Source organism: Saccharopolyspora sp. NPDC000995 (assembly GCF_053599315.1).
The window spans coordinates 1-56,419 of the sequence record NZ_JBSFLZ010000023.1; the positions used below are offsets into that span (position 1 = coordinate 1).

57 protein-coding genes are annotated in these 56,419 nt (G+C 67.1%); 22 read left to right on the forward strand and 35 right to left on the reverse strand.

The window, feature by feature from the left end:
* Positions 1-375: 375 nt before the first annotated feature.
* The 8 genes from ACWDKQ_RS10795 to ACWDKQ_RS10830 form a co-directional block, all read right to left on the reverse strand.
* Positions 376-579, reverse strand: a complete 204-nt coding sequence (locus ACWDKQ_RS10795) for a hypothetical protein (protein ID WP_450138536.1) — start codon at positions 577-579, stop codon at positions 376-378.
* A 132-nt stretch (positions 580-711) separates the two neighbouring features.
* A complete protein-coding gene (locus ACWDKQ_RS10800) occupies positions 712-927 on the reverse strand; it encodes a hypothetical protein (RefSeq protein ID WP_450138537.1) in 216 nt (71 codons plus the stop codon).
* Positions 924-1,211 (reverse strand): zinc finger protein, encoded by a 288-nt coding sequence (locus tag ACWDKQ_RS10805; protein ID WP_450138538.1) that lies wholly within the window; start codon positions 1,209-1,211, stop codon positions 924-926. Before ACWDKQ_RS10805 ends, ACWDKQ_RS10800 begins: the two co-directional genes overlap by 4 nt.
* A 543-nt stretch (positions 1,212-1,754) precedes the next feature.
* The gene (locus tag ACWDKQ_RS10810; protein ID WP_450138539.1) at positions 1,755-2,930 is read right to left on the reverse strand and encodes a YVTN family beta-propeller repeat protein; all 1,176 of its coding nucleotides are present in this window, start codon (positions 2,928-2,930) and stop codon (positions 1,755-1,757) included.
* A 173-nt stretch (positions 2,931-3,103) separates the two neighbouring features.
* Positions 3,104-4,453, reverse strand: a complete 1,350-nt coding sequence (locus tag ACWDKQ_RS10815) for an acetyl-CoA carboxylase biotin carboxylase subunit (RefSeq protein ID WP_450138540.1) — start codon at positions 4,451-4,453, stop codon at positions 3,104-3,106.
* A complete protein-coding gene (locus ACWDKQ_RS10820) occupies positions 4,450-4,689 on the reverse strand; it encodes an acetyl-CoA carboxylase (RefSeq protein WP_450138541.1) in 240 nt (79 codons plus the stop codon). The genes ACWDKQ_RS10815 and ACWDKQ_RS10820 overlap by 4 nt, the downstream gene beginning before the upstream one ends.
* 20 nt (positions 4,690-4,709) lie before the next feature.
* Positions 4,710-5,690 carry a 5-oxoprolinase subunit C family protein gene (locus ACWDKQ_RS10825; protein WP_450138542.1) on the reverse strand — a complete coding sequence of 327 codons (981 nt, stop codon included), beginning with the start codon at positions 5,688-5,690 and terminating at the stop codon, positions 4,710-4,712.
* Positions 5,687-6,580 carry a 5-oxoprolinase subunit B family protein gene (locus tag ACWDKQ_RS10830; protein WP_450138600.1) on the reverse strand — a complete coding sequence of 298 codons (894 nt, stop codon included), beginning with the start codon at positions 6,578-6,580 and terminating at the stop codon, positions 5,687-5,689. The genes ACWDKQ_RS10825 and ACWDKQ_RS10830 overlap by 4 nt, the downstream gene beginning before the upstream one ends.
* Positions 6,581-6,755: 175 nt before the next feature.
* On the opposite strand from ACWDKQ_RS10830, the gene ACWDKQ_RS10835 reads away from it, so the two are divergent.
* A complete protein-coding gene (locus ACWDKQ_RS10835; protein ID WP_450138543.1) occupies positions 6,756-7,526 on the forward strand; it encodes a LamB/YcsF family protein in 771 nt (256 codons plus the stop codon).
* A gap of 1 nt (position 7,527) precedes the next feature.
* On the opposite strand, the gene ACWDKQ_RS10840 is transcribed toward ACWDKQ_RS10835, so the two are convergent.
* Positions 7,528-8,460, reverse strand: coding sequence for a nitrilase-related carbon-nitrogen hydrolase (locus ACWDKQ_RS10840; protein ID WP_450138544.1), 933 nt, complete (start codon positions 8,458-8,460; stop codon positions 7,528-7,530).
* Between the two features lie 16 nt (positions 8,461-8,476).
* Complete coding sequence (locus ACWDKQ_RS10845; protein ID WP_450138545.1) at positions 8,477-9,799, reverse strand: glutamate decarboxylase; 1,323 nt, start codon at positions 9,797-9,799, stop codon at positions 8,477-8,479.
* A 235-nt stretch (positions 9,800-10,034) separates the two neighbouring features.
* On the opposite strand from ACWDKQ_RS10845, the gene ACWDKQ_RS10850 reads away from it, so the two are divergent.
* Positions 10,035-10,412: a helix-turn-helix domain-containing protein gene (locus ACWDKQ_RS10850; protein ID WP_450138546.1), complete on the forward strand. Its 378-nt coding sequence runs from the start codon at positions 10,035-10,037 to the stop codon at positions 10,410-10,412.
* Between the two features lie 880 nt (positions 10,413-11,292).
* Here the strand turns inward: ACWDKQ_RS10850 and ACWDKQ_RS10855 are convergent.
* The 6 genes from ACWDKQ_RS10855 to ACWDKQ_RS10880 all read right to left on the reverse strand — a co-directional run bounded on the left by ACWDKQ_RS10855 (position 11,293) and on the right by ACWDKQ_RS10880 (position 17,021).
* Positions 11,293-11,508 carry a hypothetical protein gene (locus ACWDKQ_RS10855; RefSeq protein WP_450138547.1) on the reverse strand — a complete coding sequence of 72 codons (216 nt, stop codon included), beginning with the start codon at positions 11,506-11,508 and terminating at the stop codon, positions 11,293-11,295.
* A gap of 502 nt (positions 11,509-12,010) precedes the next feature.
* On the reverse strand, positions 12,011-12,379 hold the full coding sequence (locus ACWDKQ_RS10860; protein ID WP_450138548.1) for a hypothetical protein: 369 nt from the start codon (positions 12,377-12,379) through the stop codon (positions 12,011-12,013).
* Positions 12,380-12,493: 114 nt separating this feature from the next.
* Positions 12,494-13,726 carry a hypothetical protein gene (locus ACWDKQ_RS10865; protein ID WP_450138549.1) on the reverse strand — a complete coding sequence of 411 codons (1,233 nt, stop codon included), beginning with the start codon at positions 13,724-13,726 and terminating at the stop codon, positions 12,494-12,496.
* 6 nt (positions 13,727-13,732) lie between these two features.
* A complete protein-coding gene (locus tag ACWDKQ_RS10870) occupies positions 13,733-14,179 on the reverse strand; it encodes a serine hydrolase (protein WP_450138550.1) in 447 nt (148 codons plus the stop codon).
* Positions 14,180-14,514: 335 nt separating this feature from the next.
* On the reverse strand, positions 14,515-15,792 hold the full coding sequence (locus tag ACWDKQ_RS10875; protein ID WP_450138551.1) for an allantoate amidohydrolase: 1,278 nt from the start codon (positions 15,790-15,792) through the stop codon (positions 14,515-14,517).
* Positions 15,793-15,851: 59 nt separating this feature from the next.
* Entirely contained in the window at positions 15,852-17,021 is a 1,170-nt protein-coding gene (locus ACWDKQ_RS10880) for an FAD-dependent oxidoreductase (RefSeq protein WP_450138552.1), read from the reverse strand.
* Positions 17,022-17,141: 120 nt separating this feature from the next.
* Between ACWDKQ_RS10880 and ACWDKQ_RS10885 the strand changes: the two genes are divergently transcribed.
* On the forward strand, positions 17,142-18,083 hold the full coding sequence (locus ACWDKQ_RS10885) for a LysR family transcriptional regulator (RefSeq protein ID WP_450138553.1): 942 nt from the start codon (positions 17,142-17,144) through the stop codon (positions 18,081-18,083).
* 116 nt (positions 18,084-18,199) lie between these two features.
* Here the strand turns inward: ACWDKQ_RS10885 and ACWDKQ_RS10890 are convergent, their stop codons facing one another.
* The 3 genes from ACWDKQ_RS10890 to solA are packed head-to-tail and all read right to left on the reverse strand — an operon-like array spanning position 18,200 to position 21,659.
* Positions 18,200-19,561, reverse strand: a complete 1,362-nt coding sequence (locus ACWDKQ_RS10890; RefSeq protein WP_450138554.1) for a sodium/glutamate symporter — start codon at positions 19,559-19,561, stop codon at positions 18,200-18,202.
* Positions 19,562-19,600: 39 nt separating this feature from the next.
* Positions 19,601-20,533: a LysR family transcriptional regulator gene (locus tag ACWDKQ_RS10895; RefSeq protein ID WP_450138555.1), complete on the reverse strand. Its 933-nt coding sequence runs from the start codon at positions 20,531-20,533 to the stop codon at positions 19,601-19,603.
* A gap of 1 nt (position 20,534) precedes the next feature.
* Positions 20,535-21,659 carry an N-methyl-L-tryptophan oxidase gene (solA, locus tag ACWDKQ_RS10900; protein ID WP_450138556.1) on the reverse strand — a complete coding sequence of 375 codons (1,125 nt, stop codon included), beginning with the start codon at positions 21,657-21,659 and terminating at the stop codon, positions 20,535-20,537.
* A gap of 206 nt (positions 21,660-21,865) precedes the next feature.
* Here solA and ACWDKQ_RS10905 point away from each other — a divergent pair, with 206 nt between their 5' ends.
* The 5 genes from ACWDKQ_RS10905 (at position 21,866) to ACWDKQ_RS10925 (ending at position 29,167) form a co-directional block, all read left to right on the forward strand.
* A complete protein-coding gene (locus ACWDKQ_RS10905) occupies positions 21,866-22,603 on the forward strand; it encodes a GntR family transcriptional regulator (RefSeq protein ID WP_450138557.1) in 738 nt (245 codons plus the stop codon).
* A 714-nt stretch (positions 22,604-23,317) separates the two neighbouring features.
* Entirely contained in the window at positions 23,318-24,574 is a 1,257-nt protein-coding gene (locus ACWDKQ_RS10910) for an MFS transporter (RefSeq protein ID WP_450138558.1), read from the forward strand.
* Positions 24,575-24,591: 17 nt separating this feature from the next.
* Positions 24,592-26,643, forward strand: coding sequence for a hydantoinase/oxoprolinase family protein (locus tag ACWDKQ_RS10915; RefSeq protein WP_450138559.1), 2,052 nt, complete (start codon positions 24,592-24,594; stop codon positions 26,641-26,643).
* Positions 26,640-28,232 (forward strand): hydantoinase B/oxoprolinase family protein, encoded by a 1,593-nt coding sequence (locus tag ACWDKQ_RS10920; RefSeq protein ID WP_450138560.1) that lies wholly within the window; start codon positions 26,640-26,642, stop codon positions 28,230-28,232. The genes ACWDKQ_RS10915 and ACWDKQ_RS10920 overlap by 4 nt, the downstream gene beginning before the upstream one ends.
* A gap of 95 nt (positions 28,233-28,327) precedes the next feature.
* Entirely contained in the window at positions 28,328-29,167 is an 840-nt protein-coding gene (locus ACWDKQ_RS10925) for an alpha/beta hydrolase (protein ID WP_450138561.1), read from the forward strand.
* 373 nt (positions 29,168-29,540) lie between these two features.
* On the opposite strand, the gene ACWDKQ_RS10930 is transcribed toward ACWDKQ_RS10925, so the two are convergent.
* On the reverse strand, positions 29,541-30,164 hold the full coding sequence (locus ACWDKQ_RS10930) for a class F sortase (protein WP_450138562.1): 624 nt from the start codon (positions 30,162-30,164) through the stop codon (positions 29,541-29,543).
* The gene (locus ACWDKQ_RS10935) at positions 30,161-30,829 is read right to left on the reverse strand and encodes a DUF4142 domain-containing protein (protein WP_450138563.1); all 669 of its coding nucleotides are present in this window, start codon (positions 30,827-30,829) and stop codon (positions 30,161-30,163) included. The genes ACWDKQ_RS10930 and ACWDKQ_RS10935 overlap by 4 nt, the downstream gene beginning before the upstream one ends.
* A 95-nt stretch (positions 30,830-30,924) precedes the next feature.
* Between ACWDKQ_RS10935 and ACWDKQ_RS10940 the strand changes: the two genes are divergently transcribed.
* Positions 30,925-31,233, forward strand: coding sequence for an acetyl-CoA carboxylase biotin carboxyl carrier protein subunit (locus tag ACWDKQ_RS10940; protein ID WP_450138564.1), 309 nt, complete (start codon positions 30,925-30,927; stop codon positions 31,231-31,233).
* Positions 31,234-31,420: 187 nt separating this feature from the next.
* Here ACWDKQ_RS10940 and ACWDKQ_RS10945 read toward each other — a convergent pair whose 3' ends face one another.
* Positions 31,421-32,044, reverse strand: coding sequence for a TetR/AcrR family transcriptional regulator (locus ACWDKQ_RS10945; protein ID WP_450138601.1), 624 nt, complete (start codon positions 32,042-32,044; stop codon positions 31,421-31,423).
* A gap of 9 nt (positions 32,045-32,053) precedes the next feature.
* Positions 32,054-33,196, reverse strand: a complete 1,143-nt coding sequence (locus ACWDKQ_RS10950; protein WP_450138565.1) for a pyridoxal phosphate-dependent aminotransferase — start codon at positions 33,194-33,196, stop codon at positions 32,054-32,056.
* A gap of 241 nt (positions 33,197-33,437) precedes the next feature.
* Between ACWDKQ_RS10950 and ACWDKQ_RS10955 the strand changes: the two genes are divergently transcribed.
* The 5 genes from ACWDKQ_RS10955 to ACWDKQ_RS10975 are packed head-to-tail and all read left to right on the forward strand — an operon-like array spanning position 33,438 to position 37,920.
* Positions 33,438-34,229 carry a LamB/YcsF family protein gene (locus ACWDKQ_RS10955; RefSeq protein WP_450138566.1) on the forward strand — a complete coding sequence of 264 codons (792 nt, stop codon included), beginning with the start codon at positions 33,438-33,440 and terminating at the stop codon, positions 34,227-34,229.
* On the forward strand, positions 34,229-34,936 hold the full coding sequence (locus ACWDKQ_RS10960; RefSeq protein ID WP_450138567.1) for a 5-oxoprolinase subunit B family protein: 708 nt from the start codon (positions 34,229-34,231) through the stop codon (positions 34,934-34,936). The genes ACWDKQ_RS10955 and ACWDKQ_RS10960 overlap by 1 nt, the downstream gene beginning before the upstream one ends.
* Positions 34,929-35,912, forward strand: coding sequence for a 5-oxoprolinase subunit C family protein (locus ACWDKQ_RS10965; RefSeq protein ID WP_450138568.1), 984 nt, complete (start codon positions 34,929-34,931; stop codon positions 35,910-35,912). The genes ACWDKQ_RS10960 and ACWDKQ_RS10965 overlap by 8 nt, the downstream gene beginning before the upstream one ends.
* 12 nt (positions 35,913-35,924) lie before the next feature.
* Positions 35,925-36,572 (forward strand): 4-carboxy-4-hydroxy-2-oxoadipate aldolase/oxaloacetate decarboxylase, encoded by a 648-nt coding sequence (locus ACWDKQ_RS10970; protein ID WP_450138569.1) that lies wholly within the window; start codon positions 35,925-35,927, stop codon positions 36,570-36,572.
* Positions 36,573-36,600: 28 nt separating this feature from the next.
* Positions 36,601-37,920, forward strand: coding sequence for an MFS transporter (locus ACWDKQ_RS10975; RefSeq protein WP_450138570.1), 1,320 nt, complete (start codon positions 36,601-36,603; stop codon positions 37,918-37,920).
* Positions 37,921-38,192: 272 nt separating this feature from the next.
* Here ACWDKQ_RS10975 and ACWDKQ_RS10980 read toward each other — a convergent pair whose 3' ends face one another.
* Both ACWDKQ_RS10980 and ACWDKQ_RS10985 read right to left on the reverse strand, forming a co-directional pair.
* Positions 38,193-38,792, reverse strand: coding sequence for a class I SAM-dependent methyltransferase (locus ACWDKQ_RS10980; protein ID WP_450138571.1), 600 nt, complete (start codon positions 38,790-38,792; stop codon positions 38,193-38,195).
* A gap of 61 nt (positions 38,793-38,853) precedes the next feature.
* Complete coding sequence (locus tag ACWDKQ_RS10985) at positions 38,854-39,513, reverse strand: ArsR/SmtB family transcription factor (protein WP_450138572.1); 660 nt, start codon at positions 39,511-39,513, stop codon at positions 38,854-38,856.
* Between the two features lie 164 nt (positions 39,514-39,677).
* Between ACWDKQ_RS10985 and ACWDKQ_RS10990 the strand changes: the two genes are divergently transcribed.
* Positions 39,678-40,130 (forward strand): hypothetical protein, encoded by a 453-nt coding sequence (locus ACWDKQ_RS10990; protein WP_450138573.1) that lies wholly within the window; start codon positions 39,678-39,680, stop codon positions 40,128-40,130.
* A 59-nt stretch (positions 40,131-40,189) separates the two neighbouring features.
* Here ACWDKQ_RS10990 and ACWDKQ_RS10995 read toward each other — a convergent pair whose 3' ends face one another.
* The 5 genes from ACWDKQ_RS10995 to ACWDKQ_RS11015 all read right to left on the reverse strand — a co-directional run bounded on the left by ACWDKQ_RS10995 (position 40,190) and on the right by ACWDKQ_RS11015 (position 45,517).
* Entirely contained in the window at positions 40,190-40,642 is a 453-nt protein-coding gene (locus ACWDKQ_RS10995; RefSeq protein WP_450138574.1) for an SPW repeat protein, read from the reverse strand.
* A 481-nt stretch (positions 40,643-41,123) separates the two neighbouring features.
* A complete protein-coding gene (locus tag ACWDKQ_RS11000; RefSeq protein WP_450138575.1) occupies positions 41,124-42,077 on the reverse strand; it encodes a manganese catalase family protein in 954 nt (317 codons plus the stop codon).
* 671 nt (positions 42,078-42,748) lie between these two features.
* Positions 42,749-42,919, reverse strand: a complete 171-nt coding sequence (locus tag ACWDKQ_RS11005; protein ID WP_450138576.1) for a hypothetical protein — start codon at positions 42,917-42,919, stop codon at positions 42,749-42,751.
* A gap of 91 nt (positions 42,920-43,010) precedes the next feature.
* Positions 43,011-44,105, reverse strand: coding sequence for an AI-2E family transporter (locus tag ACWDKQ_RS11010; protein WP_450138577.1), 1,095 nt, complete (start codon positions 44,103-44,105; stop codon positions 43,011-43,013).
* A 1,085-nt stretch (positions 44,106-45,190) separates the two neighbouring features.
* The gene (locus ACWDKQ_RS11015) at positions 45,191-45,517 is read right to left on the reverse strand and encodes a hypothetical protein (RefSeq protein ID WP_450138578.1); all 327 of its coding nucleotides are present in this window, start codon (positions 45,515-45,517) and stop codon (positions 45,191-45,193) included.
* 278 nt (positions 45,518-45,795) lie between these two features.
* On the opposite strand from ACWDKQ_RS11015, the gene ACWDKQ_RS11020 reads away from it, so the two are divergent.
* On the forward strand, positions 45,796-46,683 hold the full coding sequence (locus ACWDKQ_RS11020) for a S1 family peptidase (protein WP_450138579.1): 888 nt from the start codon (positions 45,796-45,798) through the stop codon (positions 46,681-46,683).
* A 153-nt stretch (positions 46,684-46,836) separates the two neighbouring features.
* On the opposite strand, the gene ACWDKQ_RS11025 is transcribed toward ACWDKQ_RS11020, so the two are convergent.
* Both ACWDKQ_RS11025 and ACWDKQ_RS11030 read right to left on the reverse strand, forming a co-directional pair.
* Positions 46,837-48,252 (reverse strand): diguanylate cyclase domain-containing protein, encoded by a 1,416-nt coding sequence (locus ACWDKQ_RS11025; RefSeq protein WP_450138580.1) that lies wholly within the window; start codon positions 48,250-48,252, stop codon positions 46,837-46,839.
* Between the two features lie 490 nt (positions 48,253-48,742).
* Positions 48,743-49,336: a cadmium resistance transporter gene (locus tag ACWDKQ_RS11030; protein ID WP_450138581.1), complete on the reverse strand. Its 594-nt coding sequence runs from the start codon at positions 49,334-49,336 to the stop codon at positions 48,743-48,745.
* Positions 49,337-49,732: 396 nt separating this feature from the next.
* On the opposite strand from ACWDKQ_RS11030, the gene ACWDKQ_RS11035 reads away from it, so the two are divergent.
* Complete coding sequence (locus tag ACWDKQ_RS11035; RefSeq protein ID WP_450138582.1) at positions 49,733-50,407, forward strand: DivIVA domain-containing protein; 675 nt, start codon at positions 49,733-49,735, stop codon at positions 50,405-50,407.
* A 111-nt stretch (positions 50,408-50,518) separates the two neighbouring features.
* On the opposite strand, the gene ACWDKQ_RS11040 is transcribed toward ACWDKQ_RS11035, so the two are convergent.
* From ACWDKQ_RS11040 to ACWDKQ_RS11050, 3 genes are all read right to left on the reverse strand, one after another.
* The gene (locus ACWDKQ_RS11040) at positions 50,519-51,262 is read right to left on the reverse strand and encodes a DUF1275 family protein (protein WP_450138583.1); all 744 of its coding nucleotides are present in this window, start codon (positions 51,260-51,262) and stop codon (positions 50,519-50,521) included.
* Complete coding sequence (locus ACWDKQ_RS11045) at positions 51,259-51,384, reverse strand: hypothetical protein (RefSeq protein ID WP_450138584.1); 126 nt, start codon at positions 51,382-51,384, stop codon at positions 51,259-51,261. Before ACWDKQ_RS11045 ends, ACWDKQ_RS11040 begins: the two co-directional genes overlap by 4 nt.
* Before the next feature lie 638 nt (positions 51,385-52,022).
* Complete coding sequence (locus ACWDKQ_RS11050) at positions 52,023-52,841, reverse strand: SAM-dependent methyltransferase (protein WP_450138585.1); 819 nt, start codon at positions 52,839-52,841, stop codon at positions 52,023-52,025.
* 451 nt (positions 52,842-53,292) lie between these two features.
* Between ACWDKQ_RS11050 and ACWDKQ_RS11055 the strand changes: the two genes are divergently transcribed.
* The 5 genes from ACWDKQ_RS11055 to ACWDKQ_RS11075 all read left to right on the forward strand — a co-directional run bounded on the left by ACWDKQ_RS11055 (position 53,293) and on the right by ACWDKQ_RS11075 (position 55,966).
* The gene (locus ACWDKQ_RS11055) at positions 53,293-53,523 is read left to right on the forward strand and encodes a hypothetical protein (protein WP_450138586.1); all 231 of its coding nucleotides are present in this window, start codon (positions 53,293-53,295) and stop codon (positions 53,521-53,523) included.
* Between the two features lie 434 nt (positions 53,524-53,957).
* On the forward strand, positions 53,958-54,344 hold the full coding sequence (locus tag ACWDKQ_RS11060; RefSeq protein ID WP_450138587.1) for a hypothetical protein: 387 nt from the start codon (positions 53,958-53,960) through the stop codon (positions 54,342-54,344).
* A gap of 252 nt (positions 54,345-54,596) precedes the next feature.
* On the forward strand, positions 54,597-54,992 hold the full coding sequence (locus ACWDKQ_RS11065; RefSeq protein ID WP_450138588.1) for an ArsR/SmtB family transcription factor: 396 nt from the start codon (positions 54,597-54,599) through the stop codon (positions 54,990-54,992).
* A complete protein-coding gene (locus tag ACWDKQ_RS11070) occupies positions 54,925-55,407 on the forward strand; it encodes an SRPBCC family protein (protein WP_450138589.1) in 483 nt (160 codons plus the stop codon). The genes ACWDKQ_RS11065 and ACWDKQ_RS11070 overlap by 68 nt, the downstream gene beginning before the upstream one ends.
* On the forward strand, positions 55,394-55,966 hold the full coding sequence (locus tag ACWDKQ_RS11075) for a TIGR03086 family metal-binding protein (protein ID WP_450138590.1): 573 nt from the start codon (positions 55,394-55,396) through the stop codon (positions 55,964-55,966). Before ACWDKQ_RS11070 ends, ACWDKQ_RS11075 begins: the two co-directional genes overlap by 14 nt.
* Positions 55,967-56,419 lie beyond the last annotated feature (453 nt).

Sequence of the window (56,419 nt, forward strand, 5' to 3'; positions counted from 1 at the left end):
TGGTGGAACAGCCACCCGCTCGACCGGACCCGCACCAGCCACCTCGCCCGCCTCGAACTCAGCCTGGCAGCCTAAACCAATTAACCACCAGGATCAGCCATGAGTCGATGTCACATCGAGCAGCGATGTTCAGCCCAAAAAACGTCAAACTCCTCTACCCAGCAATTCGTTCCGGTCGAAGAACCCGGTACCGGGTCCAGTTACCTAGTAGCGCCCCAGCGCGCGCGGCCGCGCATCGGCCCCACCACGGCCGTCGAGTACGTCGTGCCACGCAAGGGTTGGAACCGGTCGACCGATGCACCGAGGGGCGGTGCACCGGTCGACCGAACGGCCCGGTGCCCGTCGGGGGGAGGGATTCACAACACCGAACCGGGTCTACAGGCCTTGCAGGGCGGCAAGCAGCCGCCGCAGCATTCCCGGATGCCGCGCCATCGCTTCCCGGTCATCAACCGGCAAACCAGACTCGACCAGTGGCAGGTGCCGGGTTTCCTCGACGGCGAGCGCATCGGCCAGATCGCCACGCATTACGACCGGCTCGCGCAGGCGATGCCGGCCACGTCCACGAGCCTCGGCCTCCACCCGCGCGACCAGATAAGCAACCCGTCAACGCACCCTCACCGCCACCGGCGTGCCGCGCCGGGGCGTAGTAGAACGTCGCCCACACCGCGAACCCGCCAACGCCGAGCAGACTCGTCGCAATCAACCCGGCGATCATCGGCCTGTCCTCTCGCCGTCGATTACGCGCGGCGGAACGTAGGTCGCGCTCTGGTCCCGCAGCAGCTCTGCAATCTCGTACATCAGCACCGCGGTTTCGGTGTACCGCTCGTCGGTGACGGTCTGCTCGCGCACGTCGTCGGCGAGGTCCTCCAGCACAGCCGAGGCACGCACCAACAACTCGTGGAGCTGCGATTGCACCTGCGCGTTCATCGCGCACCCGCCACCGGCGGCATCGGGCACCGGGCGAGCACGTGCGCCGCCGCGTTGCAGTCCGGGCACGTCTCCCACAACCAGGCAATCTCGCCTGACTCGGCCTTGACGCGCTTGTCGCACAGGGTCGTGACCTCGGCGCCGGGGGCGTATCTGTGCCCCAGCTGTTGCGAGTCGGCGCTCGCGTGCCGTGCGCCAGCAGCCGGAAGCCAGTGGAACGGATGCGGTGCGTATTGCACGGCACCACGCAGTGCCGTATCCGGCTGGTTTCCCAATTCCGTCACCTCCACGCTCGGTGCAGGCCGGTTAACAACGAACCGCAGCGCCCGCACTGATCAAGCTAGGAGTAGCGACGTACGCGGAGTTTTCTCCGTGAATAGGTGCCCTAGTTGGGCTAAAGGGTGATTCCCATGCGGTACGCCATTCCGCGAAGCTCGCGGCCGACCGAGTTGCGCTGCGCCCGCTGCACCAGGTCCGCTATGGTTTCCCGCACAAACGGCATGTTCCGAACACGCTGCGGGGCAAGGTTTTCAGCCTTGCGGAGTAGCTGGATTGCCTGGCTGCGGGTCCGCTTGTCCACTGCGAGCGACCGTCCGAGGTCGGCGTAAAATGCCCATAGCAAGGCATCACGTGACGTCGATCAGCGCCACCAGCGAAGCTGTGTCGATTTAGCGTTCTAGCTCTGGCCAGTCAACCCCTCGTGGCCGGAAACGACCCCGCTCCATTGCTCCGCGCCACCACACGACAGCGAGAACCGCCCGCGAAACCGTTCGTGCTCAACTGGTGGTCACAAACGCAACGGATACAACGTCAGGTGATCGCTGGCTTCAGCGGAGGTTGCTGGTGTGTCCGAGGGAGTACCGGCCTGGCTGCGGCATGTAGGTCAGACCGTGTGGCCCGGCGCCGACTCGAATTCGGGCCAGGAGTTGGCCTGTGTCGGTGTCGAACACGTAGACCTCGTTGTGGTATCGCCCGGACAACCACAGCTGCTTGCCGTCCGCGGAAACCCCGCCCATGTCCGGGCTTCCGCCGCCGGGGATGTGCCATTTGCCGATGGGCTGGTGGGTCGTGGTGTCCAGGACCGACACGCTGCCCTCCCCGCGGTTGGCGACGAACGCTCGTCGCGAATCCCGGGAGAAGTAGATCCCGTGCGCGCCCTTGCCGGTGGGTACGAAACCGATCTGCTGGTTCGCCGCACCGTCGAACAGGTACACGCCGCCGGCCATCATGTCGGCCACGTAAAACGTCTTGCCGTCCGGCGCGAGCCGGCTGTCCTGCGGCATCCCGTCGGGGACGCGGTCGAGCTGGAAGGCGCGCACCTGCCGACGGCTGGCGACGTCGAGCACGATCATCTTGTTGGCGAACTCGCACGTCACCAGCGCGTACTTGCCGTCGGCGGTGAAGTCCATGTGGTTGACCCCGGCGCAGTCCGGGACGTGCAGCTTGCCCTGCGGCTGCCAGGTGTGCGGATCGTAGAAGTCCAGGCGCTTGTAGTACTCGGCGACGACGATCGCCGAGCGGCCGTCCGGGGTGAAGTACAGGTTGTACGGGTCCTGGATCGGCAACGGAGTTCCGGGCTTCCCGCTCTTCGGATCGATCGGGGTGAGCGTTCCGGCCGGCACCTTGTCCGCGGTGACGTAGAGCGTCTTCAGGTCGTAGGACGGAACCACGTGTTGCGGTTCCTCGCCCCCGGGAAAGGCGTCCACGACCTTGAAGGTGTTCGGGTCGATCACCGAGACCGTGCCATCCAGGCTGTTGGGCACGTACACCAGGTTGCGCACGCCGTTCATCGCTTCCGACAGGTGGCCGGGACGGGCTGCCGAGTAAACGTCACCCTGGACGAGCGGGGGTGGCATACCCGGCAGGACGTTGAACTGCGGTGGCGCCAGAACCGCCTTGGGCGTGTCGGCGAAGACCGCGCTGTCCAGTTCTGGGCCGCTGCATCCCGCCGCCACCAGCCCCACGATGCCGACCACCCCGAGAAGCGCTGTCCTGATCTGCATGGCCGCGACGCTACAATCCGCGATCGCTTGGTCCGTGCAACGACGTGGGAACACCACGCTTCCGAATCCACCACAGCCCCCGCACGGGTGAGGGTTTCCAGGCGCGCATGGCCTCCGACGGGCAGTGGTGACCAAGTTAGGAGCGTCGTCCCACCGGTATCCGGGCAAGGCGGTCAGTCGTCGGCGAGAACCTCCTCCAGCCACAATGTGTGGACCGGGCCGTCGGCGAGTTCCGCGTTGCTGGTCAGCCGGCGGTGCAGCGCCACCGTGCTCGCGACACCTTCGACGTGGAACTCGGCGAGCGCCTGCCGCGCCCTGGCGTAGGCCTGCTGGCGGTCCGTCCCCCAGCAGATGAGCTTCGCGATGAGTGAATCGTAGAATGGACTGATCCGATCCCCCTGCGAAATACCCGTGTCGACCCGCACACCCGGGCCGCCGGGCAGGTGCAGTGCGGTTACATGGCCAGGAGTTGGGGTGAACGCGCGCGCCGGGTCTTCGGCGTTGATGCGCAGTTCGATGGCGGCACCCCGGCGCTCGATCGAGTCCTGGTCCAGCGCGAGCGGGGCACCACCGGCGATTCGCAGCTGCTCCGCGACGACGTCCACGCCGGTGATCGCCTCGGTGATCGGGTGCTCGACCTGGACGCGGGCGTTCATCTCGATGAAGTAGAAGTTCTCATCGCTGTCGACTAGGAACTCCACGGTGCCGGCGTTGCGGTAACCGACGTGCTCGGCCAGTCGCACCGCCGCCGAGGTGATGGTTTGCCGGGTCGTCTCGCGCAGGGCCGGTGCGGGCGCCTCCTCGAGTAGTTTCTGCCGGCGCCGCTGCACCGAGCAGTCCCGTTCGAAGAGGTGCACCACGTTCCCCTGCTCGTCCGCGAGCACCTGCACCTCGACGTGCCGCGCGTTGGGAACCGCGCGCTCGAGGTAGATTGTCGCGTCCCGGAACGCCGAACGCGCCTCTGCCTGGGCTCCGGGCAGCACGTCCAGCAGTTCTTCGGCATCGCGGACCGGCCGGATCCCCCGGCCTCCACCACCCGCGGCTGCTTTGAGCAGCAGCGGGAACCCGAGCTCCAGAGCCGCCCGCGGCGCGTTCGCCGGATCGGTGATCGGGCCGCTGCCGGGCACCACCGGGACGCCAGCGGCCTCAGCGGCGCGCCGCGCGGCCGCCTTATCGCCCATCTGCTCCAGGACAGCCGGAGGTGGCCCGATGAACACCATGCCGGCCTCATCGATCGCCCGGGCGAAGGCGGCGTTCTCCGACAGGAATCCGTAGCCCGGGTGCACCGCGTCCACGTCGGTCGACCGCGCCGCCTTGAGCAGCGCGTCCGGGTCCAGGTAGGACTTCTGCGCGGCGGACCGGCCGATGTGCACCGCATCGTCGGCCATCTGCACCCACCGCGTGTGCTCGTCGGCATCGGAGTAGACCGCCACCGCTTCGATGTCCGCAGCGTGGCACGCGCGGATGATCCGAACGGCGATCTCGCCGCGGTTGGCCACCAGCACTCGCCGCAGCCCGGTCATGGCTCATCAACCTCGAACATCGTCTGGCCCACGTCCACCTCGTCGCCGTCGTCGAGCAGGACCTTGCTGACGCGGTAGGCCCGGTCCGCCTTGACCTCGTTGAAGGTCTTCATCACCTCGATGAGCCCCAGCGTCTGGCCCGGCCGGGCAACACTGCCGGGTTCGATGAACGGGTCCGCGTCGGGCGACGGTCGCCGGTAGAAGACCCCCGGCAGTTGAGCATCCACTGTAGACATCGACTCCCCCTTGAACGGCGCTAAGCGGGTGCGACCGCCGCCCGCGCCTTCTCTAGACGTGCACGCCGCTGCTGTCGGGCAGCCATCGCCGCCTCGACGTCCACCGGCACGAAACGCACCCGCCCCCCGGTCCTGGTTTGCGCCATGCGGTCCCGGTCCACGGAGATCACCGTGCCGATGGTGGCGTACCCACCGCCGGTGACCGCGTCGTTGAGCAGGACGATCGGCTCGTCGCCGCCGGGAACCTGTACCGAGCCGATCGGGTAGCCGAGGTCGACGACGTTGGCCTGGTCGCTGCCCGCACCGAACGGCTGCTCCCGTGCGATGAACTCCAGCGATCCGCCGCGCAGCCGGTACCCGACCCGGTCGGCGTCCTTGGTGACCTTCCACTCCGTGCTGAGAAACGATTCCAACGCGCGCTCGGTCAACCGGTAGGCGCACAGCCCGACGACGAACCGGAGTTCGGTCGCCGCCGGGAAATCCGGGCGCAGCTCCTCGGGCACCTCGGTGCCGGCCGCCGGGGCCGGTCCGGGCTCACCGAGCGGCAGCTGGTCGCCGCTGATCAGCGCACGTCCCTGGAAACCCCCGATACCGGTGAGCATGTAGGTCGAGCGCGAGCCCAGGTAGGGAGGCACGTCGATACCGCCGCCGACTGCGACGTACGGACGGGCACCAGCCCGGACCTGTTGGACCGCCAGCACGTCACCTGCCGATACCCGCAACGCCTGCCAAGGTGAGGCGGGTTCCCCGTTGATCGAAATGCCGCTGTCCGCGCCGGTCACCGCGACGGTGCGCGAGTCGGTGAATTCCAGTTCCGGCCCGAGGTACGTCGCTTCCAGGGCAGCAGCCCCGTCCGGGTTGCCGACGAGCAGGTTTGCCACCGCGAAGGAATACTGGTCCACGGCCCCCGACGGCGGCATTCCAATGGCGTACCGCCCGTCTCGACCGGTGTCCTGGACGGTCGTGGACAAGCCGCCCGAGCGCACGATCAGGAAGCTCACCGGTACAGCACCTCCAATAGCCGGCCGTTCACCGCGTCCGGGTCGGCGAGCAGTTCCGCCGGGACCAGCTCCACGTCGCGGATCCGGTAGCGGAAATGCCCGACCTCCACCTCCGAGCGGGTGCGGTCGTATTCGTCGCGATCGATCGCCCGATACCGCAGGACGTCGCTGGGCTGCGGGAACGCGATGTCGTCGGCGAAGTCCGGCAGCCGCTGCGCGAGGTCGAACACCGGAGCGGGAGCTATCCCGAAGAGCTGGTATCCGCCAGCCCCGCGCACCGGGTAGACCACAGCGAAAGCCCCGCCGTAGCCGAATGCCCGTTCCGGCGTGTCGGTCCGCGGACGCACGTACTTCGGCACCTGGATCTGCCGGTCGCGCGGCACCATCTGGTAGCAGAACGGCAGTCCGGGGACGAAACCGAGCATGGTGACCAGGAACGGTGCCGCGGTGATCGCATCGACCAAGGCCCGGACATCGGTGAAACCGTTGATGCGGGCGGCGTATTCGAGGTCCGTGGCGTCCGGATCCTGGTGCCGATCGCGGAACTTCAGCAGGGTTTCGCGGGTCCACGGATCGTCGAAGAGCACCGGCACGTCGACGATGCGGGTGCGCACCGCGTAGCCATCCGGCAGCTCGCCGGCCGTGTGCTCCAATCTGCGCAGTTCTTCGACCAGTTCGGCCGGGTGCAGACGATCCGGGTTCAACCGCACCAGGTACGAGGCGTTGGACGGGCAGATGTCGATGACTCCGTCGATATTCTCGCGGCGCAGCGCACCGGTGATAGCCATCGCCTTGAGGTTGGCTTCCAGGCTCATCTCTCGGTCGAGCTCAACGAAGACGAACTCGTCACCACCGAACTCGTAGCGCGCCGGCGGCAGCTGAACCTCCATCGCGGTCACGGCCCACCCCCTCGCCAACGAATGCGAGTTGAGGATGCGCCGGAGCAACGTTGCGCGCAGCTTGGTCGTGCGTGGGTGAGGCACCTTCGGGTGAGACTGCTTTGTGACCGCTCTGCGTGCTGCGTTCCTGGGGCCTACCATCAGCGGCCGACCTGGAGGTGACCAGTTGCGCACTCTCGTCGATCTCAACGCTGACGCCGGGGAGAGCTTCGGACGGTGGCGGCTCGGTGATGACGCCCGCCTCATCCCGCTCGTTACATCCGTGAACATCGCGTGCGGTTGGCACGCCGGGGATCCGGCGACGATGAGCCGTTCCGTCGAGCTGGCGCGTGACGGCCGGACATCGATCGGCGCGCACCCGGGTTTTCCGGATCTCATCGGCTTCGGCAGGCGAGCTCTGTCGATGAGCCCGGGGGAAGCCGCGCGGGCCTGCCTCTACCAGTTCGGCGCCCTGCAGGCGATCGCCGCCCGCCACGGTGCCGCGATCTCCCACGTCAAACCGCACGGGGCCCTCTACGGCCTGGCGGTCAAGGACGACGCCGTCGCCGAAGCCGTGGTGGAGGCTTTCGCCGCTGCGGCCCCCGGCGTGCGGGTCGTGCTCCTGGCCGGGCCGGTCGCCGAACGTCTCGCCGAGCGGGGGTTCCCGGTGGTGCGGGAGGCGTTCGCCGACCTGGACTACGACGAAACCGGACACATCATCATCGAGCCGGAGCCCCGGGCCAAGTCCCCGCAGCGCTGCGCGGATCAGGCGGTGGCGGTGCTCCGCGGCGAAGTGACCTCCGTCGCGGGCACGCCCATCGCGGTCGACGCCGACACGATCTGCCTGCACGGCGACCGACCGAATGCGGTGGAGATCGCGGAGGCGATCCGCGACCGGTTCGCCTCCGAAGGGGTGCGTCTGGCTGCGATGGCCGAGGTCGCGGACGCGCGGTCCTGAGTCAGCCCGCCGGCAGCAGGTGGTCCGAGGGCTCGATGCGCGAATCGCCCAGGTGATCTCCTTCCGGGCTGAACGGCGGCACGGTGTGCGGCACGCAGTCGGCCACCAGCAACGAGTCCACCGCTCGCTCCTCGGGGCCGGCGCTCACCACCGCGGTACCGTTCGGCGCCCAGATGCCGGAATTGCCTCGGTACTCCCACTGTCCGCGTTCCGACACCTCCCAGCCCCGCCGATTGGCGTAGGCGACGAACACCCGCCACACGGCCGCCATCGCGGGGATGATGTGCTCGGTAGCATCGGGATAGGGGACTAGCGTTGGAGTCCCGTCCTGGAGCGTGAAGTGCCGGTCGGCAGCCGTGGGACCGACGATCAACCGCGCACCGCGCCGGACCAGGCTCTGGTAGAGCGGCGGGAACTCGCACTCGTAGCAGTTGAGCAAGCCGACCGGGAATCCGTTCACCTCGACCACCGGCGGAATCTCTTCGCCAGCGGTGAAGTTCACGCGTTCGGCGGCACCGTAGAGGTGCGTCTTGCGGTAGTTGGCGATGAGCTCACCGTCGGCGGCAATGGCCACCGAATCGTGCAAGGCACCGCTTTCCGCCCGTTCCACGTAAGGCAGGACGACTGCGACTTCGTGCAGTTTGGACAGCTTCCGCGCGAGTTGGACGGACTGGCCGTCATACGACTCCGCCAGCAGTTCGCACTGCTCGCGGCCGAGCGCGTAGCCGGTGTTGAAGCACTCGGGGAACGCGCAGAGCTGGCTCTTGTAGCCTGCCGCGAGGGCCAGGACTTCCTCCATCCTGGCGAGGTTCTCCGCCTTCGCGGTCGGTGAACCCGCCGGGTTCTCGCCCTGGAACAGCGAAACGCGGATTCCGGTACCGGGCAGTGGTGGTTCGCGGTTGACCAACCTGCTGATGATTCTGACGGGACGCATGGTTCTCCTCTCCCAATCAATTCACAGTGGAGACGAACTCTTCAACGGCGGCCATGAAATCCTCAACCGCCTCTGGCGTGAAATCGCTGCGGACGACGACGCGCATCGCTTCGACGTCGCCCACTTCCGGTGGAAGCGTGTAGACCGGCACCGCCCAGCCGCGGTCGGCCAGGTGCATCGCCAACCGCCGCAACTTGATCGGCGGCTCCGCGGTCAGTGCCACCACCGGCAGCTCGCTGCCGTCACCAAGCAGCCGGAACCGCCCGATGCCGTGCAGGCGGGCGGCCAACTGCCGCGCCAGCGACCTCGAACGCGCGTGCACGGCGTGGAAACCCGCGGATCCGAAGCGAACGAAGTTGTAGTACTGAAGGACCACGGGCGCTGCCGACCTGGAGAAGCTCAGCTCGTAGTGGGTGTCGTCGCCGCCGAGGTAGTTGATCCGAATTCCCAGTTCGGGGCGGCGTCGGCCCCGGTCGCGCCACAGCAGCCAACCCAAACCCGGCAGGACCATGCCTGACTTGTGGCCAGAGGTGTTGATCGAAACCACCCGCGGGATGCGGAAGTCCCAGCAGAGCTCGGTGTCCAGGAACGGTGCGATGAACCCGCCGGATGCGGCGTCGACGTGCACGGGCACGTCGATCCCGCGCTGTTGGTCGAGCTTGTCCAGCTCGGAGGCGATCTCGGCGATCGGCTCGTAACGACCATCCAAAGTGGACCCCAGGATGCCGATCACGCCGATGGTGCCTTCGTCGCACAGGTCCGCGGCGGCAGTGCCGTCGAGGGCCATCCGACCGGTCCTGGCCGGGGCGATGCGGGCCTCAACTCCCCAATGACGGCAGAACTTCATCCAGCAGGCGTGAGCGCCGGCACCCATGACGAGGTTCGGGCGGGACAGCTCCCCCCGGGTGCGTTCCTGCCAGCTCCGCAGCAAGGAGACCCCGGCCAGCAGGCCGGCCTCGCTGGATCCCGTGGTGGCGCTGCCGACCACTCGTCGCGAATCCCCGTGCCACAGCACGCCGATGATTCGCACGCATTCGCGCAGCAGTTCGTCCATTGCCGGGTACTGATCGCGGTCGACCAGGTTGTAGTTCAGGTAGGCGCGGTAGATCCGTTCGGCCTCCGGTTCGATCGATGTGGTGAGGAAGGTCGCGAGGTTCCGCTCCGGCCGGCAGTCGCCGCGCAACCTGCCCGCCACGACATCCAGCGCTGCATCCGCGTCCATTCCGAAATCCGGGATCCCGCGCCGAAGGTGCGTCGAGGAGCATAACGGTTCCTCGGACGCGTTCGTCAGAGCAGACATGGTTGAACACTCCTGTTGCTGGGTGGTGTGCGACAACATCCGCAACGCTACGAGCGATCAGGAGCAATGCGCCATGAACAATTCGGCCCAGCGCTTTCGTACTAGTGCCGGGCCCCCCGACCGTGCTGGGCCGTCCGGGGTATCTCCTGCGGCATTCGAGCGATTTGATCGCCGTTTCAGTTATCTCCGCTGGTCGCGTGGCGAAATAGGAAGTGCTGATCGATGAACCGGGTACCGGGCGAACCCGGCCGAACCGCCCGAGTGGAGGCGTTTGATGGCCCGTTCCCACGACCGGGCGCTAGACCGGGCGATAACCGCTCTGCTGCACGAGGCCGTCGAGCATTCACGCGCGATGCGCCAGGTCCTGCACCAGGTCGGTCAGCTTGCTGCGCTCCGGATCGAGCTGACCCGACCAGACGAGAACGAAGCTTTTCCCAAAGTCGCTGCGAACGGTCACGTGCTGTCCCCGCTGACCAAGCGGGAACGGGAGGTGCTCGACCAGCTCGTCCGTGGCCGCTCCAACCGGGAGATCGCACGATCGCTGGGCATATCGGAGCGCACGGTCAAAAACCACCTTCGCAACATCTTCACCAAGCTGGGCGTGGGCGATCGAACTTCAGCGGTCGTGAAAGCCCTGGGGAGCAACAGCTAGCCCACTCCGCGGTGGCATGAGTTCCGCAGCGCAACCCGAGTACCAGGCCAGGCGTACGAGTTGGCCGGCAACCGGTCTGGGAGCAGAACTCCTTTTCAGCCGAGGCGGGGCATCGCTGCGAGATCTAGAACAGGAGACCAGCGCCTCAAGCGGCGTGCGCCGCGACCGCTAGCTCGACTCACGCGACTCCCGACGGCGTCGGGCGCGACGTTCGCGTCCTCGCCGGCTGTGGGTGGGCGCGCATGCTGACGTTCCCGCACGGGGTGCCGTTGCCCGGCCGGTCTTGACGTTGCCGGCTGAGGATTCGAACTTGCGGCACCTTGCCAGCGCCGTCCGCTCCGTGGGTGTGCGGGTTTCACCGGCACCCAGGGCACCTGCGCGCTGGTGACCGAGCCCTTGGCTGGCGAATCCGTCCCGCCGCTGTTGAGTGCCGCGAAGTGGGATGTTCGGGTGGGGGCGAGGGGTGTCGGTGCGCCAGGCGTTGGGGCGGGTGAGGTTCATCGCGGCGGCGGTGAGTAGGTGCTGTAGCCGACACCAAATGCGGCTCTGCTCGACCCACTCCCAGGGCACGGCAGGAATCGAGCAGGTCGCGATGATCCGGTCGAACGGTGCGTGATCCGGCGGACCGCCCGCGCCATCGACCGTGACCAACGTCGGCTGGTAGCCGATTGCGGCCAGGCGGTGGAGATGGTGGCCAGCAACGGGTGCAGGGGGCGGATTCCTTTGCACCGGCCGATCTGTGCACCTAATTAAGGAACTGCCGGTGCACATGGTGAAGTTGCAAGCCATGGCCATGAGTGAACGACCGCAGAAAGGTGCCTACAGTGGACGGAGCACGGATTCCATCGAACACGATCGGCACGCTGAATGCCGCAGCCGCTCAACGTCGTCGATGCTGTCCGCCCGAGCGCACATCGCTGCGACCAAAGTCAGCACTTTCGCCGCAGGGTTGGCCCACCCAGTTGCCCGCGCCGGTGATGCGTACCGCTTCGGCGACCAGCTCGCCCAGCCGCGCCCGTTCCGCCAGCCGCACCACCGGCACCAGCCCGGCATCGCCGATCAGATTCGGATCATGGAACACCGCATCCACCCGCATGGGGCTACGAGAAGATCCTACTCCAGAGATGCCCTCTCGACTCGGACCATTGGACCTTCAGCAGATCAATCGTCCCAGCTCAAGAGCGCATCTCGTCCACTTGCGGCCGAACCGTTATCCAAGATCATCGGTGCATTCACCCTTAGCGTCCGACCCTGCAGCGGGAACGTCGAGATCTCCGGCTGGACGCGCTGTGGCTGGTCCACGACCAAGGGCCCAGCCGAAGGGACCACGTCATCGCACCGCGTCGTCCGCGATGCCAGCTCAACGGGCCGATCCTGCCACGTCGGACGAGCAAGTTCTTCATCACCCGCACCCTTCCGATCGCGAGTACTGGTCAATCTGGTGGGTGTTCGCAGCGAGGACCACACGAGCAGTCACGAACTGTGCCTTCCCCCGGCAGAACACACGACATCTGACACCTGATAGGGCCATACCGTGTTCGTCAGAGCCAGCCCGCACCTCGTGCACCGCTATCGCCGCCAAGGCTGCGTCAGACGGCTCAACGTTGTTGAGCGGTCTCGTCTTCGAGGCGCTTGCTGTGCTGCTGGGTGCGCATCCGGGCGAACAACCAGACCGTGGAACCATGCGCGAGCGCCATCACCAAGAGCGTCACACCCAACCGCAAGGTCACGTCGTACGTGGCGCCGCCGGTCGGCAGGTCCACCAATGCCACGAGCGCGACCACGCCAAGCATGAAGACGATGAACAACACGGAGATCAGTCGGTTCACCGAGTCCGCTACCCCGGGGTCCGGGTAGACCTCGGCGAGGTAGTTTGCACCGCTGCGACGGATGAACCAACCGTCGACGCCGATGGCCGCCACGCCGAGGAGGAGGAAAAGGACATACGAGCCAGTATCCAGTTGCATTGGAAATCCCTTGCGCTTTATCGGTCCTAGTCCACCTCTGCCATACCCGGTGCGATCAACGTGCAAACGATGGTCGTCGGGCTGGCTCGAGCAGCGTGCGCACAACCGCGACCGCTAGCCCGACTCCCGCGACTCCCGACGGCGTCGGGCTCTGCGTTCGCGTTCTCGTCGGCTGTAGGTCGCCCGGCGAACGGCCGCTTCGGTCTCCAGGCTGGACCCCAAGGCACCCGCCACAGTGCCCATGGAACTCGCCAGCCAGGACAGGCTGACGTAGTCGATGAACCTCGCCGGATGCCCCAACTGCTGTCCCAGGTAATCCACGCTGATCACGGCGGAGGAACCGATCAGCGTGAGCACGAACAGCAAGGCGTACATGCAGGCGACCCCGATGGTTAGGGTGATCAGAGTGGCCACGTTGTACAGCACGGATTTGTTGCGATCCTCGCTGTCGCGGGACCTCTCCCACAGTCCATTGTGGATGGTGATCCACGCGACCATGGCGACGACCGCGAACAGGTTGATCAAGACCAGGCGCGCGGTGCTGAGGTTGTCCGCCAACGACCAGATGGTCGGGAAGAAGATGCCGAAAGCCGCCGTTGCGGTCGCGGCCGCGATCGCCCGCGAAAGCTCCGGGACCAACCGCCACGGCCGGTTGTCGCGCACCATCCCGAAGAGCAGGCGCAGGCGTCCGCGCATCCCCGGCAGCACCAAAGTCACGTCGGCGTGGTCATCCCCAGCCGGGACCTGGCGGATCTGCGAACCCGGCCAACCCCACCTCCGTGCGTAGTGGTGTCCGCTGGCCGGCTGCAAATCCGTGAGCCCCAGCGCCTCGCGGGCGAGCAACCCCACCAGATGCACGACGATGTCGCGGACGTAAGGCCGCAACCGAATCCAACCGATCGCCGGCAGTGACGCCAGGCCGACACCGTGCTCGGTGTCGACATCGGCCACCACGGGCCGGGTCGCGTCGCGCCGGGGTAGATCGGTCAAGCACACCACGAGGTCCCAGCCCTCCGCGGACTTCTTCTCCTTCGCCTTCGCCGCGATTTCGATCCTGCCGTCCGCGCTCAGCGGCAGAGCCTCCGATCGCACTTCCACGCACCAGTCAAGATCGCGATCGACGCGCACGGAGAACTCGCCAGGAAGCCCGTCGGCAATCCGATGCGCGATCTCCGTGGGCACGCCGGGATCGGCGACCACTCCCACCGTGATCGCGCGGTTGCTACCTCGCACCTGCGACGACATGCCTCCTCCGAGGTCCTGCAGCACCAGAGCCATTCCCGTGACCAGGTGGCGCCGAAACAACCGCAGCCTGGCTTTCGAGCCCGGATCAGGTGTGGCGCGCATGCTGATTTACACGTATGGGGTGCCATTGGCCAGCGTGGAGGATATCACCGGGCAGTAGGCCTCGCCGCCGAAGTAGAAAGGTGCAGCGACGCCGTCGGTGAGACCGGCAGCAGGTCCGTCTCCAGCAGCGGGGCCAGGCGTTCGAAGCGATCGACGAACTCGTAGCAGATCCGTGCGCGGCCGGCGTTGTCCGGGCTGATGGTCGTGATGTTTCCCGCGCGTTGGTAGCTGCCGGAACAGGTCGGCGTAGAGCCTGGCGAAGTCGCCGCCGTTGGCGAGCAAGACGACCGCCACGGCCGCCTGCGGGATGACGCGCAGGTAGGACTGTTGCGCAACCGCGTTGCCGTCGTGGCCAAAGGCGGAGACCCCGTTCCAATCGTGCAGAGTCCAGCCCAGGCCCCAGGCGTCGGACATGGTCCACTTGTCCGGGCTGTCCACCTCGCGATGCTGCATCGCGGCGACTGAATCCGCGGACAGGATCGGGTGCCGTCCGCGGCGATGCCGGCGTCCAGGTGCATCTTGGCGAAGCGGGCGATGTCGCCGCTGTGCACGCCACCGACGGCGTAGTCGTAGATCCGCGCCACGCTCGGCTGGTTCCAGTCGATCTCCGGAGGAACCCCAGCTCGGAAGTCTTTCCACCGCTCTCTCCCCCGATCCACTCGTGGTGCCGGGGAAGTACGCCGCGGCCTGGCGCAGCGGTGAACCCGCTCGCGCACCCGTGTCCACGTTGGTCTGCCACGCCGGCGATCTCTTGCCCTGCGGCGTCCGCGCCGTGGGTGTGCGGGTTATCACCGGCACCCAGGTACGTGCGCGCTGGTGGTCGAGCCCGCGGCGGCGTTTGGTCGACCTGTCAGGTCTGCCAGCACATCCGCGAGCGCTTCGGCGCCCACCTCGCTGTCGACCGGCTCGACGTGTTCCTCCGGGGAGTGCGAAATGCCAGCGGGGTTTCGGACGAAGAGCATCGCTGTCGGCACGAACGGGGCCAGCACTCCAGCGTCGTGGCCAGCACCGGTGTCCAGGATCGGGGCAGCCGGGAGCACTCGTGCGATGCGGCGCTGAAGGCCTTGGTCGAAATGGGCCGTGGGGCTGAACGACTCTTCGCGGATCGCGACACAACAGCCCTCTTGGGCGGCGGATCCGTGCGCTTCGTCCGAGATGGTCCGCACGAGCGCGCGTACTACCTCGTCGTCCGGGTGCCGCACGTCGAGCCAAACGTCAACAGCGGAGGCGATGACGTTGGTGCCACCCGGGACCGGCGCGATCCGTCCAACCGTTGCGCGGGCAGACGGTGTGGAACGTGCTGCGTCCTGGGCGGCTAGGACGATGCGCGCCGCCACGGTCATGGGGTCGCGCCGGTCGGACATGAGCGTCGTCCCCGCGTGGTTCGCCTGCCCTGTCAAGGTGAACCGCCACCGGCCATGCCCGATGATCGACGAGCCGATCGCCACGGGCTGGGCGAGGTCGACGAGGCCTCGCCCCTGTTCGACGTGCAACTCGACGAATGCCCCGATCCGGCCGATCGCCTCCCGGTCCGGTCCCAGCCGGTTCGGGTTCAGGCCGCCCTGGCCGACGACGTCGGCCAGGGTGTTGCCCTCCTGGTCCGTGAGGTTTAGCGCCCGCGCCACGTCCACGACCCCGGTCATGATTCCCGAGCCGAGACAGGCCAATCCGAACCGGGATCCCTCCTCTTCCGGGAAGACCGCGATAGCCAAGGGGCGTTGTGGCTGATGTCCTCGCCCCCGAAGCAGGTCCACCGCAGCGAGCGCAGACGCGACGCCCAGGGGGCCGTCAAAAGCTCCGCCGCCCGGCACCGAGTCGAGATGGCTTCCCGTGACCACCGCGTCGGTTCGCTCCCCTGACGGGACGTCGAGCCAAGCCCACATGATGCCGTTGCGGTCGGTCTCGACATCTAGCCTACGGGCGGCAGCCTCCGCCGTGAACCACGTCCGGAGGTCGAGCTCGGCGTTAGAGAAGACGGGACGCGAATACCCGCCTCGAACTGGGTCGGTACCGACATCATGGATGTCGCGGAGCAACGACGTGACTGTGCTGGGCCGGTCAAGCATGGTGCGTTCCTTCGTCGTGGGATCCGGGTTCGTTCGTGGCACGGGACAGACGGCGCGGCTCAGCCGGACTTGACCGCAACGCGAAACCCCGGCGGCACGATGTGGACGTCCGAAGCGTCTGCGGCACTCGCCAGGTCGGCGGCCAGGACACCGATCAGAGGCGCGAACTTCGCCCCGTGCCCAGAGCAGGAGGACACCACGGTGACCCCGTCGGCGCGGTCGAGGACGAAGTTCTCGTCGGGGGTGTTCGTGAAGAGGCACGTGGTCTCGGCGTACGGCTTCGCTTCCAGGCCGGGGATGTTCTCCTGCACGTAGGAGGTGACTCGTCGGCGGTTGGCGTGATCGACGACCTGGTCCTGCTGCGAAGCTGACGCCAGCCGCTTGCCCCCGTTGAACTCCGCGACCTTCTGGCCGCGGAAACCTGCGTCCTCGCCGCCCGGCAAGCCGTACACCTGGATTCGGTCGCTCTTGTAGATGAAGGTCGGCCATGGCGCGGCAGGCGAACTGCCCACGCCAGCTCGATTCCGGTACGGGAAGTGGTATGCCTGTTCCTGACGGACCGCCAACGGCGGCATCCCGGTCAGGAACCCTTGCGGGAGCGACAGTTCGGACAGCAGATCGGGCAACCAGCCGCCGGCGCAAACCACAACTCGTTCTGCGTCAACGACGTCACCGCCGGTAGAAACCAGCCGGTAGCCGGCCCCAGCCTGAGCAGCCGACGCCACGTGCCAGCCCATCTCCAGGCGTGCTCCGTGCGCCACGGCGAGGTCGACCATCGCATCCACGGCGGCCTGGGCGTTGATCACGCCGGCCCCCGGGTGCCACAGGACCGGGGTGTCGAAGCGGAACTCCGGCCACCGCTCGGTAGCCCGCTGGACGCTCAACAACTCGTGGTCGATGCCGAGGTCGCCGAGGACCTGCGCGAGGTGTTCGGGATGGCGTTGCGCACCGAAGTCGAGGGCACCGGTCGGCGTGATGAGCTCCCCGCCCGCGCTTCGTTCGACCTCGTTCCACAGCGGCTTCGCCGCCAACACCAACCGGGAGTAGAGGTGCTCGGCGTAGGCGTAGCGGAGGATGCGCGCCGATCCGTGGGAGCTTCCGCCGAAGTGGGCTGGAGTCGCCTGCTCGAGCAAGGTGACCTCGTGCCCCCGGGAGGCCAGCTGCCACGCGGCGGCAGAACCTGCCAGACCCGCACCGATGACGGCGTACTGCGACTGGATTAGAGGCACGACGCGGCTCCGAAAGACCGTGGGATCGAGGTGGATGAGGACCATCAGACCTCGCGATATTCAGATCTGTCCAATACCTGTTCGTCGCGAACTGATACCCGAACCTTTTACAATCGGCTGGTGGATGTACGCCGCCTCCGGTACTTCATGGTCGTCGCCGACGAGCTGCACTTCGGCCGCGCTGCTGAACGCCTGCACATCTCCCAGCCCCCGCTGAGCCACCAGATCCGCCAGCTGGAAGCCGAACTCGGTGTCGAGCTGTTCCACCGCACGACGAGGCGGGTGCGACTCACGCCAGCAGGCGAAGAGCTGCGCAGACGGCTCGACGGACTCCTCGACGCCTTGGACGACGCCGTCACCGACCTGCACGAAGTGCGCGCGGGACGCGCCGGGAGGCTGACCGTGGGCTTCGTCAGCTCTGCCAGCTACAGCGTCATGCCCTTGGCCGTGCGGCGCTTCCGCCAGGAGCTCCCCGGCGTCGAGCTCGTGCTCAACCCCCTGACCAGCGGCGAGCAGTTCGACCAGCTGCACGACGGGACCCTGGACCTCGGGGTCGTCCGAGGCGGGGACGCGAGCATCGGCCTGCCCCTCCACGACCTCTACACCGAACAGCTGGTCGCCTGCCTGCCTTCGGACCACCGGTTGGCGTCGCACGCCGAGGTGACCCCGGAGGAGCTCGCCGGCGAACCCATGATCAGCTTCCCCCCGCGCGAGATGCCCGGGTTCGTCGCTCAGCTCCAGTTGATCTTCAGCAGTCCGGTGCCGTTCCCGAAGGTGACGCATCGGGTCGTCCACCAGGAGACCGCACTGGGCTTCGTGGCCGGAGGCCTGGGGTTCACCGTTCTCCCGGAGTCGGTATCCCGATTCAAACCGGACGCGGTGCAGGTGGTTCCCATCTCGTCGCGACCCACCACGACGATGATGGTCGCAGCCCCTCCCGGGGGTTCCCCTGCACATGCTGCTGGGGCCGCCTTCCAGCAATACCTGCGCATCGCCGCCCACGAGGCGCTAAGCGGCCGCGCACCCGAAAGCCCGGAGCGGAGCCGGCAAGCTTCGGGCTGAATAACCGGGCCAGGGGTGCACAGCTGAGCCGACTCGGATCAAAGCCCTTGGCCGGCAACACATTCGCCGTATCCGAGGTGCGGGCCGGGATGCCGCGCACGGCATCCCGGCGAACGTCACCTGGTCGGTTCTGACGTGCGACTCCCGGTGGTGGCCGGTGCTCGTCGGATGAAGAGGATGGGCAGGGCCAGGGCGAGTACCGCGATACCGCCCCAGATTCCGGCGATGGCCCAGCCAGCTCCCGCGAGCGCGAGCACCGGGGTGAACGTCACCGCCGTCACCTCGACCGGGAGCAGCGGCAGGTAGGCGATGGCGAAGTCCTCCAGGGTCCGGGAACGCAGCCGCGGGTCGATGATGCGCAGCAACGCGATCCCGGTCGAGACCGAACCGGTCGCCCAGCCCCAGGTGAAGATCTGCTTCTCGAACCAAGCGTCGCCGAGCATTCGCGGCGCGACACCGAGGCCGAGCAGCAGGCACAGCGCCAGTCCGACGACGAACAGGACGAGCAGCGGTACCCAGTAGCCGGCGACAAAGCTCGGCACGATCGAGGCGATGCCGCAGACCACGAGCACGTCGGTGGCGCTGCCCGAGATCGACTTGAGCGACTCGGGGTCGACGAACCGACGCGTCTTGGTGGCCGACAGCAGCCCGCGCAGGACCAGCCCGACCACGAACGCGATCGAGAACAGCGGGAACGACACCGATGGGAAGACCTCGCCGAGGAGCGTGTTCACCCCGTACGCCGCTGCGGAGATCACCAGGACGATCGAGGCCTGGAAGCTCAGCGACTCGATGGAACCGCCCGAGAATGTGTGCGTGCCGATCGCCGGTCGCTCCTCGTCCGAGCGGAGGACCCCGGTGCGGAGGTGCTCGGGCAGCCCGCCGAGTCCCTTGAATTCCTTGGCGTACCCGCGTTTCGCTCCGATCTTGGCCTGGATGATGCCGCCGACGATACCGACGAGCAATCCGACGGTCGCGGACGTGAAGGCCAGCGACTGCGCTTCGGTCCAGCCGCCCTCCCCGAAGACCGTGCCCATCGCCGCGGCCGAGCCGAACCCGCCGGCCCATCCGGCGAACAGCAGCAGCCCGAACCCGTCGGGAGTGCCGAACAGCGGGCCGAGCACCAGCAGACCGAGCACGACGCCGACGACGATCTGGGCCGCGTAGAACGCAACGCCGTAACTCGCGAACCCGGCCACCGAGCGACCGAGCCGCCGGAGGTCGACGTCGTCGGTCAAGGACAGGCAGGCGAACACGACCACGATGAGCACCGACGAGTACGCGCCGAGTTGCTTGGAGAAGGGCAGCAGACCCAATCCCCCGGGCCCGAGCACGAGTCCGAGCACACCAGCGATCACGCTGGCCGGGACCATCAAGGTCTGAAGCGGTCGGATGGTCGCCCGCAGCGCGGCTCCGACCACGAGGAGAAGGCCGATCAGGCCGGCGTCAACGAGCAGCGACCAAGCTGAGTAATTCACGGGACTCCTACGGTGTTGGTGGCGATGCCTTCCCGAGGCCTATTCGGCATCGGGGGCGGTGGGATGATTCGCGCTGCCGCGAGCGGGGTCGTCCCCGCCACCGAAACCGAGTGCCTGCTGGGCAGACCGGAAGGCCCGCGCGACGACCGGCAGCAACCCGAGCGGATCCCCGCTGGCGACCCGCGCACGCAGCGGCGAGCGCGTGGTCGTGTCGGGAAGGGGCAGGAAGCGCACGCCAGGCCAGGACGTGAGCCCGAGGATCTCGGAGACGATCGCCACGCCGTGCCTGGCCGAGACCAGACCCAGCATCGCCTGCTCGCTCTGCACGTGGGCCACCGGTTCGGCGGAGAACCCGGCTTCGGCGCAGGCCGCGGCGATCGCGTCGAAGGCGACCGGGGCGCGGTCCCGGGCGAACAGCACGATCCGCTCCGTGGCGACGGAGCGCAGGGATGCGGTGCCGGCACCCGCCAGGGGGTGATCGAGCGGAACGGCCAGCAGCAGCCGTTCGTCGGCTAGCACGATGTGGTCCGGGGCGTCGTCCGCCCACTCCCGGAGGATGGCCAGGTCGATGCGCCCGGCTGCGAGGGCGTGCCGCTGCTCGGAGCTGCCGAGGTCGACCACCACGGGATCCCACTCCGCCAGTTCCGGCAGCAGCGCCGGGAGCAGGGCGGGAAACGCGGAGGTCACCGCGGCGATCCGGACCGGGGTGCGGCCCGCGTCCCCGCGCACCAGCGTCTTGGTCTCCGCGGCCCTGCGGAGCAGGAAGATCGCCTCCGGGTAGAGGACATCCGCGGCGGAGGTGGGCCACACGGAGCGGCTGGTCCGCTCGAACAACCGCACCCCGAGTTCGTGCTCGAGGTTGGCGATCGCCTGGCTCACCGGAGGTTGCACGGTATGCAGGCGTCGCGCCGCAGCGGTGAAGCTGCCTTCCTCGTACACGGCCACGAAGTGGCGCAGCAGCCGGAGTTCCACATCAGCCCCCGAACCGGTCCGGCGCGAACAGCGAGAGGTCGTGCTGCTGCGGCAGTCCGAGGGCCAAGCGGGCCGCGATGTCGCCGAACGCGGGCGCGAGCTTGAAGCCGTGGCCGGACAGCCCGGCGACGACCGCCACGCCGGGCCGGACCGCACCGATCACGGCTCGCCGGTCCGGGGTGTAGGCGTCCATGTGGACGGAGTGCCGGCTCGGGTGCGCCGACAGGTCCGGCACCAGGGTGTGGACCTCGCGGCCGACCCCGGAAAGGGCGCTCGGTTCCAGGAAGCGGGTCAGCTCGGCGGGATCGTCGATCGAGCCCCAGGCGTCGGCCCAGCCCGCCTTCACCAGGGCGCCGTCCACGCTCGGGATGCCGAACAGGTGGACGTCGCCGAGGTCGCGGATGAAGCCGGGGAAGACCTCCGGTGCGTAATGCTTCGGGTTCTCCGGGGCGAACCAGGTCAGCACCAGGGGGCGGATGTCGAGGAACTCCCGCAGTTCCGGCAACAGCCGCGCCGCCCAGGCCCCAGCGGTGACGACGACGTGCTTGGCGGTGCGAACACCCCTCGCGGTCGAGACCCGCACGCCACCGGGAACTGCCTCGATCCCGGTGACCGGGGCGTCGTCGATCAGCTCCGCCCCCGCCCTCCGCGCCCGGCGCAGCGCTTCCTGCACCGCGGACTCCGGCCGCAGCACACCACCGAGCCGGTCGAGAACGCCGATCTCATCGGTGATCGAGCCGTGCTGGGGGAACCGGTTCTGCAGCTCCGCTGCGTCGAGCACCTCGTGCGGGATGCCGTGCTGCTGCACCGAGGCGAGCACGTTGCGCATGGGCGCGATCGTCGGAGCGCCGATCGACAGCACCCCCGAGGGGTGGAACAGGGTCCGCTGGCCGCCCTGCTCCAGTTCCTGCCAGAGATCGCGGGCCTGGAGCAGCATCGGGACGTACTCGGGGCTCTCGTGGTACCCGGTGCGGAACAGCCGCGACTCGCCCGCGTAGCCCCCGGCGTCGTGCCCGAGCGCGTGCCGCTCCACGCCCACGACCCGCGCACCGTGGATCTCGGCGAGGCACCAACTGGTCATCGCCCCCACGCTGCCGAGCCCCACCACAATGACGTCTGCATCCATGGACGGGGATTCTCAACTTCCCCGGCGAACCCCTGCAATACCTCACCGATATGAAAAGGGTGTCAAGCCATAGCGGATCTTTATAGATCGTCCCCTGGCCGCACCCCCAGCGGCCGTGGGGCACGTTGGAATTCCACTAGTATTCGAGACTGGAGTTAGTCGCGGCGGGCTGCGGACTCGCTGCCCGCCGACGGGAAGGTGAACCCGTGCCCAAGCGCGATCGTTCCGTCATGGACCAGGCGCACAAGGAGCTCAAGCGCAAGATCGTCACGCTGCAGGCCCGCCCCGGCGAGCGCCTGGACGACATCAGCTTGGCCGAAGAACTCGGCCTGAGCCGGACCCCGGTGCGCGAGGCGCTGTTCCGCCTGAGCTCGGAAGGCCTGGTCAACGTCGGCCCCAAGGGCGGCTTCACGGTGCGTCCCCTCGACCTGGTGGACATCGCCGAGCTCTTCGAAGCCCACATCGTCGTGGCGCGGGCGACCGCGCGGCTGCTGGCGGCTCGAGCCACCGAGGCGAACATCGAGGAACTGGCGAGGGCGAACACCGAGGTCAACGAGGCGATCAAGGCCGGCTCGCCAGCGACGATCTCGGCGGCGAACGCGCACCTGCACCGGCTGGAAGCGCTGCATGCGCGCAACGAGCACCTCCGCAGCTTGGCGTGGCCCATCCACGATCAAGGCCAGCGCCTCGCGTACCTGAGCTTCGGCGGGGACGCCGGACTCGCCGCGGACCTCGTCTCGCACTTCAAGCGCACCTGCAAGGACCACGAGGAAATGCTCGCGGCGGTGCGCGATCACGACGCGGACGCGGCCGAGCGGATCGCCGCCAGGCACGTCCACCTGTTCCGGGACAGGGTCGTGGAGTTCCTCCAGACCCGGACGGTGGACGGCATCGAACTGGCGGGCGAGCTGCCTGCCGCCCCGTTGGTGCCGCGCGGCTCCTGAACCATCCGCCGCCTGGCCTCAGCCAAAGACCCCGCGTCGCCCCAGGTGACGCGGGGTCTTGTGTTCGGGGACACCCCGAGGTAGTTTTCGTATACGGTTCGAATTCCAAATGAGCGGTCGGGTGGTACGAACCCGAAGTGGCCATCGAGCCCGTCGCCAGCGGCCCGCTCATGACTCCGGTCGGCTGGCGAAGTCCGCGATCTCCAGCGGGTGCGCACGTTCCAGGCCGCCCGACGATCGAGCTGACGCGAAAGGGTGGTCAGCGATGGAAGACCTCTACACCGTGCCGCGCGGTGTCCGACTCGACAGTGACTGCGTCCGTTCCGCGCTCGCCGGTGTTGGCATCGACTCGTTCTCGTACGTGGCCAATGGCGCCCTGAACCACGTATTCCTGCATCGTCGGCGCGGGTCGAAGCTGTCCGTTGTCGCTTGCAACACGACGAGGCGCCTGAGCGAGGTCGTCGGCGACACCATGCTGTGGCTCACGGTGCGCAGGGTCGCAGCCGATGCCGAGCTTTCCCCTGCGGCGGAAAAGAATTCTCCCGCGCCCGGCATGAATCCGGGACTGCCGGATGACGTGGCCGGAGACTACAGCGGCGGCGCCCCAGATTCGTCCACACCGGACCGTTCAGCACTTCCCCGGAGCGATCGCCGGGCCTCGTGGCCGCTCCGGTGCTCGGAAGAGGTTGGGAACCCCAGGGATCGGAGCTCGTCATGACCACAACGCAGGCCGACACCACGACCAGATCGGATTCCGATGCGCGGCGTGCCGTAGCCGCTGCCGGCATCGGATGGGGTCTGGACGGCTTGACCTGGACCATGTACTCCTTCGCGCTGACCGTGCTCCTGCCGGTGCTGGGCATCTCGACCGCACTGGCGGGTTGGGTCACGGCGCTGAGCATTGTGGCGTCCGCGGTCGGTGGCGTGATGTGCGGGGTGCTCGCCGACCGCTTAGGCCGCGTGCGAGTCCTGACCTGGGTGATCATCGGCTACAGCGTGTTCACCGCGTTGACCGCGACTGCGCAGGACTTTCCGCAGTTCCTGACTTGGCGGGTGCTGGAGGGCGTGGCATTCGGCGGCGAGTGGGCAGTCGGCGCGGCCCTGGTCGCCGAGTACACCCAGGCCGCCCGCCGTGGCCGCGTCCTGGCGTTCGTGCAGAGCTGCTACGCCATCGGATGGGCCGTCTCCACCGCGACGTACCTGCTCGTGTTCTCGTTCCTGCCGCCCGAGTTCGCCTGGCGGGTGCTCTTCACGATCGGCGTGCTGCCTGCGGCGGTGGCGTTCGTCATCCGCCGGACCACGCGCGACCGCATCGATCTCGCCGCTATCACGCCCGTGCGGCACAACCGGTTCGCGGCGCTGTTCACCCGCGGTCAGCTCCGGACCACGCTGCTCGCGACCTTGCTGGGCATCTGCATCCAGGGCATCTACTACTCGGTGTTCGTCTTCCTGCCGCTGTTCCTGAAGTCCGAGCGCGGGCTTTCGGTAATCGGTACCGCGAGCTACACCTGGGTCGTGATCATCGGCTCGTTCGCCGGGTACCTGGCTTCCGGGTTCGTCCACGACGCGATCGGACGCCGCCCCACCTTCGCGCTGTTCTTCCTCGGCTCGGTGGCGAGCATCGGTTTGTTCGTGTTCTCCCCCATCGCCCATCCCGAGATCGGGTACGCCATCAGCTTCGTGCTCGGCTTCTTCGCCTCCGGCCAGGCCGGCGGTATGGGCGCCTACCTCGCGGAGCTATTCCCGACCACGTCCCGGGCCTCCGGGCAGGCCTTCGCCTACAACGTCGGGCGCGGTCTCGCAGCACTCGGGCCGCTGTCCGTGGGCGCGCTGGGCGCCGCGATCGGGTTGGGAACCGCGGTGTTCTGGGTCGGCGCCATCGCAGCCGTGCTCGGGTTCGTCGCCTTGGCTCTGCTGCCCGAGACCCGCAACCGAAACATCCTGGCCGACACGGTCGGTCGGCAGAACTAATTGATCGAGGAGTTCTGATGCCCCTTCCCATGCTGGAGGATGAGCGCGGTTACCGAGTGGCCATCGACACCGGTGGCACGTTCACCGACATCGCGGTGAACCGACCGGACGGCTCTGTCTTCGTGTGGAAAGTCCCGTCCACTCCGCACGCTCCGGACGAAGCGGTGATCGCCGGCCTCACCGAAGCACTGTCCGAAGTGGCCGGTCAACCAGGTGAAGTCGCACGTTTCGTGCACGGCACAACGGTGGCCACCAACACCGTGATCACCGGTACCGGTGCACGCGTCGGCCTGGTGACCACTGACGGGTTCCGGGACCTGCTGGCGATCGGCTACCAGACCCGCCCTTGCCTGTACGACCAGACCGCGCGCCGCCCGCGTCCCCTGGCCCCCGCCGAGCTGACCTGGGAAGTGCGCGAACGGCTCGCGGCGGATGGCTCGGAACTCGCGCCGGTGGACCGGCGCCACCTGGACGAGTTGATCGCCCGGATCCGCGCAGCCGAACCCGACGTCGTGGTCGTCTCGCTGCTCAACGCCTATGCCAACCCCGCACACGAAGACCAGGTCGTCGAGGCGCTCCGCGCGGCCGAGGTGGCGCCGTCGGTGTTCGCCGCCACCTCGATCACAGCGGAAATGCGCGAGTACGAGCGCACGTCGACAGCGGTGCTCAACGGCTACGTCCAGCCGAAGATCGCTGGCTACGTCGACCGCCTCGACAAGCAGCTGTCGCAGGTCGGTGTTCCGGCGCGGCTTTGGGTGATGCAGTCCAACGGTGGTCTGCTCGGTTCGCGCGTGGCGCAGGAGCAGAGCGTTCGCACCGTCCTTTCCGGACTCGCCGGCGGTGTGGTCGGCGCGGCGCGGTGGGCCCGGCAGCTCGAACTGCCCTCCGTGGTCAGCTTCGACATCGGCGGCACGAGCACCGACATCGCGCTGATCCGCAACGGCGTGCCGGACGAGATGACCGCAGGTGAGATCGAGGGATACCCGCTGCGCATGCCCATGGTGGATGTGCATACCATCGGGGCCGGAGGCGGTTCCATCGCATGGCGGGACTCGGGGGACGGGCTGCGGGTCGGGCCGCACAGCGCAGGTGCTCGGCCCGGACCCGTGTGCTACGGCCACGGCGGGACCGACATCACAGTCACCGATGCCCACGCACTCCTCGGCCGCCTCGGCGACAGCCTGCTCGACGGGCGCCTACCGCTGGACGTGGCAACTGCACGGCAGCGACTAGCGGACTTCGCAGGAGATGTGGGGCTCGGTGACACCGAGACCGCGGCCGGTGTCTTGCGCGTCATCAACGCGACCATGGGGCGCGGAATCCGCAAGGTCAGCGTCGAGCGCGGAGTGGATCTGCGCCAGTGCACGCTGATGGCCTTCGGCGGAGCCGGTCCGCTGCACGCCGCGGAGCTCATCCGCGAGCTGGGCATGCGTGCCGCGGTCGTTCCGCCGCACCCGGGAATCGCGTCGGCGGTCGGCATGCTGGACACGCCCGTGCGACACGACTTCGCCCTCAACGTGTCGGCGACGACCGCCTCCGCGATGCCGTCCGTGTCCGAAGCGTTGGAAACCTTGGCCGCTCAGGCGCAGGACTTCCTGGCCGAAGATGAGGGTGTCAGCGCCACTGACGCCGTGGTCGAACGTGCCGTGGACGCTCGCTACCTCGGGCAGAGCTACGAACTCCGCGCCGCGTGGACGGACGATTTCGCCGAACTGCGCCGAACATTCGACACGATCCACGAGGAGCGCTACGGGTTCTGCGACCCCGACGCTGCATTGGAAATCGTGACCGCGCGTGTCACGGTCACCGCGGGATGGCAAGAACAACGCGTCGAGCCGAAACTCCCCAGCGGTGATGCTCCCGGCCCGGTGGGCAAGCGCCGCGCGTACTTCGACGGCCAGTGGCACGACACCCCCGTCTACCGCAGGGAGCAGTTGCCGGCGCACGTCAGCCTCACCGGACCCCTCGTCCTGCAACAGCTCGACTCCACCACGGTTGTCTCCCCCGGGCAGGCGTGCCGGCACGACGAGCACGGATTCCTGCACATCCACCCGGAGGAAGCCCGATGACGCAGCACATCGCCCTGGACCCCGCCGATCTGGAGATCGCCCGCAACCGCCTGGAATCCATCGCCGAGGAGGTCGGCACCGCGCTGATCCGCACGTCCTACTCCCCCAACATCAAAGACCGGCGCGACTGCTCCGCAGGCGTCTACCGCGCAGGCGGCGAGCTGATCGCCCAAGCCGAGCACATCCCGCTGCACCTGGGCCTGATGCCCACCCTGATCCGCAACACCCTGGCCGAGATAGGCGTCGACTCCCTGGCCCCAGGTGACGTCGTCATCACCAACAACCCCTACCTGGGCGGATCGCACCTGCCGGACACGTGCCTGATCACGCCGGTCCACGTCGACGGCGAGGTCATCGCGGTCATCGCCAACATGGCCCACCACGTCGACGTCGGCGGGCTCGCCCCGGGATCCATGGCCACCCACGCCACCGAAATCTTCCAGGAAGGCATCCGGATTCCGCCGCTGCGCATGATCAAGCGCGGCGAGATCCAGCAGGACGTCCTCGACCTGCTGCTGACCAACGTCCGCACCGCCGACAAGACCCGCGGCGATCTCATGGCCCAGGTCGCGGCCAATAGCCTCGGGGCCCGGCGCATCCAGGAGCTCGTCGGGGACTGGGGCGTGGCGCGGTTCCGCGCGGCAGGCCAGGCGCTGATCGACTACGCCGAACGCCGCACCCGCGCGGCGTTGCGCGCGATGCCCGACGGGTGCGCACGGTTCGCGGACTACCTGGAGCACACCGGGGTCCGGGAGGACGATGTGCCCATCGTTGCCACGGTGAGCAAGCGGGGCGACGAACTCGTGGTCGATCTGACCGAGTGCGCGGACCAGGTTGAGGGAGCGGTGAACTGCTCTTACGCGATCGCGGAGGCTTGTGCGGCGTACGCGGTCAAAGCGCTGGCCGATCCGACGCTGCCTTCCAACGAAGGGCTCATGCGCCCGGTCTCGGTGCGCACTCGCCCGGGCAGTGTGGTCGCAGCGCAGTTCCCGGCGCCGGTGTCCAACGGCAACACGCAGACCGCACAGCGCATCGTCGACGTCCTCTTCGGCGCGTTCGAACAGTTCGTTCCCGACCGCGTCCCGGCGGCATCCAGCGGCAGCATGAGCATCGTGACGATCGGCGGCCACGATCCCGAAACGCAGCGTTACTTCTCGTACGTGGAAACCTACGGTGGCGGTCAAGGTGCGTTGCCGAGCATGGACGGCGCGGACGCCGTGCACACGCACATGACGAACACCAGGAACACCCCGTGCGAAGTCATCGAGCGCGAATACCCGCTGCGCGTCAAGCGGTACGCCATCGCGCACGGGACCGGCGGGGCCGGAAGGTTCAACGGCGGCAGCGGACTCGTGCGGGAGCTGGAAGTGACCGCTGGGCGGGTGTCAGCGGTGGTGGCCACCGCACGGGTCACCCGGCGCCCGTGGGGGCTGCACGGCGGCGAGCCCGGATCCCCGGCACAGGTCCACGTCACCCGCAACGGCAGTTCGCAGCAGCTGTCCGCGATGAACCGCCTCGACCTGCAACGAGGTGAGACGCTGAGCATCCAAACCGCAGGCGGCGGCGGTTACGGGCAGAACGACGATTGACGCTGCGCGGAAGCCACGCGCACGGCCCGACCAACCGGGCCGTGCGCGTACGGTGGCCGAAGCGCGCACTGCTGGGAGAGACAATGGATCCACGCGTGGCGAACACCTCGGTCGACGGCAGGCACGGGCCCATCCCGGTCCGCGTTTACGCCCCTTCGGCCGCGGCCGCGGCCGCGCAGCGGCGCGCTCCCTTCGTCTGGATCCACGGCGGCGGCTTCATCAGCGGCGGTCTTGACCAACCCGAGTCCCACGCCATCGCCCACGCCATCGCCGCGACCGAGCGCACCGTGGTCACCGTCGACTACCGACTGGTGGCGCCGTTCAACCTCTTCCGCAGGCCCAAGCCCGGCCCGCTACCGGGCGTGCGTTTCCCGGTCCCCCTCGACGACGTAACCGACGCGTTCAACTCGGTCCTCGCCCAGTCAACAACCGGGGCAGCGACCTTGGGCGGCGCGAGCGCCGGAGCCTGCCTGGCCGCAGCCGTGGCACTCCGGCTCCGCGACCAAGGCGCCACGGGGCCGTCCCGGCTGGTGCTCGCCTACGGCACCTTCCACGCCGCGCTCCCGACCCCGTCCTCGCAACTGGCCTCCCGCCTGCGCGGCCGCCATGGCATCCTCCGGCTCCGGCCGGGCACCGTGGAGAGGATGAACCGCAACTACGCCGGCACACCTGCAGCGATGACCAACCCCCACGCCTTCCCCGGAGGCGCCGACGCCGAAGGGCTGCCCCCCACCCTCTTGCTGGACGCCGACCGGGACTCGCTGCGCGCCTCCGGCGAGGCCTTCGCGGCCGAACTCGCCGCCGCGCACGTACCCGTCGAACACCACGTCATCCCGGGAACGGTTCATGGCTTCCTCAACAGACCGAACCGCCCGCACTTCCGCGCCGCCATCGACATCATCGTCAAATACCTCAACAAAAACGCCGCGGGATAACCCACTCGGTTCGCGTGCACAGCTCGATCCACCACAACGAAGTCCTCAATGGCTCGCACGACGGCGTTCGATCCTCGCCGGCATCAGCCATGTATTCAAAGCCAGGGCAACGACCCAACGCCACAAAGCGGGACCGCGGCTGTCGGGGTCGTCGGCCCGCTTTAACGCAGGTCGACGCGCTGTTCAGACCGCCCGGCCGGCAGGACCTTGACCCCGCACCCCTCGAACCCATCGAAGTCCACAATAGACAGTTGCTCCCGAAGCACGGGAATACAGGACAAATTGCCTCAGTGCGGCGTAGTCCAGGTCACACTTTCCCCTGCACCAGCACATCGTCGAAGCCGGTGCACCCCCTCCCGGTTGCAGCTGCCGCCTACGCCGGAACGGCGTAAGCGACGATGTTGTCCTCGTATTGGCGGGTGCTGTCGTCGAAGGGACCTCCACAGGTGATCAGCACCAGGCGCGGATTGCCGGTCCGGTCGAACAGGTCCGCCGGCAGGGAAGCCTTGGGATAACTGCGCACGGCCGCAATCCGGTACCGGGTCGTGCCGTGCGCGGAGGAAACCTCGAGAAGATCGCCAGGCTGGAGTTCAGCCACCCGGAACAGCGCGCCCGGGCCGGCGCTGCGGGTATCGACGTGCCCAGCCAACACGACTGTGCCTGTCCGAGAACCCGGCGCGGCGCCAGCGCTCCACCAGCCGACCACATCGGGTGATTCGGGCACGCTCAGCTGGCGGTCCGGCCCGGGCAGCACTGGCTGCACCTGCGCGTCGACACCCATCGCCGATAACCGCATGCGCTGTGGCACCTCGCTCAGCGACACCGGCGCCAGAGCTTCCTGCGCTGGAGCCGGAGAAGGCCCCGCATGGGCAGGCGGAACGGTCCCGGTGTGCGGCAGTGCGGGACCACTGACCAGAGCGTGGCCGAGTCCCGCCGCCGCGGTCACCAAGCCCAGCGCCAGCACGACAACCGGCGCCCGGCGTCGCCATGAGCTCACCCGGTCCGCCGGCGCCACCGCAGCAGCACCGCACCGGCAGCCACGACCATCGCCAAACCGCCCGCGATCAAACCCAGATCTCCGGCGCTGGACTGCGCTCGCTTCGCCAGGCCGCCGGAACCCGTATTGGCCCCCTTCGGCGGAATTCCGACGGCGTTCGCAGCCTCCTGGGCATGGCTCAGGTGCTTGAGGACCACCGGAAGGAAGTCCTTCGCGAAGTTCTGCACGTCAGCATCCCGACCGGAGTCGATATCGGAACGCGTAAGCGTGCTCGCCTCCTGGTGCCCGGAGATCTGCGCATGCAGGTAAATGGTGTCGAACATTGCGCCCGACGCGCTCTCCAGCTGTTTTCCGGTGCTCTGCTGTTGCGCATTCGGCGACGACGGCAGCGTCACGCCCTTCTGCTCCGCCAGTCGTTCGAGCTTGCTCTGCGCGTCCTGGTGGTCGGTGAGCGTTTCCTGCGCCAGCGACCGCACCTGCGGCGTGTTGGCTTTCTGGAGCGCCAGCTTGCCTATGGTGATCTCCGCCAAGTTCACCTGCGCGGCCTGCGTCATGAAAGAATTGTCCTGTTCAGGCACTGCGGCCGCGTGCGCCGCTACGCCGGGCACAGCCAACGCCGCCACCATCGCCATGCCACCGACCGCGACGGCAGCGCGTTTCTTCATCTTCGTCATCGTCCCCCCAGTAAGAATCATTGCGCGGTCTGGATACCCCCGCGTGCGGCAGCAGAAACCTCGGTGAATTACCGGATCTCCGGCCGGTGGTCGGTCGCGGCATCACCAGAGATACCCAGCCTCCACCGATTCTCGAAATCTTTTTCCCAGTTCACCGTGCAGGCAACCAGTTGATCGATGCCGACGGCAGCGTCACCGACCCGTTCACCCGAGACTGTTACAAACGGGTCTCCTGCGGCCAGGAGCTCGCGGCGGACAACCTGATCGCGATGCTGGAAGCGATGAAGATGGAGAATCCGGTCACGGCCCACAAGACGGGCACGGTCACGGGCCTGTCGGCTCAGCAGGGCGACCCGGCCCCGCAGGACACAACCCTCTGCGAGCTGAAGGACTGAACGTCTTCGGCCGTGAGTCTTTTGGGCAGCTATCGACGCTGTTTGGGGACTCGCTATGCGGCGGTGGTGTATCTGGCGGCGGTGGGGTGAAGCGAACATGCGCCGTTGACGTTGCTGCAGTCGGGGCCCGTGGATGGTCCGGCGCAGGTCGACGAATCGCACCGAATGCCCCGGGCAATCGCCGAGCTCAGGCGCCGGTGGCGTTGGCCCATCCCACGAGCGCCTGGAAGTACGCGTGTTCGAGGTGCAGGAGGGCCTCGTCACGGGTGAGGCCGGTGTCGACGAGGTCCAGGATCTCGCGCGGGTCGAACATGATGTTGCACAGGAACAAGGCGTGTTCGAAGTGCTCGTCCGGGATCTCCAGGTGCCGCATCACGCTTCGGACCGGTCGTTCCCACGCCTCTCGCACCGTGGCGATGACCGGGTCGTTGCCGCGCAGCCTCGCCAGGAAGCCGCTGCGGGAGCGCAGCTGCACCATCGCGGCCCCGTAGCTTTCCAGCAGCCGGGCCCATTCGCCTGCGACTTCCTCGAACAGCGCCGGACCGGTTTTCGGGCAGTCATGGCTGTAGTCGCGCAGCTCGACGATCACTCGGTGCAGGTAGGCGTTGAGCAGGTCGTCCAGCGCCGAGTAGTACCGGTAGGCGGTGGGCACCGACAGGCCGGCCCTACCCGCGATCGCGGGCATCGAGACACCGCCAGGGTCGGTGCGCAGCAGCTCCCCCGCAGCTTCCAGCAGCCGCTCTCGGTTGCGGACCGCGTCCCGGCGTGGCCGGCTGCGGGCCGGCGCGCGGCGCCCCGGTGTGGTGGTCAGCGATGCCTCCTACAGTCGCGCGAGGGTCTTCTGCATGCGGTTAAGTCCTTCGTCGAGCGTAGCGAAGTCGGCGGCGAAGGAGAGCCGGATGTGGCCTTCCCCCGAGGGGCCGTATTCGCTGCCTGCGCGGACCGCGACACCACCAGCCAGCAGGCGCTGCACGACGTCCTCGGACCGCAGTGCGCAGCGGTACTTGGCGAAGGCGTAGAACGCGCCTTCGGGGTTGGTCGCATCGACCTCGTCCATCTCGGCAAGACGCTTGACCACCAGGTCGCGGCGCTCCTGGTAAGCGCGCAGCATCGGCGCCGCTAGTTCTGGGCCGAGTCGCAATGCGGTGATGGCCGCCCGCTGGGCAGCGGCGTTGAGAGCGCTGTTGAAGGTGCGGTGCACATGACGGATGGGCGCCGTCATCTCGACCGGCGCGACGACGTACCCGACCCTCCAGCCGGTCATTGCGTAAGTCTTCGACAGCGTCTGGCAGTAGATGAGGCGCTCGCGCAGGGATTCGACGGCGAGTGCGGAGGTGAACGGCACCCCGTCGTAGACGATCTCGGCGTACGCCTCGTCGGCGAGCACCAGTACATCGGTTCCGTCCAGCAGCTCACCCAGGGCGCCCAGCTCATCACCGGTGAACACGGTACCGGTCGGGTTGACGGGGTTGCACAGCACGATCATCCGCGCGCCTCGGAGGGCGTCGGCGAGCGCGTCCAGATCGAGTCGGTGACCTGATGTCGTCGGGACGAGCACCGGTTCGCCACCGGCCAACCGCACCGCGTCCGGGTAGAGGGAGTAGGTGGGTTCGGGGATCACCACCCGATCTCCCGGGTTCACGGCGGCGAGGACAGCAGCATTGATCGCGGCAGCGCCGCCGTGGGTCACCGCGACGTTGCCCTCCGAGTACGCCCGGCCGGACAGCCCGGACGCAGCCGCGGCGATCACCTCACGGAGTTCGGGGTCGCCGTTGAGATCTCCGTAGTGGGTGTAGCCGTCGGCGAGCGCGCGCCGGCAGGCTTCCACGATCGGCTCCGGGGTCGGGAAATCGGGTTCGCCCATGGCCAGCGACACCGTCCCGGCCGGCGGGACCGCGCCGGCCGGCCGAAGCGACGAACGCTGAACACGGGTGATCGCGAGCGACGGCTGGAACCGGACCACAGCTTCTCCTCATGACGAGTGACTCGGCTAGCTCGACACAAAACCGAGAGTAGAGTCTTGGTTACGAGGCAAGCATAGGAGAAGCAGGTGCCCCGCAGTCAAGCCTCATCCATCGGTCACGATCGCCGTTTCGGCTGTGTAATCAGCACGGATTTCCACGTGCAACCTATTGACAATGCGGAACCCTCTCGCCACGCTGTCCTGAACTGAGATGACAATCTCGAATCGAGAGGGAAGTTGCATGGGTGCGGTAGTCGATCTCGTCGCGGATCTCGGGGAGAGCTTCGGCGCCTACCGGATGGGTGATGACGAAGCGCTCCTCGACGTCGTCAGCTCGGCCAACGTCGCGTGCGGCTTCCACGCCGGCGACCCGCGGGTGATGGATACCACCGTGCGCGCCTGCGTTCGCCGCGGGGTCGGGGTCGGGGCGCACCCCGGGTTCCCCGACCTGGTGGGATTCGGCCGGCGGGCACTGGAGATGACGCCGGACGAGGTGCGCACCGACGTGCTGTACCAGATCGGCGCGTTGTCCGCGTTCGCCGCCGCGCAGGGCACCCGGCTGCGCCACGTCACCCCGCACGGCAGGCTCGGCAACCTGGTGGTGACCGACGACGAGTACGCCGATGCAGTCGCGGATGCCGTGCAGTCCTACGACCCGTCGTTGATCATCGTGGTGCAGGAAGGCCGGCTGGCCGTGCACGCACGCTCGCGCGAGCTCCCGGTCGCGGTCCTGGGCCTGGCCGATCGCGCCTACCAGGACGACGGAACACTCGTGCGCCGCTGCGAGCCCGGTGCGGTGATCCACGATCCTCGCGAGGTCGCCGAACGAGTCGTGCGGATGGTCACCGAAGGCGTGATCCGATCGATCAACGGTCGCGAAATCCCGGTGCGGTGCGACTCGGTGCTGCTGCACGGCGACACCCCAGGTGCGGTCGAGCTGGCCCGCACCGTCCGTCGTGAACTCGTCGCCGCGGCAGTGCGCATCCGACCGCTGACCGAGGTCCTGGCCACCAAGAACGGAGCCGCCCGGTGATGGCCCCGCCAACATGGCAGATCACCGACTTCGGCGACTCAGCGGTACTGGCCAAAGCGGTGGGCTCGGACCCCGAGCTCTGCTGGCAGGCCGTGCAGCACTTGGCCGACGCCCTCGAACCCGATGATCGGGTCAGCGACCTGATCGCCACCTACGACAGCCTGCTCGTCGAGTTCGACTGCGACGAGGTCACCCACACCGACCTGACGGAAGCGGTGCACCGAACCATCGCAACCCAACCCATCGCGCCAGCACCGCTGCGCGGCCGCGCCTTCCGCATCCCAGTTGTCTTCGGCGGCACCTGCGGGCCGGATCTTCCTGCCGTCGCTGAAGAACTGGGCATCACCGAACAAGACGTGGTGGACGCGCTGTGCAGCCGTGAGTTCCCGGTCCGCTTCCTCGGCGCGCCCGCCGGAGCCCCCATGCTGGACGGCACGCCATTCGCCCAGCCGATCAGCCGATGCCCGCAACCCCGCGTCGCCGTCGAGCCGGGTTCCGTCGCGCTGTCCGGCCACCAAGCAGTCATCTACCCGGTGCGTTCCCCTGGCGGCTGGCGGCTGATCGGGCGAACCCCGCTGACGCTGGTCGACATCGCCGACGAGCCGTACGTGCCGTACCAACCGGGAGACCGGTTCCGGTTCGTCCCCATCGACGCCGATCGCTGGAGCGACTGCGCCGCCCAGGGCCTGGAGGGCGAGGATGCCTGAGGAACTCCATGTGCGCCAGGCCGGTATCGCTGCCATCACCGACCTCGGACGCCGCGGGCTCGCCCGGCGGGGCGTGCCCGTCAACGGTGCCGCCGACCAGTACTCGGCGGCCGTGGCCAACATCCTGGTCGGCAATCCGCGCAGCGCCCCGCTGATCGAGATCACCGCGACCGACTTCACGCTGAGCACCACTCGGCCCGTACTGGTCTCCGTCACCGGAGCACCGGCCGAGGTGACCATCAACGACCACCTAAGCCGGATGTGGGAACCGCTGTGCCTTGGATCCGGCGCGACCATCCGGGTCGCAGTGCCAACGGGAGGGCTCCGCTGCTACCTCGCGGTGCACGGAACCATCGACGCACCAACGGTTTCCGGCAGCTGCGCACCGGACTCCCTGCTGGGTGTCGGTACCCAGCTGGCGACCGGGGCGACGATCGGCCTGCGCAGCGACTACCGACCGGTCGACCACCCGGTCTTCCGCCATCCGCTGTTCTGCCTGGGAGCCGAGCCGCCTCGGTTCCCCGACCCCTGCACGATCGACGTCACCGACGGACCGGACATAACCGAATTCCCTACCTGCCGCGAACTCCTCGCATCGGCGACCTACGCGGTCACCCCGCGCAGCAACCACATCGGACTCCGCTTGGCCGGCCCCATGCCACCGCGCTCGAGCTCGGCGGAGGTGCTCTCGCGCGGCATCCCCGTCGGCGCCGTCGAAGTCCCGCCCTCCGAAGAGCTGCTCGTGCTGCAACGAGGCCGACCAGTCACCGCCGGATACCCCGTGATCGCGGTGGCCACCAAGATCGCCCAAGACGCGCTGGGGCAACTCCGCCCCGGCCAGCACCTCCGATTCCGGTACCGCACCGTCGCCGACGCCGTCGCGATGCACAGGGCCCGCCAGCACCGGCTGAGAACTCTCGCGAACCGGGCCTGCACGGTCTTCGCCGCACTCGGCATCTCCTGCCGCACCGCCTGAGAGAGGACTCCCATGACCGCAAGTTCCACCGCCGATCAGTTGACCAGGCTCAAGGAACTCGGGGCCGCCACCGTGCACGAAGCACAGGGCGGCACCGGCGCCCTCGACAGCGCCATCAAACCCCTGCACCCCGCGATTGCCGTCGCCGGTCCGGCACTGACCGTGGACTGCAAACCCGCCGACAACCTCGCCATCCAACACGCCGTCACCCTCGCCCGCCCCGGCGACGTCCTGGTCGTCGACGCCAAGGCATTTCTGGAAGCCGGCCCGTGGGGCGACATCCTCACCCTCTACGCCCAGCAGGTCGGCATCACCGGACTAGTCATCGACGGCTCCGTGCGCGACAGCCAAGCCATCGTCGACATGGGATTCCCAGTGTTCTCCCGCGGCATCTGCATCAAGGGAACCGGGAAGAACCAACCCGGCAAGGTCAACGAGACGATCACCTGCGGTGGCGTCACGATCAACCCCGGCGATGTCGTAGTCGGCGACGCCGATGGCGTTGTGGTGGTCCCCGCCGCCGACGTCGAACGGGTCATCGAGCTCTCCGAAGCCCGCGAGCAGAAGGAAGCCCGCTTCCGAACCGCCTTGCGGGACGGGCAAAGCCTGGTCGAGCTCATGGGCCTCGGCCCCAAGCTCACCGAACACGGCTACCACTGACCTGAACCACTCGCCCCTGGAGTCGAGCATGCCCCCCACCCGAACGACCGAGCTCACCGACCAGCAGGCATCACCCGCCCAACTTCGACGCGTCACCCTGGCCGGCAGCCTCGGCGTCTTCGTCGAGTTCTTCGACTACGGCATCTACGGTTTCCTCGCCCCGATCATCGCCACGGTCTTCTTCGCCGGGCAAAGCAGCACCGCCGCGCTCCTGATGACCTACGGCGTATTCGCCCTCACCTTCTTCTTCCGCCCACTGGGCGGTTTCGTCCTCGGCTACCTAGCTGACCGGATCGGCCGGCGCACCGTGCTGGTCTTCGCGCTCACGCTAATGACCGGCGCCACCACGGCCATCGGCCTGCTCCCCGGTTACAGCACCATCGGCATCGCCGCACCGATCCTGCTGCTGTGCATGCGCATCGCACAGGGCTTCTCCGCAGGCGGCGAAGTCGCCAGCGCCATGTCCTTCGTGGGTGAGCATTCCCCCGCCCACCGGCGCGGATTCCTGATGTCCTGGACCCAGGTCGGCTCGTTCACCGCCCTGCTCACCGGCACCCTGCTCGCCATGGGCCTCAACTCCGCCCTCAGCGAGCAGGCGATGCAAGCTTGGGGCTGGAGGGTGCCGTTCCTGCTCGCCGCACCGCTGGGCATCGTCGGCTACTACATCCGAGCCCGGCTGCACGACACACCCAACTTCACCAAGCTCCAAGAATCCGACACCGTGGCGGCCAACCCGATCCGGGAAACGTTCGCCGAGAAGGGGAACCTGCGCAACCTGGCGCTGGCCATCGGGATCCCGGTGCTCAACAGCTCCGGCTACTACGTGCTGTTCACCTACCTGCCCACGTACCTGTCGAAAGAGCTGAAGTTCAACCAGGTCCAGGGCCTCACCATTACCGCGGTATCCCTGGTCGTGATCGCGGTGTCCATCCCGCTCGCCGCCAAGCTGTCGGACCGCATCGGCCGCCGCCCGGTCCTCATGACCTCGGCGATCGGCCTCGTGATCCTCGCCTACCCCTGCTTCTGGCTGATGATGCGGGGCAGCGTCATCGCCTCGGTCCTCGCAGCGGTCGTCATGGCCCTGTTCTACTCCGGGCATGCCGGGATCATCCACGCGGTCCTCGTCGAGATGTTCCCCACCCGGGTCCGCAACACCGCCTACTCCATCGGCTACAACATCTCAACCGCGGTGTTCGGCGGCGCGGCCCCACTGGTCCTCACGGCATTGATCTCCGCGACCGGCGACCCCGCCATCCCTGCCTACTACGTCATCCTCACCGCCGTGGGAACCGGCGTCTCCGTCCTGCTGGCGAGGGAGACCGCTCGCTCCTCGCTCATCGACAGCTAGCGGTAGAAGACCAGTCCTCGCAGCACATTCGCCGTCGAGGCAGGAGAAGACCGGGCCCTCATCCGCTTCCTTGCGGGTGAGGGCCCGCCCCCGGGCAGCGCGGACGGTGCCCCGCAGGTCCACCGACAACGTTGGTTGGCGTGATCGGCAGAACTCCGACCCTCGTCGACGGTCAGGCCCGCCCAGACGGAGTCGCTCAGCGGGCCGTGTAACCGCCATCGACCAGCACGTCCGTTCCGTTGATCATCGCCGCGGCATCGGAGCCGCTCCAGCTAGGCGTGGACCTCAGCCGGATTCCACTGCTGCGCGATGGTTTCGACCAGTGCGCGGTCGAAGAAGTGCACGGCGAAGCCGCCGTGTTCGTAGATGTCGTCGCCGTGCGCGATGCCGGTGCCGTAGTGGGCGTCGCCGGTGTGGCGGACGGTGTACACCAAGTTGCCGCCCGGACGCAGGACGCGACGGATCTCCGCGATGAGCGCGTGAATCTCTGCAGTGGACAGTGCCATGCACAGCAGCATGTGCGCGAAAACGCCGTCCACGCTGTCGTCGGGAAGCGGGATCGGGGTGCGGGTGTCGTGGAGGGTGTTGGTGATGTTCTCGTCGAGGCCGCGCCGGTGCGCTCGGGTACGAAGTTGGGTCAGCCCATCGCGGCTGAAGTCCGTGGCTTGCACGGTAAATCCGCGCCGGGCGAAGTGGAGGCTGTCGCGGCCGTGCCCGGCGCCCGGTTCGAGGACCGTGGTCGCCTGGCCGGCGGAGAAGACGTCGGCCGCGTGTTGCGCGGGTTCGGATGGTTCGTCGCCGTACATGTGGGGGTGGGCCTGGTGAGTGGACTGCCAGTGCGTGCGCTGAGCGCGTCCCAGGTCGACGGTCATCATGCCTCGCATTCGGTAGATCGCCGCGCGGGTTTCGGTGCGCCGGTCGACTGGGCGTGCGTCAGCTCGTTTCCACGGGCAGCTCGGCAAGTTGCCATTCGAGCATCCCGTCGGTGAGCCGTCGGGCGCTTCGGCCGTGGGCGGCCAGCAGACGCACAGCGTCATGGGCGAGCACGCAGTAGCTACCGCGGCAGTAGGCGACGATCTCTTGATCGGCCGGGATTTCTCCGAGCTTGTCGCCGAGTTCTTCCACCGGAATCGACACCGCGCCCGGGATGTGCCCGGCTTCGTACTCCTCGCGCGGACGCACGTCGAGCACGACGACGTCACCGAGCCGGACCCGGCGGAGCAATTCCTCGCGGCTGACGTGTTCGGCATCGTCGGGACCGAGGTAGGCGGCGCGGGCCGCTTCCACGTCGGGCAGGTGAGCACCGGCGACGGTGCGCATCAGCGCGTACAGGGCGGCGACGTCCGAGCCGGCGAGGCGGTAGTAGATCTTGGTGCCATCCCGGCGGGTGGTGACCACGTTCGCCTGCTTGAGGGTCTGCAGGTGCGCCGAGGCGGTGGTCATCCCCAGCTGCGCCGTGCGTGCCAACGCCTCGACCGTGCGCTCGCCCTGGGCGAGCAAGTCGAGCAGCTCCAGCCTCTTGCCGCTGCCCAGCGCCTTGCCGACGCGGGCGAACTGGTCGAACAAGGCCGTCTTCGCGTCTCGATCAGTCAATATTCCAATCTTCTTTGGAATATTGTATAACCAAGTCAAGAGGACGATGGAACACCCGTCGATAGGAGGGGTACCGCGATGGGCACGGTGGACGTGTTCCGCTCGTCGATGAAGGGCTCGGCAATTCCGCCTACCTGGTCGACCTCGGAGACGGGCGAGCGCTGGTGCTGGACGTGAGCCTGGACCTGCGGGACGCGTGGCAGGCCGCGCGTCGGCGCGGTCTGCAGCTGGCGTTCGCCGCGGACACCCACCTGCACGCCGACTTCCTCTCGGGCGCACGCCAGCTGGCCGCGACGGAAGGCACCCGCGTTCTGGCGTCGGCCGCCGGGCACCGGGAGTTCCACCACAGCGGACTGCACGACGGAGACGAGGTAGATCTAGGCGGGCTGCGGCTGCGAGCGCTGGCCACGCCTGGGCACACCCACGAGCGCCTGGCGTTCCTGCTGCTCGACGGCGACCGTCCGGCAGGGGTGTTCACCGGCGGATCGCTACTGGTCGGGGCTGCGGCTCGCACCGATTTGGTCTCGCCGCAGCAGACGGAGGCACTGGCGCGCCGGCAGCATCGACGTCTTCCACTCCGAAGTCGTCTCCTCGCTTCCACCGCCGACCCTGCCTGACCGCTGGCGTGCCAATACCATTGCCCCGCACCGGTAATCCACTCAGGCCCGAGGGTGACTCACCGAAACGCTTTCTTTTCGGAACCGGGACGTCGCACGGCCACCATCCCCGCGACTGCCAAGCCCAGGATGATCGACAGCGCTCCGACGACGACATTGTTCCAGATCATCCCCACCGTCGGCAGACCGAAAGTGGTCACCCACGTCGCGATGATCAGCCAAATCCCGATAGGCGCCGCGGTCCAGCTGATGCCACCGCTGCGTTCCGGCGTTCCAGTGATCCCCAAACCGATCGCCGTGACGATCAGTCCCAGGATGAGATTGTTCATGCTCAGAAATGGCTGAGAGCCAGCGAACCCGACAACCCAGGGCGAGACTGCGGTGTAAGCACCGGTAAGCATCAGAGCAGATTCGCTGCCCGTAGTGGTGGGTGCGGCTAAGGCAGCTTCATAGTCCCTGAGACGCGACGTCTCAGCCGTCGTTCGAGTACCGCGTTGTTCAGGGGCAACCATGGCATCTCATCTCCTCGTTGTCTCGCAGATCTCCCGCTCCTCTCGAGTTGCCATCGCATGCCCTGCGCAAACGTCTGCCAACGCCGTTGTACCTGCAGTGCCCTTCTGAGTATTTTCTAGGCGCATCCAGCATCACATGCACCTCGAAAAGCAGGAGCCACGACAACTTCGTGCACACCGCGTGTAACAGCCGTTCGGCCCGACATCTGCCAGGAGAAAAAGACTGCGACAATGATTCGTTGGCGGCATGCCTGGCGTGGAGGATTCGGGCGAGTGGTTCTCGCGTTCGGGGGAACAACTTTCCTGACCACTGAACAGAACTGACCCGGCCCGCACGGGCCGGGTCAATCCCGCCGTTACCACCAGATGCCAGAAACCCAGCAAGGGCACCGGCTTCCCTCGACTACCCGCACAACAGACACCCAAACCTTAGCCAGCGCAAGCCGATCGATGCTTGGCCGGCCGAATCAGGAGGTGCTGTTCACGCGGGTCCGTACCTGACCGGCTCGTCGGCCTCCGCTAGCTCCATCTCCGCTGTCGCTTGGATGAGTTCGATAAGGTCCGGGTCGAGACCTGGGCTGAACTCCTCCGGCCGCTCGGGCGCGATGCCGAACGGCACGCCCTCCGGCGCTTGGGCCATTCGCAACACTTCGCCGTCGTGCGACGACGGTGAATTCCCCTGGAAAACCTTGGCCGCCTCGGACTGATTGTCGAGGTTGAAGGTGTACTGCCTGTTGTGCAGACCTCTCTCGAGCAAAGTGGCGACCTCTGGGTACCGCTCGGCGTTCGTCTTGGGAATGGGCAACGTCTTGCCCCAGTTCACACCGAGGCGTTCAAGCGCCTTGGCATAGGCGTTCTCGTGCGCTTGGTCGCGAACGATGAGGTACGACACCGTCGATCGCAGCGTCTTGTTCGAACTCATCTCGTAGATGCGGCACTTCTGGAGCCTGCCGGTCGACTCGAGCATCAAATTGTACAGCAGATCAAGCACGAGGTTACCGCTGTTGTAGACATACGAGCCCGACCAGGGATTGCCCACGGCGTCGACGGGCAGCGCACCTTGTGCGCCGACGAGCATGTGGTGAATGTTGCCTTGTGCGAGGGCGTTCGACAACGGAGTCGCCCCCTTGGCACCTGGCTGATCGAGGGGCTCGTCCTTGGATCCCTGGTATCGCGGCGAACCATCCGTCAGCCGCGCGATCGTCGTGGCGATCAGCTCAACATGACTGATCTCCTCCGTCCCGATGCCGTACAACAGGTCTCGATAAGGTTTGCCCTCAGGACCGCGGAAGTTGAAGCTCTGGAACAGGTACTGCATCATCGTCCGCATCTCACCGAACTGGCCGCCCAAGCCTTCCTGCAAGGCGTTAGCAGCGCCGGGGTCCGGCTCGTCGGGAACGATCTCGTTAATCATCCGCTGTACGTGGAAGAACATGGCACCTCCAACCCCGGCACCGCTGTCCGCTTGGCGCGACGGGGGTAGCTGAGATCAAGACTCTGGATGGATGTGAGACGATTTCCGTCTGTGCTTGCTCGGTCCAGATGCGGCGGCGCCAGAACTAGGTTCCTTGAAAGGCCCGCCGAAGAGCCAGCACCGTCCACGGTAGAAGCACCCGAGCCTCTTCGCCAACGCTGCCAAGGCAATGCAAAACCAGCTCGCCGCCGTTTCGGTTCGCAGGTGGACGGTCACGTACGCGGAGCAGACGGAACTGGTGGCAGTTGCTCATGCAAGCCCTCCGCGGGATGCACGTCTACTCGGACTGAAACCCGCTGTCCCGCTGACTGGGGCGACACCTGGATCTGGATCGCATAGACCAACCAGACCAGCCAGCCCAACACCTCCAGGCCAACCAGTTGATTGCGCGTTGCGCCAGCACAATCGCCACGCTTGCGCAATCGGTGTCCCGGACGTGACCAGCACGCCGAGCAGGCCGGCTTCGGCCCGCCCTGCCCCGCCAGGCATGAACTGCAGCGCGATGCCGCGCAAGCCGAGTGCTCCCAGCACCATCAACAGACCGCTGCCACCGTCGCCGATCAGCACGGTTGACCACGCCGCCGCTGAGTTTCACACGCACCGCTATGCAACAAGAGATTGGAAACGGTCAATTAGGGAAGTCCGGGAAGTGCGGCGATCTTGCGGGCCACCTCGGCGAGGTCATAGCCGATGAAGTCGGGCGGGGTGAAGACCTCGGCGTGACCTTCCAGGCGACTGGCCCAGGCGGTGGTGAGTCCGGCTCGTTTGGCCCCGTGGCAATCGAAGGCGTGCACAGCGACCAAGCAGGCCTCCTCGGCGGCGTGTCTGATTCGTCGCTGCGCGCGCACTGACCGCTGGCATGCTACCTGCACCGTCGTGCGGCCACGACCCAGCTCATCGCGCGTCCAGACCAGGAATCACGAGCTCCCGCAGCATCAACAGGACCACGGCGGCGATCGGGATCGCGACCACAGCTCCGATCACCCCGAGCAGGGTTCCGCCGAGCAGCACCGCCAACACGGTGATCACGGCGGGCACCCGAACCGCGCGGCCAATGATCCGGGGCACCAGCAGGTAGTCCTCGACGAACCGGTAGACCACGAAGAACCCCGCGGTGGCCAAGCCGACCGGCAGCGACACGGTCAGCGATACCAGCGTCACGATCACTCCCGCAGTGATGGTTCCAACGACGGGAATCAGGTCCAGCACCGCGACCATCGCCGCCAGCAGCAACGGGTACGACACACCGAAGATGAGCATCCACACGTACGCCGCCAACCCCGCGATGACCGAGGTGACCAGGTTGCCCAACAAGTACGCGCCGATCTTGACGAAGACCTCGTCGCCGATCAGCACCGCGCGAGGGCGACGCGCTGCCGGAAACAGACGGTAGAGCGACCGGCGGATGCGGGGCATCGACGCCAGGAAGTAAACCACGAGCACGACGACCACCACCGACCCCGACACCACCCCGAGCAACAGCTCCCCCGCGCCCAGCAACCCGTTCACCAGAGACGGCTCTTGTCCCTTGAGTAGCCCCTGAACGCGCTGCTCAAGGCCGAGACCGATGTTGAGCCGCCCCAGCATCGATTGCGGGTCCTGCAGACTGCGCAGGTATGCGGGCGCCTGCACCCCGAACTGGCTGGCCTGCTCGACCAGCGGCGGGATCGCCGCCGCCAGCAGACCGGCTACGGCGCCAGCTGCCACGACCAGCACGGACAGCACCGCGGCCCACCTCGGAAGCCGGTGCCGCACCAGCCACGACACCGCCGGCTCCAGTCCCATCGCCACGAAGAAAGCCAGGCCGATGAGGATCAGCACCTGCCGGGCGGCCAAGATCAGCTCCACCACGCCGTAGGTCACCGCCACCCCGGCCGCCGCAGTCATGCCCAGCACGAACGGTGACCGACCGGACAGCGTCCCACCGGGCCTGCCGAGGGGCTCCTCGGTGCTGTTCAGTCGCCCGGCCTGCTTCTCAGCCTCAGGCACGGGCCCTTGCTCGTCCGCGTGTCCGGATTCACCGACCGATCGCGGCAACTGCTCGCCCCCATCGTTTCCCGAATCGCCTGAAGCCACCGATCCCCCGAAAACCACCGACCACGCTTGCCCCTTGACAGGGACAAGGCTCCGCCAAATGCAGTGGATCCGCTACCTCGTAAGGAAATGACTCGATCCGGTAGATCGGCGTTCCACGGTGGTGGCCACGAGGGCCACAATCAACACCTGGCGGATTTGTCCGCTTGGGGCCTCACCACTGCACGGCATCGCCTCGGCCCGGAGTTGCGCGAACACGTGACCGGCAGGTTGGTAGTCGGCCGCGCCACCCGCAACTGCTCGACGACGTCCACATTGGACAAACCTCGGCGCATGCCAGCACAATCCGACACCGCAACGCCAAAGCCTGCGAACTCTTCGCCCGCCGAGCCCAACGCTGCAACGTCGAACGCTCATCGCCGGTCAGCACCAACTCAGCCTTCGGCCGCCCAGTCCTCGCCATTCCCGCAGCATAGCTGCTTAGAACACGAATTTCCGGTGCAGGACATTAGGAAGTCTTGCGATGTCGTCTTACGGCCGACTAGGGCCCCGGGACACCGATACGCTCGCTGACTCGTTGCTTTCGGCTCTGTCACCAACTGATCGAAAGTCCGCGCATTGGTGGTTGCCGATCTCGCATTGCCGGCCTTCAACGCAGGCCACGCCGCGAGCATCAACGGTGCTTCGGACAAGGGTGGCCACTGCCTCTTTTGAGTCCGTCGGCGTCACAACCTGCACGTAGTCAGCCATGCCGTCAGCATCCGCGCCATGCAGGCGCGCTCGGGGCAGCGATGTTGCGGGCCGCTTGAGCACTCGCCCGTGGGCGGACTACTCGGTACCACGGTCTGCCTGGCTCAACATCGTGAGGCAGAACATGATCAATTGCGTGGGGAGACGTGGGCTAGTACGGCAGCTACGAGCTGTGCTTCGCTTTCCTTGAGCACACCGGCCCTTTTTCTAACCAAGATCACCCAAATAAAAATTTCTTTAGTGCGCTCCTCCGCGGACGATCCCGCCCGCTTCCCGCCATGTCGCCTGCTTCAGGCTGGGATGACGAGGACACCCACCCAAAGGAGCACAGGAGCCACTGCGGCCATCGCACGCGAAGAGCTCATCATCGTCGCCCTGGTCGAGCCCCCCTCGTGCGGTCCGACCAGGCCGACTTCGCCGCGGCGCTCGATTTCGACTTCGTGCGCATGAGCCGCAGGTGCAGCAACTTCCACTTCCTCCAGTAGATCTCGCGCCAGGCGGGCGCGCACCGCAACGTCCGCGTGCACGGCCACGAATTCGCCGCCGCCCTGCGACTGATGGAAGCCGGTGCCGGGATCGCACTGGTCCCCCGAAGCGTCGCCGACGACTACACCCAAGCCTTCGTCAACTTCCTCCGACGCCCCCGCGTTGCCACGTCGTGCCCCTTGCCACACTCCGAGCCGTCCAGCGAAAACCCCCGGGGCGCAACGAATATCACCATCCAGCGGCCAGCCGTCCTAACTGTCAGCACCCGATCGGACACCCCTAGCGATTGCTCCATTTGGCGTAACGAAATGTTCGTCCTGATGGGGGAGCATCGCCGGATAATTCACAAACCCCCAGTTCCCGGCTCCTTCCGTTCCCCCGGCGCGGAGCTCGGGAAGAAGGAGAGAACATGCCCCGAGGTTCTCTAATCCGTAGCATTTTGGCGTCCGCCGCGACGATGCTGGCCAGTCTGGCGCTCGCGGCACCAACCGCCAGTGCCGTGGCTACGCCGCTCATCATTGGAGGTACCCAAGCGACGCAGACCTACAGCTTCATGGCGTCCATGCAGTCCACCGACGGCCAACACCACTGCGGTGCCTCGCTGGTCGACAAGCAGTGGCTGGTCACCGCCGCGCACTGCGTGGAAGGGCAACAGCCCAGCAAAGTCCAGTACCGGATCGGGACAACCGACCGCACCAGCGGCGGTGAGCTCGTCAAGCCTGACAAGTTCGTGGTGCACCCCAAGTCAACGCAGAAGCCAGCCGGCAGCGAAATCGCCACCGGCTACGACGTCGCCATGGTCCACCTGTCGAAGCCGGTGAAGGCCGAGCCGATCAAGATCTCTGCCACGGCACCGCAGCCGGGCACCACAGTGCAGCTGCTCGGTTGGGGCCAGACGTGCGGGACGCCCAAGTGCGGCGAGCCGCCCGTGACCTTGAAGGAGCTGGAAACCAAGACGATCGACGCGTCGAACTGCACCAGCTCGCAAGATCCCTTCGATGCGGCACGTGAGCTGTGCATCGACAACCAGAAGGGCAAGGTCAGCGCCTGCTACGGCGACTCCGGTGGCCCGGCGGTGGTGCAGGAGGGCGACGGTTTCGCACTGGTCGGCGCGACCAGCCGCGGCCAAGCCGAGAACTGCGCGGATAAGCCCGGCATCTACAGCAATGTCGTGGCGCACACCGACTGGATCAACGAGACCATTAACTCCGGCGGCTCGTCCAAGAGCCCCGACAGGTCCCCCGGCCGTCTCCCCGAAATGCCGTCGTTCCCGTCGGTGGCGCCGCGCAACCGGTAACCCGCCACCTACCACGGACACCCGCAGCGAAAGCGGGGGTCGTGAAACCGCTGCGGCGGTTTCACGGCCCCCGCTTTCACGCCTGGAACCGCAGGAAGGCCGGTGCTAATCCTCCGCATCGGCCGACGGGCCGTCGTAGCACCAGCTGCGTCGTCAATCCGCTCTGCTCCGCTTGTTCTGGTACATCGCTTGATCGGCGTGCGCCAGAGCGTCGCTCGGGTGTTGACCGGGGGCGATGCGGTGGTAGCCGATGCTTGCGGTGATCCGGACCGAGTTGTCTTCGGTTTCCAAGGCGACCGGCTGGGCCACCGCATCGGCCAAGTGTTGCACCAGCTCCTCGGGGTCCTGCGGTGGCGGGATCAGGAGGATGACGAATTCGTCGCCGCCGATGCGCGCAACCGTGTCGTCGTCGCGCACGCACCGGCGCAGCCGGTGAGCAGTGATGCGCAGCAACTCGTCGCCTGCCTGATGTCCGAGCCTGTCGTTGACCGTTTTGAAGTTGTCCAGGTCGACGTAGATCAGCCCGCGTTCTTCGAACTGGGGACTCGACACTGCCTCGTCGAGCAAGTCCGCGAGCAGCACCCGGTTGGCCACGCCCGTGAGCGGATCTTGCAGGACGGCCGCAGCGAGCCGCCGGTGCGCCCGGTAGAGCTGCAGCAAGGTGGTGAAGTGACGGAAGACGACCAGAGCGATGATCACGCTGAGCACGTAGACGACGTCGGGGTACGGGCTACCACCGGCCACGTTGATGACGACCATGGCCAGGACGGCAGTCAGCGGAACGTACGGCACTGCCAGAAGCGCCAATGAGACGCTCCGGCGCTGGGCAGTGGCCGGTCGCGTCGCCGTGAGTGCCGCGGGGATCAGCAGGAGCGCACCGATCATGTAGCCCAGTTCGGCTGCTGCGGGTGCCGCCGCCCCGATGATCGTGGTGTCGGCGTAAACGATGTCGCTGGCACCCATGGCGCACAATCCGACCACCAGCCAGATCAATCGGGGCCGCCACATGCTGTGCAAAGCGACTGCCATGAGCAACGCGAGCACGATCAGAACGAAGTCACCGACTGTGTAAGAAACCGTCAACAGCGTCGCCGTGGGCGAATCATGGGAACCTGCCTGGACCGCGAGGACCTCGCAGGCGAGCGCGACGAGTGCCGTGACGATGATGAGGCCGTCGAGCAGCAGAACTCGTGGTGGATCCGCGGTGTCGTACGCCCGGACCCTGGCGTGGTCGGCTCGGGCTACCACGAGCAGCGCTGCGAACACTCCCGCCGGAAACAGCAGGAAAAGCGCACTAGCAACACCAGGCACCGCCCCCGTGGCACCGTGCACGGCGCGATGCCACGTCCAGATCGCCTGCGCGACGACCCATCCTCCCAGACCCACGGCCAGGAATAGTCGCCAGCGCCGCTCCGGGCCGGTGTGCGACCACCCGGTCCACGAGTAGGCGACGACGGCAACGATCGCGTTGACCAGAGCAGCCAGGTCGTCGGCCAGTCGCGACACCGGGTTCGAGTAGGTGAGGACTAGAACAGTCGCCGTCGCCGCTAGGACGACAAGCAATCCCATTAACAGCCACCATGGTGGTCCGGATGCAAGTCGCCGTGGAGGCCCACTCACACCGCCACTGTTGCACATCGGCCGCCCCCACGCCTACCGGAGCAACTCAAGAACAAGCCTGCGACCTGCACGAATGCCGTAAAGGACCCGACTCGCAGGGGCTCCGGACCCCAAACGCGCAATAGTTTCACGAGCTTGCCGCTGGCAGCAGGCCGGCGTGGACCGAGCGGCCAGTACACGTTCGTTTCACCGGCGGCGAGCACGCCTGGCCGGAGAAGGCCTGCCCGCAGCCCGCAGCGGCGCTCCCCAGCGAGGAAAACCTCGCATCGGCTGACCTGGTCCACTCCGGCGCCAACATGCTGCTGGCCGAGCCGACCAAGAACCTGGCCCCGCGTCCCGCGCCGATTCGCCCTGATGCGCGCGAGCCAACGGCGACGTGCACGGTCTCCGCAGGTTTCTTCACCGGACTCTTCCCCGGCCTGTCAGCGGATCGGCTCCACTACGCGACATGAGCAAGTACTCCGCTGCGAATGAGGATCACCGCACCGATGACGATGTAGACGACTGGAACCAGCCAGCGGCGCACGCGGTCGAGGCCGCTGAGCACCCGCTTCCGAGTCGCGGCAAAACGGGCCACCAGGCACCACACCCCGATGAGCGTCAAGAAGATGACAATGGTCAGCGCGGTTTGCGCCGTTGGGAAGACGCGGAATGCGGCGCTGTAGACGCTGAGGTTGTCCGCCCCGTTGGCCACGACGATCGAAACGACCGACAGCACACCGATGGTCGGCGGATCCCGCTCCTCCTCGCCTGCCCGGACGGCCAGTACCAGCCCGTAGATCCCGAGCGCCAGCGGCAGAAGGCCGAGCAGCCCGATCCAGGACTCCGGCACGACCATCAGCCCGGCGGCCGCCAGCAGGCTCAGCGCGATCAGGCACGCCGACCCCAGGTACTGACCGGCCGCGATCTGCCACGGGCGCGGGCTGCTCACCTGCGCGGCGCGCAAGAACAACGCGGCCAACACGACCAAGCCGTCGATATTCGTAGCCGTCCACATCACCACTGCGACCAAGACCGCCGCCCACAGAACCATCACACGAGAAATGCTGACCTCACCGCATCCCGCCGGCACCGCGACAATTCACACGAACGAGTGATTGCCGGCGACGGCTCGCGGAAGGACGCTCAGCCACACCCCGGTCGGTGACCTCCGGTGGCGCGCTCCCGAAACCGCCGGGCTCCTGGTAGAGGCCACGAACGCGGCCGACCGCAATCCCCCGGCCCGACCAGGGAGCCGCAGCATCGCTCACTCGGGTAGTAAAACCGAGTTGACATCGCTGCAACGCTCCGGCCCGCCAACGATGGAGTCGCTGTCACCGAGCTTGCTTTCCCGCTGCACGCGAAGATCGCGGCATGGCGCGGCCGGTCATAACTGCTCGGTTTCCGCAGTGCAACCAGTACCGCGCTCCAGATGGGGGATGGAGACGCCATGGATGATGTTGTTCCGGCCCGGCCGGCTTTCGCCGAGCGGTGGCGTGGATTCGATCGAGCGCAGGTCGCCGAGCATCTCGACCTGCTCGAATCCCAGCTCCGCCAGCTACGCGAGGAGCTTCGCTCCACAGACGAGGAGGAGCAGTCCGACTCGGAGGTCGTCGAATTCGCGGAGAAACGTGCCGCCGCGATCATCGGCCAGGCGCACGAGGAGGCTGCGAGGCTCTTGGAGGAGGCGGAGCGAACAGCCGAGCAGATCAGAGCACAGGCTTGCGACTTCGCTCGCTGGTTGGCGGAGCGTCGGGCCGACCTCGATCGGGAATCCACGTGCCGGAAGAGGGAAGAGCGCGAGCGCGAGCACCGTCTTCGGCGGAACGTTCAGAAGGAGTACAAACGAATCACGGCGTTGGCGCAGGAGGACGCCGGCCGGCTGCTCGATCGAACGCGCCAACGTTGCGAGCAGCAAGACGCCGCGAGCGAAATGCACTACCGGCGCATTTGCGCGGAGACGGAAGAACGGAAGCAGGAGACCGGCGCGGCCATCAATGCGTTGCTCCAGGAAGTCGTCAAACATTCGACTGCGTTGCGGGAGCTGAGCCTGCCGGACGACGGGATTAGCGACGGCCTCACCGCTCACCAGCCCGCAGCCAACAGCAAGGACAACCAAAGTTAATAGATGTCCTCGTGATTCGTCCGTCCGTGGCTGCTCCGGCGCAGCGCCACGGCCACCGCGATTTGCTTGGCGATCGACTGCTCCGCTGTGCGCGCCAGTGGAGCAGCCGCATCACTGGTCCGCACGGCGGGACCGCCGGAGAGCACGGTGGTGGAACGTGGCGGTGCCGATGACGACCGCCAAGGCTGCCAGCGGTAGCAGCGGCAACGCCCACGGCACCACGAGCATCACGATCCCGCCCGATGCGGCGCCGGCCGCCGCCGCCAGCAGGATCGCTGTTCCCCGCACGTCGAACGCCTTCGGCCGGTCGCTGGCCACGAGCCCGGCGACGACGCCGGTCAACGTGCCGGTCAGGTATGTGGTGGACACCCCCGCCAGGCGCCCCAACCCGCGCGTCGCCGCGCTCTGCAGCCCCATCCCGACCGACGCCAGCACCAGCAGTCCGACCTGCCAGGCCCCGCTCGGCCGCCCGTCGGTGACGACCCAGCCGCCGGCGAACCCAGCGAGGACCACCACTTCGACCAGCAGGACCGCGGTGACCCGTACCGGCCAGAGCCGGCCGTGCGGAGGCGACCCGGTGATGCGGCTACCCACCGCCGCACCCGCGACATAGCCCGCGAAAGCGACGAGGGTGTGCACTGCTAGCGGAGCAGATGCCTTCGCGAACGCTAGTCCGAACAGCACCAGGTTGCCGGTCATCACACTGCTGAACACCTCACCGAGCCGGGTGAAGCTCGCGACGTCCACGGCACCGGTACCGGTACCGGTACCGGTACCGGTACCGGTACCGAAAGTCAACACCACCGCCATTGCGCCCAGCGGCGGAAATCCGTCCTCACCCCGGGCAACGCTCAAAGCAGTCCCGTCGCGGCTTTGCCCTTCGCCTGGGCGGCGTCGCGGGCGGCCAGCACGACCTCCCGGCACACCCCGCCGCGCTCGATCGACGGCGGCACCGCCGCCGATCCCACGGCGCCCACACAGACCTCCACGGCGCACCACCCTCGTCCGGAAAACGAAGTACCAGGCCAGTCCCCCTGTCTACCGCAGCCGACCGGCTCCCGCCCGCCCACACCGCGATCAGCAACGGGATTGATGCCCGCCCAACGTAAATCGGCAGGAACGCCGAAGAGGTGATCACGTAGCTGTTCGTGCCGTCACCGTCCAGCCCATACGGCAGCGCCAACACCGCCGTGCACCGCAAATCCGAACGAGATCGTCCTCTTTGGACCAGCAAGATGGTCCTCGCAGAGATCGGATCGATAAGCTGGCATCCATCATGACGCCGGAGTGCAGCACCGTCAACAGCGGCAGAACAGCCGTGCTGCAACGGTTTCCAGCCCCGACGACGTCATCGAATCCAGGTCCGTCCCGAATCCGGGCCGCCACCGCGAACGGGTTCGGGGTCATCATGATGGCCACGAACCCCGTCAGGTACTTCTCATCACGAACGTCGCGGAACCAGTCCGAAGAGGACAGCCAACACAGGAACTCCGAACGCCCGGACCGTGCCGTCACCCGTCCTCGCCAACTTGTGATGGGCACCGCTTTGCCAACAGCGACTCGGGTTCTACGCCCCCGTACTGGCCATCGAGTCCCGCCACTCGATTTTCATCGACTAGGGCTTGTGGGCGATGGCGCCGTACATGGCGATGTCGGCTTCCGGGACGTTCAAGGCGATACCGCCGTCCGGGCGCCACTTGTGCATCTGGACGATCCCGGGCTCGACCAGTTCGAGGCCGTCGAAGAACCGGGCGGCGTGGGCCTGGGAGCGCCAGCGCAGGGTCTCGCCGTGCTCGTGGTAGGTCCGGCGGACCTCCGCTAGCGTCTCCGGGGCGAAGTCGTCGGTGGCGATCGTGGCGGCCAGGTAGCTGCCGGAGGGCAGCGCGTCGGTGATCCGCCGCACGACGTCCAACGCCTCGTCGTCGTCTTCGATGAAATGCACGACCGCGATGAGCATCAGCCCGATCGGCCGGTTCAGGTCCAAGGTATCGCGGAACTCCGGGGATGCCACGATCGTGTCCGGGTCCCGCAGGTCGGCGTTCACAAAAGCGGTGCAGCCAAGCTTGGTGCTGGACATCAGCGCGCGGGCGTGCACGAGCACAATGGGGTCGTTGTCGGTGTAGACGACGCGGGCTTCAGGCCGCACCTCCTGCACGACCTCGTGCAGGTTTGGCGAGGTGGGGATGCCGGTACCGATGTCCAGGAACTGGTCGATGCCGCACTCGGTGGCGAGGTAGCGGCCGGCACGGTGCATGAACTCGCGGTTGGCGCGCATGTGCACTGGAAGCGCGGGCCAGATCTGCTTGGTGGCCTCCGCGGCAGCACGGTCGACGGCGTAGTTGTCCTTGCCGCCGAGGATGTAGTCGTAGATCCGCGCGCCGTGCGCCCGGTCTGTCCGCAGCTCGACGCTGGCGTTGCGAAACCCATCGCTCATAGTGCTCCTCCCACGATCGCGGCACCTCCATGTTTTCAGCATCTTCAAGCGCGAGGAACCCCGGTCCTCAGGGCAGGGGAGGAATCGCGGAACACGACCGCCAGCTTTTTCAAACGATCTAGGTGGTAGTGTGCCGTGCCAACGTTGTCGTGCAGGTGAAGCTTGAGCCGGATGCCACACAGGTATCCGTGCTGGAGTCGACCCTGTACGCGCTCGAGCAAGCAAGCGAACAAGGTCTCTGAGGTAGCTTTCGACCGCGACGTGAAGCGCAACTACGACCTGCGCAAACTGACCTACAACGAAGCCGGGATTGGATCCCAGGTCTCGCAGCACATCATCAAGAAGGTGTGCGACGCCTACGCAACATTGAACGCGACATCAAGGCCGGGAACCTCGGCAAAAAGGTGGAAATCCCGACGCCGGGCGGTGAGAGCCGACCGGGTTCATCGGTGTGGATCTCGGCATCCTCAACGTTGCCACCGTCAGCAGCGGCTACACAGCGGCGGGGCGTGGCCTCAACCGGGACCGCAAGCGCCAGATCACCCTGCGCGCCAAGCTTCAGGCCAAGCAGACCAAGGCCGCCAAGCGGCGACTGAAAGCCCGCGCCCGCAAGGAAGCGCGGCACGTCAGGAACATCAACCACCATCAACCACTGCATCTGAAGGGCCTAGCTTGCGGCTAGCGAGTCCGGCATGCCGATCAAGGTTTTCCGGTGGAGATCACTTCCGGGCTGGTGCGGGCACCATGCCGCCCGACCTCGCGAGCAGGACTTCCACGCCGTGGTCGGCGAGTTTGTCGAAGAACGAGGCTGGCGAAGTCCGTCCACGACGCCGGGTGGTCCGCGTTCGTGGCAATGCTGGAATTCGAATCCGCGCCGTACGGACGCAAGGTGATGCCGATCGGCCGACGTCATTTCAGATAAGTTCTCACGTTCTCGCGCGTCCGCTGGAAATCCAAGATGAGGAATATTCAAGTTCACTCGGTATCCGACCCCGTATCAGTAGCCGAGAATTAGGCCATCCGAGGCACGGTCCTATCCGGTCAATGGAACCTTGTTTAACCTCTCCGTCCATGATGGACCCGGCGTTTCCGACCGACGAGGATGCGCAATCGATCTTGTCCTTCGCGCAGGCCGCATTGGACGCCCACCTGCACGACGACCTGGCTGCGTTCAGGCACCTGATGGACCTCAACGAAGCGCACGGATCCGCTGGCATGTACTTGGCCACGGTGGTCCTGGCGGCGAACCTCGATCACAGGCTGGTCGAACCGGCCACCGGGATGAGCATCGGTTTTGATGAAACCGCCAGTGCTCGCGATGTTCTGGACGCACTGGACTTCGCCGTCGCCGTCCACGCCAAGAACCGCCCGAGCGCCGACACCATCTGGGACAGGCTGGTGACCGAACAGCGACCAGTGGACCTCACGATCGCAATGTTGCACCTACGCAAGAAGCTTCGCGCACAAGGCGAGCACCCGGACAAGCCCCGGAGACCAAACTAGGACCACGAGAACGATCGCCGACCCCGCCAATGCGCCGAACCCTGCGATCAGGCCGCGCTTGCGGATGGTGGTACTTCGGCTTCCGCTCTTGCGGACGACCTGGCAGAGCTGCCGGGTCGGCTGCGGGCCGGAGCGCGACCACCGAATAGCCCGGCTGTCACACCGCCTTGAACATTGCTTTCAACCAGTGGGTTGACGGATGGGCCACATACGCCGTACGGTTCTTTCAACCAAAGAGTTGAAACTGGAGGGATGACCACGGACCCGCTTTCCCGAGCCTTCGCCGCCCTCGCGGATCCGACCCGGCGCGACATGGTCGCCCGGCTCTCGGAGGGCGACGCGACCGTGAGCCAGCTGGCCGAGCCGTACGGGATCACGCTGCAGGCCGTTTACAAGCACTTGCGGGTGCTCGAGGACGCCGGGCTCGTCAGCCGACCACGAGGGCCGCAGCCCCGGCAGGCACGCATGGAGGCCCAGGCCTTCGACCTCTTGGACACCTGGATCGAGCGCCACCGGAGCCGCGTCGAGCAGCGCTACCGCCGCCTTGACGCCGTCCTGGCGGGGATGGAGGAAAAAGAGCATGAACAGGATCACGGAAACGATCATCGAAGCCGACCCGAGGCTGCCGGTCATCCGGACGACTCGTGACTTCGCGGCCACGCCCGAGCAACTGTTCCGCGCGCACACCGATCCCGCGTTGCTCGCTCAGTGGGTGGGCCCGGACGCCACGACTACCCGGATCGAGCGCTGGGACGCGTCCACCGGCGGCAGTTGGCGGTACGTTTCGGTGCACGACGGCACGGAGTACGGATTCCACGGCTGCTTCCACGAGGTGCGGCAGGACCGCATCGTGCAGACCTTCACGTTCGAGGGCGATCCCGACGGAGTCGCGCTGGAGACGCTGTGGTTCGAGGACCTGGGCGACGGCCGCACGCGGCTGCGGACGCAATCGCTGGTCGACAGTTTCGAAGGCCGCGATGCGTGGCTGCGCAGCGGCATGGAGGTTGGTGTCGACGAGGGCTACGCGAAGTTGGAGAGGATGCTCATCGATGGCGCTGCCTGACCGCCCGGCCGAACGGCACCGCCAGGTTGCCAAGCTGTTTACCGACAAGGTCCACGGGGCCCGGGCCTGGGACGCGCCATCCCCGGTCGCTAACTGGACCGCCCGCGACGTCGTGCGCCACCTGACCGAATGGTTCCCCGAGTTCCTTGCCGCCGGTGCCGGCATCGAACTGCCCCGAGGACCATCAATGGACGAGAACCCGGTCGCCGCATGGCAAGTTCACTGCGACGGCGTGCAGGCGGTACTGGACGATCCGGACACAGCGCACCGGGAATTCACCAACCCGCACATCGGCAACCTGCCCCTGCAAGCCGCGATCGACCAGTTCTACACCGCTGACGTGTTCATGCACACCTGGGATCTCGCCAGGGCTACCGGCCAGGACGACCGGCTGGACCCCGACTTCTGCGCTCAGCTCCTCGGCGGGATGGAGCAGATGGAACAGATCATCCGCTCCTCCGGCCAATTCGGCGCCCGGGTCGAGGTACCTGGCGATGCGGACACCCAGACCAAGCTGCTCGGTTTCATCGGCCGGGACCCGTACTGGCCGGGGCGGTGAGCCAGACAGCCCGACCTCCTAGTACTACAGCTGTAGTCGCTGGTAGTGGGCTTGTTGGGTGCGGTATCGGTGTTGTCGTCGCCAGCAGGGACGGCGTAGGACGTGCCGGCGGGTGGATCAGGCAGCCCTCCCCCGGCTGGTGCACGACACCGTCCGCGTCTGGGACGTCGTCGAGGAGTACAGCACCCGGGTGCACATGGCTTAGGTCAACGAAGCCGCCGTACTCGCGAGGGACCGCCAGGACGAACGCAATCGCCTGGTGGATTCGCTGCTGGACCACGCAAGGCCGCGACGTGCAGATCGTCGCGCAGGTCGCCGAAGCGCTGGGCATGAGCACGACTGGGCGTTTTCGTGGTCGAGCAAGCGTGAAGGCCACCACTTTTCTTGGTGGTCAACGCAGGTGGCAAGTCATCTGCGCACGGAACGGTTTGACATGTTCCGTGAACGGTTGAA

Coding starts and splice junctions, on each gene's coding strand:
- ACWDKQ_RS10800 (WP_450138537.1), bottom strand. CDS start 927: ATGAACGCGCAGGTGCAATCGCAGCTCCACGAGTTGTTGGTGCGTGCC.
- ACWDKQ_RS10810 (WP_450138539.1), bottom strand. CDS start 2,930: ATGCAGATCAGGACAGCGCTTCTCGGGGTGGTCGGCATCGTGGGGCTG.
- ACWDKQ_RS10815 (WP_450138540.1), bottom strand. CDS start 4,453: ATGACCGGGCTGCGGCGAGTGCTGGTGGCCAACCGCGGCGAGATCGCC.
- ACWDKQ_RS10820 (WP_450138541.1), bottom strand. CDS start 4,689: ATGTCTACAGTGGATGCTCAACTGCCGGGGGTCTTCTACCGGCGACCG.
- ACWDKQ_RS10830 (WP_450138600.1), bottom strand. CDS start 6,580: ATGGAGGTTCAGCTGCCGCCGGCGCGCTACGAGTTCGGTGGTGACGAG.
- ACWDKQ_RS10840 (WP_450138544.1), bottom strand. CDS start 8,460: ATGCGTCCCGTCAGAATCATCAGCAGGTTGGTCAACCGCGAACCACCA.
- ACWDKQ_RS10845 (WP_450138545.1), bottom strand. CDS start 9,799: ATGTTGTCGCACACCACCCAGCAACAGGAGTGTTCAACCATGTCTGCT.
- ACWDKQ_RS10850 (WP_450138546.1), top strand. CDS start 10,035: ATGGCCCGTTCCCACGACCGGGCGCTAGACCGGGCGATAACCGCTCTG.
- ACWDKQ_RS10855 (WP_450138547.1), bottom strand. CDS start 11,508: ATGCGGGTGGATGCGGTGTTCCATGATCCGAATCTGATCGGCGATGCC.
- ACWDKQ_RS10860 (WP_450138548.1), bottom strand. CDS start 12,379: ATGCAACTGGATACTGGCTCGTATGTCCTTTTCCTCCTCCTCGGCGTG.
- ACWDKQ_RS10865 (WP_450138549.1), bottom strand. CDS start 13,726: ATGCGCGCCACACCTGATCCGGGCTCGAAAGCCAGGCTGCGGTTGTTT.
- ACWDKQ_RS10870 (WP_450138550.1), bottom strand. CDS start 14,179: ATGCAGCATCGCGAGGTGGACAGCCCGGACAAGTGGACCATGTCCGAC.
- ACWDKQ_RS10875 (WP_450138551.1), bottom strand. CDS start 15,792: ATGCTTGACCGGCCCAGCACAGTCACGTCGTTGCTCCGCGACATCCAT.
- solA (WP_450138556.1), bottom strand. CDS start 21,659: ATGGATGCAGACGTCATTGTGGTGGGGCTCGGCAGCGTGGGGGCGATG.
- ACWDKQ_RS10910 (WP_450138558.1), top strand. CDS start 23,318: ATGACCACAACGCAGGCCGACACCACGACCAGATCGGATTCCGATGCG.
- ACWDKQ_RS10915 (WP_450138559.1), top strand. CDS start 24,592: ATGCCCCTTCCCATGCTGGAGGATGAGCGCGGTTACCGAGTGGCCATC.
- ACWDKQ_RS10920 (WP_450138560.1), top strand. CDS start 26,640: ATGACGCAGCACATCGCCCTGGACCCCGCCGATCTGGAGATCGCCCGC.
- ACWDKQ_RS10935 (WP_450138563.1), bottom strand. CDS start 30,829: ATGAAGAAACGCGCTGCCGTCGCGGTCGGTGGCATGGCGATGGTGGCG.
- ACWDKQ_RS10955 (WP_450138566.1), top strand. CDS start 33,438: ATGGGTGCGGTAGTCGATCTCGTCGCGGATCTCGGGGAGAGCTTCGGC.
- ACWDKQ_RS10960 (WP_450138567.1), top strand. CDS start 34,229: ATGGCCCCGCCAACATGGCAGATCACCGACTTCGGCGACTCAGCGGTA.
- ACWDKQ_RS10965 (WP_450138568.1), top strand. CDS start 34,929: ATGCCTGAGGAACTCCATGTGCGCCAGGCCGGTATCGCTGCCATCACC.
- ACWDKQ_RS10970 (WP_450138569.1), top strand. CDS start 35,925: ATGACCGCAAGTTCCACCGCCGATCAGTTGACCAGGCTCAAGGAACTC.
- ACWDKQ_RS10975 (WP_450138570.1), top strand. CDS start 36,601: ATGCCCCCCACCCGAACGACCGAGCTCACCGACCAGCAGGCATCACCC.
- ACWDKQ_RS10980 (WP_450138571.1), bottom strand. CDS start 38,792: ATGACCGTCGACCTGGGACGCGCTCAGCGCACGCACTGGCAGTCCACT.
- ACWDKQ_RS10995 (WP_450138574.1), bottom strand. CDS start 40,642: ATGGTTGCCCCTGAACAACGCGGTACTCGAACGACGGCTGAGACGTCG.
- ACWDKQ_RS11000 (WP_450138575.1), bottom strand. CDS start 42,077: ATGTTCTTCCACGTACAGCGGATGATTAACGAGATCGTTCCCGACGAG.
- ACWDKQ_RS11020 (WP_450138579.1), top strand. CDS start 45,796: ATGCCCCGAGGTTCTCTAATCCGTAGCATTTTGGCGTCCGCCGCGACG.
- ACWDKQ_RS11025 (WP_450138580.1), bottom strand. CDS start 48,252: ATGGGATTGCTTGTCGTCCTAGCGGCGACGGCGACTGTTCTAGTCCTC.
- ACWDKQ_RS11030 (WP_450138581.1), bottom strand. CDS start 49,336: ATGGTTCTGTGGGCGGCGGTCTTGGTCGCAGTGGTGATGTGGACGGCT.
- ACWDKQ_RS11035 (WP_450138582.1), top strand. CDS start 49,733: ATGGATGATGTTGTTCCGGCCCGGCCGGCTTTCGCCGAGCGGTGGCGT.
- ACWDKQ_RS11050 (WP_450138585.1), bottom strand. CDS start 52,841: ATGAGCGATGGGTTTCGCAACGCCAGCGTCGAGCTGCGGACAGACCGG.
- ACWDKQ_RS11065 (WP_450138588.1), top strand. CDS start 54,597: ATGACCACGGACCCGCTTTCCCGAGCCTTCGCCGCCCTCGCGGATCCG.
- ACWDKQ_RS11070 (WP_450138589.1), top strand. CDS start 54,925: ATGAACAGGATCACGGAAACGATCATCGAAGCCGACCCGAGGCTGCCG.
- ACWDKQ_RS11075 (WP_450138590.1), top strand. CDS start 55,394: ATGGCGCTGCCTGACCGCCCGGCCGAACGGCACCGCCAGGTTGCCAAG.